This window comes from Planctobacterium sp. R6, assembly GCF_055755215.1.
This window is the reverse complement of sequence record NZ_JBVTQY010000006.1, coordinates 115344-165965: the sequence shown is the minus strand read 5'-3', so window position 1 is coordinate 165965 and position 50622 is coordinate 115344. Positions and strand designations below refer to the sequence as shown.

47 protein-coding genes (1 of these 47 cut by a window edge) are annotated in these 50622 nt (G+C 46.3%); 26 read left to right on the top strand and 21 right to left on the bottom strand.

Annotated features, from left to right (window positions below):
• Window positions 1-3: 3 nt before the first annotated feature.
• The 6 genes from AC0J20_RS06450 to AC0J20_RS06425 form a co-directional block, all read right to left on the bottom strand.
• Complete coding sequence (locus tag AC0J20_RS06450; protein WP_473021061.1) at window positions 4-720, bottom strand: substrate-binding periplasmic protein; 717 nt, start codon at window positions 718-720, stop codon at window positions 4-6.
• A 318-nt stretch (window positions 721-1038) separates the two neighbouring features.
• Window positions 1039-1455: a group I truncated hemoglobin gene (locus tag AC0J20_RS06445; RefSeq protein ID WP_229530782.1), complete on the bottom strand. Its 417-nt coding sequence runs from the start codon at window positions 1453-1455 to the stop codon at window positions 1039-1041.
• A 5-nt stretch (window positions 1456-1460) separates the two neighbouring features.
• A complete protein-coding gene (locus tag AC0J20_RS06440) occupies window positions 1461-2279 on the bottom strand; it encodes a DUF3034 family protein (protein WP_473021066.1) in 819 nt (272 codons plus the stop codon).
• Window positions 2280-2313: 34 nt separating this feature from the next.
• Window positions 2314-4605 (bottom strand): putative bifunctional diguanylate cyclase/phosphodiesterase, encoded by a 2292-nt coding sequence (locus AC0J20_RS06435; RefSeq protein WP_473021060.1) that lies wholly within the window; start codon window positions 4603-4605, stop codon window positions 2314-2316.
• A gap of 22 nt (window positions 4606-4627) precedes the next feature.
• Complete coding sequence (locus AC0J20_RS06430; protein ID WP_473021059.1) at window positions 4628-5254, bottom strand: methylamine utilization protein; 627 nt, start codon at window positions 5252-5254, stop codon at window positions 4628-4630.
• Between the two features lie 165 nt (window positions 5255-5419).
• Window positions 5420-6610: an MFS transporter gene (locus AC0J20_RS06425; protein ID WP_473021058.1), complete on the bottom strand. Its 1191-nt coding sequence runs from the start codon at window positions 6608-6610 to the stop codon at window positions 5420-5422.
• A 218-nt stretch (window positions 6611-6828) separates the two neighbouring features.
• Between AC0J20_RS06425 and AC0J20_RS06420 the strand changes: the two genes are divergently transcribed.
• Genes AC0J20_RS06420 through gdhA form a run of 5 tightly spaced genes read left to right on the top strand, consistent with a single transcriptional unit; the run spans window position 6829 to window position 11162 of the window.
• Window positions 6829-7014 carry a hypothetical protein gene (locus AC0J20_RS06420; RefSeq protein ID WP_229530778.1) on the top strand — a complete coding sequence of 62 codons (186 nt, stop codon included), beginning with the start codon at window positions 6829-6831 and terminating at the stop codon, window positions 7012-7014.
• Entirely contained in the window at window positions 7015-8652 is a 1638-nt protein-coding gene (locus AC0J20_RS06415; protein WP_473021057.1) for a diacylglycerol kinase family protein, read from the top strand.
• 34 nt (window positions 8653-8686) lie between these two features.
• Entirely contained in the window at window positions 8687-8893 is a 207-nt protein-coding gene (locus tag AC0J20_RS06410) for a hypothetical protein (RefSeq protein ID WP_473021056.1), read from the top strand.
• 22 nt (window positions 8894-8915) lie between these two features.
• On the top strand, window positions 8916-9770 hold the full coding sequence (locus tag AC0J20_RS06405) for a hypothetical protein (protein ID WP_473021055.1): 855 nt from the start codon (window positions 8916-8918) through the stop codon (window positions 9768-9770).
• A gap of 57 nt (window positions 9771-9827) precedes the next feature.
• Window positions 9828-11162 (top strand): NADP-specific glutamate dehydrogenase, encoded by a 1335-nt coding sequence (gdhA, locus tag AC0J20_RS06400; protein ID WP_473021054.1) that lies wholly within the window; start codon window positions 9828-9830, stop codon window positions 11160-11162.
• 62 nt (window positions 11163-11224) lie between these two features.
• Here gdhA and AC0J20_RS06395 read toward each other — a convergent pair whose 3' ends face one another.
• Complete coding sequence (locus AC0J20_RS06395) at window positions 11225-12418, bottom strand: alpha/beta hydrolase (protein WP_473021053.1); 1194 nt, start codon at window positions 12416-12418, stop codon at window positions 11225-11227.
• A gap of 96 nt (window positions 12419-12514) precedes the next feature.
• Window positions 12515-13882 carry a sigma-54 interaction domain-containing protein gene (locus tag AC0J20_RS06390; RefSeq protein WP_473021052.1) on the bottom strand — a complete coding sequence of 456 codons (1368 nt, stop codon included), beginning with the start codon at window positions 13880-13882 and terminating at the stop codon, window positions 12515-12517.
• A gap of 334 nt (window positions 13883-14216) precedes the next feature.
• Here AC0J20_RS06390 and AC0J20_RS06385 point away from each other — a divergent pair, with 334 nt between their 5' ends.
• From AC0J20_RS06385 to AC0J20_RS06330, 12 genes are all read left to right on the top strand, one after another.
• A complete protein-coding gene (locus tag AC0J20_RS06385; protein ID WP_473021051.1) occupies window positions 14217-14693 on the top strand; it encodes a hypothetical protein in 477 nt (158 codons plus the stop codon).
• Between the two features lie 245 nt (window positions 14694-14938).
• Window positions 14939-16438, top strand: coding sequence for a sodium/proline symporter PutP (putP, locus tag AC0J20_RS06380; RefSeq protein ID WP_473021050.1), 1500 nt, complete (start codon window positions 14939-14941; stop codon window positions 16436-16438).
• A gap of 9 nt (window positions 16439-16447) precedes the next feature.
• Window positions 16448-17560: a glutamate 5-kinase gene (gene proB, locus AC0J20_RS06375; RefSeq protein WP_229530769.1), complete on the top strand. Its 1113-nt coding sequence runs from the start codon at window positions 16448-16450 to the stop codon at window positions 17558-17560.
• 1 nt (window position 17561) lies between these two features.
• Window positions 17562-18815, top strand: a complete 1254-nt coding sequence (locus tag AC0J20_RS06370) for a glutamate-5-semialdehyde dehydrogenase (RefSeq protein WP_473021049.1) — start codon at window positions 17562-17564, stop codon at window positions 18813-18815.
• A 116-nt stretch (window positions 18816-18931) separates the two neighbouring features.
• Entirely contained in the window at window positions 18932-19822 is an 891-nt protein-coding gene (locus AC0J20_RS06365; protein WP_229530767.1) for a mechanosensitive ion channel family protein, read from the top strand.
• A 116-nt stretch (window positions 19823-19938) separates the two neighbouring features.
• Window positions 19939-20829 carry an RNA polymerase sigma factor RpoH gene (gene rpoH, locus AC0J20_RS06360; protein WP_229530766.1) on the top strand — a complete coding sequence of 297 codons (891 nt, stop codon included), beginning with the start codon at window positions 19939-19941 and terminating at the stop codon, window positions 20827-20829.
• A gap of 163 nt (window positions 20830-20992) precedes the next feature.
• Window positions 20993-21646 (top strand): response regulator, encoded by a 654-nt coding sequence (locus AC0J20_RS06355; RefSeq protein WP_229530765.1) that lies wholly within the window; start codon window positions 20993-20995, stop codon window positions 21644-21646.
• On the top strand, window positions 21643-22656 hold the full coding sequence (locus tag AC0J20_RS06350) for a sensor histidine kinase (RefSeq protein ID WP_473021048.1): 1014 nt from the start codon (window positions 21643-21645) through the stop codon (window positions 22654-22656). The genes AC0J20_RS06355 and AC0J20_RS06350 overlap by 4 nt, the downstream gene beginning before the upstream one ends.
• Before the next feature lie 71 nt (window positions 22657-22727).
• Entirely contained in the window at window positions 22728-24317 is a 1590-nt protein-coding gene (locus AC0J20_RS06345) for an ATP-binding response regulator (protein ID WP_473021047.1), read from the top strand.
• A 58-nt stretch (window positions 24318-24375) separates the two neighbouring features.
• A complete protein-coding gene (locus tag AC0J20_RS06340) occupies window positions 24376-24921 on the top strand; it encodes an RNA polymerase sigma factor (protein WP_473021046.1) in 546 nt (181 codons plus the stop codon).
• A gap of 29 nt (window positions 24922-24950) precedes the next feature.
• Window positions 24951-25121, top strand: coding sequence for a hypothetical protein (locus AC0J20_RS06335; RefSeq protein WP_473021045.1), 171 nt, complete (start codon window positions 24951-24953; stop codon window positions 25119-25121).
• Window positions 25122-25304: 183 nt separating this feature from the next.
• A complete protein-coding gene (locus AC0J20_RS06330) occupies window positions 25305-25931 on the top strand; it encodes a mechanosensitive ion channel domain-containing protein (protein ID WP_229530760.1) in 627 nt (208 codons plus the stop codon).
• Window positions 25932-25993: 62 nt separating this feature from the next.
• On the opposite strand, the gene htpX is transcribed toward AC0J20_RS06330, so the two are convergent.
• The 6 genes from htpX to AC0J20_RS06300 form a co-directional block, all read right to left on the bottom strand.
• Window positions 25994-26860, bottom strand: coding sequence for a protease HtpX (gene htpX / locus AC0J20_RS06325; RefSeq protein WP_473021044.1), 867 nt, complete (start codon window positions 26858-26860; stop codon window positions 25994-25996).
• A 6-nt stretch (window positions 26861-26866) separates the two neighbouring features.
• On the bottom strand, window positions 26867-27955 hold the full coding sequence (locus AC0J20_RS06320) for a DUF21 domain-containing protein (protein WP_339389292.1): 1089 nt from the start codon (window positions 27953-27955) through the stop codon (window positions 26867-26869).
• Between the two features lie 74 nt (window positions 27956-28029).
• A complete protein-coding gene (locus tag AC0J20_RS06315) occupies window positions 28030-28797 on the bottom strand; it encodes a TerC family protein (RefSeq protein ID WP_473021043.1) in 768 nt (255 codons plus the stop codon).
• Between the two features lie 179 nt (window positions 28798-28976).
• Window positions 28977-29369, bottom strand: coding sequence for a response regulator (locus tag AC0J20_RS06310; RefSeq protein ID WP_473021042.1), 393 nt, complete (start codon window positions 29367-29369; stop codon window positions 28977-28979).
• Window positions 29366-30295 carry a GGDEF domain-containing response regulator gene (locus AC0J20_RS06305; RefSeq protein WP_473021041.1) on the bottom strand — a complete coding sequence of 310 codons (930 nt, stop codon included), beginning with the start codon at window positions 30293-30295 and terminating at the stop codon, window positions 29366-29368. Before AC0J20_RS06305 ends, AC0J20_RS06310 begins: the two co-directional genes overlap by 4 nt.
• A gap of 118 nt (window positions 30296-30413) precedes the next feature.
• On the bottom strand, window positions 30414-33860 hold the full coding sequence (locus AC0J20_RS06300; protein ID WP_473021040.1) for a hybrid sensor histidine kinase/response regulator: 3447 nt from the start codon (window positions 33858-33860) through the stop codon (window positions 30414-30416).
• Window positions 33861-34275: 415 nt separating this feature from the next.
• On the opposite strand from AC0J20_RS06300, the gene AC0J20_RS06295 reads away from it, so the two are divergent.
• The gene (locus tag AC0J20_RS06295; protein WP_473021039.1) at window positions 34276-35055 is read left to right on the top strand and encodes a glucosaminidase domain-containing protein; all 780 of its coding nucleotides are present in this window, start codon (window positions 34276-34278) and stop codon (window positions 35053-35055) included.
• Between the two features lie 101 nt (window positions 35056-35156).
• On the opposite strand, the gene AC0J20_RS06290 is transcribed toward AC0J20_RS06295, so the two are convergent.
• The 5 genes from AC0J20_RS06290 to AC0J20_RS06270 are packed head-to-tail and all read right to left on the bottom strand — an operon-like array spanning window position 35157 to window position 43241.
• Window positions 35157-35792 (bottom strand): MlaC/ttg2D family ABC transporter substrate-binding protein, encoded by a 636-nt coding sequence (locus AC0J20_RS06290; RefSeq protein WP_473021038.1) that lies wholly within the window; start codon window positions 35790-35792, stop codon window positions 35157-35159.
• A gap of 30 nt (window positions 35793-35822) precedes the next feature.
• Entirely contained in the window at window positions 35823-36293 is a 471-nt protein-coding gene (locus AC0J20_RS06285; RefSeq protein ID WP_473021037.1) for a hypothetical protein, read from the bottom strand.
• A gap of 44 nt (window positions 36294-36337) precedes the next feature.
• On the bottom strand, window positions 36338-40135 hold the full coding sequence (locus tag AC0J20_RS06280; protein WP_473021036.1) for a translocation/assembly module TamB domain-containing protein: 3798 nt from the start codon (window positions 40133-40135) through the stop codon (window positions 36338-36340).
• Window positions 40132-41874, bottom strand: a complete 1743-nt coding sequence (locus AC0J20_RS06275) for an autotransporter assembly complex protein TamA (protein WP_473021035.1) — start codon at window positions 41872-41874, stop codon at window positions 40132-40134. The genes AC0J20_RS06280 and AC0J20_RS06275 overlap by 4 nt, the downstream gene beginning before the upstream one ends.
• A 29-nt stretch (window positions 41875-41903) precedes the next feature.
• A complete protein-coding gene (locus AC0J20_RS06270) occupies window positions 41904-43241 on the bottom strand; it encodes a magnesium transporter (protein WP_473021034.1) in 1338 nt (445 codons plus the stop codon).
• A gap of 396 nt (window positions 43242-43637) precedes the next feature.
• Between AC0J20_RS06270 and AC0J20_RS06265 the strand changes: the two genes are divergently transcribed.
• The 5 genes from AC0J20_RS06265 (at window position 43638) to AC0J20_RS06245 (ending at window position 47840) form a co-directional block, all read left to right on the top strand.
• Window positions 43638-44420: an RMD1 family protein gene (locus tag AC0J20_RS06265; protein ID WP_229530748.1), complete on the top strand. Its 783-nt coding sequence runs from the start codon at window positions 43638-43640 to the stop codon at window positions 44418-44420.
• Window positions 44421-44504: 84 nt separating this feature from the next.
• Entirely contained in the window at window positions 44505-45410 is a 906-nt protein-coding gene (gene rimK / locus AC0J20_RS06260) for a 30S ribosomal protein S6--L-glutamate ligase (RefSeq protein ID WP_229530747.1), read from the top strand.
• 1 nt (window position 45411) lies between these two features.
• The gene (locus tag AC0J20_RS06255; RefSeq protein WP_473021033.1) at window positions 45412-46449 is read left to right on the top strand and encodes a succinylglutamate desuccinylase/aspartoacylase family protein; all 1038 of its coding nucleotides are present in this window, start codon (window positions 45412-45414) and stop codon (window positions 46447-46449) included.
• Window positions 46446-46895 (top strand): ATP-dependent zinc protease family protein, encoded by a 450-nt coding sequence (locus AC0J20_RS06250; RefSeq protein ID WP_229530745.1) that lies wholly within the window; start codon window positions 46446-46448, stop codon window positions 46893-46895. The genes AC0J20_RS06255 and AC0J20_RS06250 overlap by 4 nt, the downstream gene beginning before the upstream one ends.
• A gap of 60 nt (window positions 46896-46955) precedes the next feature.
• A complete protein-coding gene (locus AC0J20_RS06245) occupies window positions 46956-47840 on the top strand; it encodes a universal stress protein (RefSeq protein WP_473021032.1) in 885 nt (294 codons plus the stop codon).
• A 122-nt stretch (window positions 47841-47962) separates the two neighbouring features.
• On the opposite strand, the gene AC0J20_RS06240 is transcribed toward AC0J20_RS06245, so the two are convergent.
• Window positions 47963-48535: a hypothetical protein gene (locus AC0J20_RS06240; RefSeq protein ID WP_473021031.1), complete on the bottom strand. Its 573-nt coding sequence runs from the start codon at window positions 48533-48535 to the stop codon at window positions 47963-47965.
• A gap of 135 nt (window positions 48536-48670) precedes the next feature.
• Window positions 48671-49612, bottom strand: a complete 942-nt coding sequence (locus AC0J20_RS06235) for a hypothetical protein (protein ID WP_473021030.1) — start codon at window positions 49610-49612, stop codon at window positions 48671-48673.
• A 73-nt stretch (window positions 49613-49685) separates the two neighbouring features.
• On the opposite strand from AC0J20_RS06235, the gene AC0J20_RS06230 reads away from it, so the two are divergent.
• From AC0J20_RS06230 to AC0J20_RS06220, 3 genes are all read left to right on the top strand, one after another.
• Entirely contained in the window at window positions 49686-49811 is a 126-nt protein-coding gene (locus tag AC0J20_RS06230; protein WP_473021029.1) for a hypothetical protein, read from the top strand.
• 119 nt (window positions 49812-49930) lie between these two features.
• Entirely contained in the window at window positions 49931-50194 is a 264-nt protein-coding gene (locus tag AC0J20_RS06225) for a hypothetical protein (RefSeq protein ID WP_473021028.1), read from the top strand.
• A gap of 168 nt (window positions 50195-50362) precedes the next feature.
• Window positions 50363-50622, top strand: the 5' portion of a protein-coding gene (locus AC0J20_RS06220) for an antibiotic biosynthesis monooxygenase family protein (protein ID WP_229530740.1). 37 nt of this gene lie beyond the right edge of the window; 260 of the gene's 297 nt are visible here — the first part of the coding sequence; its start codon is at window positions 50363-50365; the stop codon falls past the right edge of the window.

The following is a 50622-nucleotide window of genomic DNA, read 5'->3' as shown; positions in this document are numbered from 1 at the left end:
GTTTCACTCAAACCTGTCATCCACCCCCTGTCTAACAATACGAAAAACTGAGGCGACAACTATCCTGACACAGGGGGATAACTCACTGTCCAGTTCGCGCGCCCGATGCACCCGAACTAAATAAGTCGCTGGCAGACGCAATTGTTTCAACGCTGGTAACATCGCCGTTTCCGCGGCAATAATGATATCCGCACGGTTTTTGATAAGCATGTTAATCCGGTTGGCTTCACTGACATTACTCTCACTGCCGCCCATGATATACAGTTTTTCGAAACCACTGGCGCGCAATAGCTGGTGAGTTGTGGCTTCCTTAACGACGGCGATACGATATTGACGAAAATCACTGAGACTGTCGGACTCAATGACTCCAGACTGAGAAAGCGCCCAAAAATGCAAAGACTCAGTAGCAAGGCTACCAACCCAGGCAAACAATGCTTCCCGTTCGGGTGTTCTGCCAATGGAAAAAATCATGGTGTCAGGTGTTTCCAGCGCAACCTGATAAGCGACCGCCCAGGGTAAAATTTGAATATCCAGCGCATCGCCCGTCATTCTGGCTAACTGCTCAACCACTTCAACGCTGTACCCTTTCAGCTGATTATCTTCATCCACTTGCTGGTAAGGATAAAATAACTCTGTGACGACATTTATCTCAGCAGACTGTGCTTTTATATTAAGCATTGTCAGCAAAACTGCCAGCAACGCCAATATTTGTAATTTCACCTTCCTGATACCCACTTAACACCCTGTAATACGAACGACGCTCATTACAATCATAATACTGACATTAAAACTTGCCAGTAAAAAAGCGGAAAAACCGGAAATTGAACAGCATAACGCGAGGAAGAGGTGGAGGGGGAAAGGTGGAGACCCACCTTTCCAGGGAGACGCACTTTGTGCACGCAGGTTCACTACGCCTGCACAATCACTATACGTAATTGCGACAAACCATAAACCCGGTTTGTGACGTATGGCCTGAATCCTGACACCAACGGCGGTCTGGTGATGTAAGTTGCCGTAGCGTTGGACGTTTTACCTGGTTTATTGCAGATACAACATTTCATCTCGGGTTGGCGCCATTACCGCCAGTACCTTATTTTGCAGAGGATGCGGAATATCAGCCCTGGTCATCGCGGCAATAAACAAATCAACGCCGTGGTTAAAGTCACTTTCATTGAGGTTCATGCCTGTGTGCACATCCACCATAGAATCACCAGTGTACTGACATCCGCCACCGGTCAGAAAACACAAGTGCTCATTGAGTTTTTCTCTGAAACGGCCAATGTCTGATCCCTTGAAGTAACTGAGCATAATTTCATCGCCTTCAATTTCTGCGATAAAATTGTCCACGATTTCCGCCACTTTAGGCGCCCCTCCCAGTTGCTGATACAGGCTTGTCGAAGTGCTGGCGCAACCGAAAATAGTCAGCAGTAACAAGGTACATAGTATTTTTTTCATGGCTATCACCAAAGTTGTCCGTTGATAGAGAGATACAGACCATTTTGGTCAGAAATTCCCGCAATACTGCCCAGTTTTGCGTAGGCTAAAGTTACATTCACCTGCTTTGACGGTATCCAGGCAATAAAGATATCTTTCCAGTCGTCCTCCCCTAACCCCAGGTTATCAGGCTTCTGCCGGTATTCCACGCCAATCGCCAGATGGCGGGAAAGCAGCACACCAAAGGAGCCTTCAAACATCAGGTCATAGTCATCGTCGTCTACATGACCAAAACCCAGCAAACCGGTTTGGTTGGCTTTGGTTGCTCGTAGTGTGGTATTCCACACCATGTTGTAGCCCCAGAAAGCCCCCAGATGCACTTTAGTGGCCGCAACATAAAAGTCGGTGCCGCTTTCTGCATCCTCCGCACCCACCGCGGCCGCAATTGCGCCGTCGTCCAGCCTTTTATACTGCACACCCACACTAATCTGCGGCCACTGGCTGTATACCACATCGCCATAAACCCGATATTTGACGCCATATATATCTTGTTTAATCTCAGTTGACAGCGGCTCAACGTCGAACCGGTGTTGAGCAACACTGAATTCAACCCTGTCGTACAGGGAGACACTGGCTCCCAGCACATCAAGGCGAAAATCATCGACATTCACTTGCGTGTAAAAAGCATTGGCTGAGGTCTGATCCTGGCTATCGTAACCTGCCAGTGTGGCCCAGGGAACGATGCCCCCACCACCACTGCCTTCAATCATATTAAGTCCGGCTGTACCAATGAGTTTACCGGTGGCAGCCATGCCAACGGGGCTTAATATCATTGCCGCGGCCATGACCACAGCGTTAACAATGATGGTTTTATTGCGTTTAGTCATCTTGTTGTCGCTCTTTAAACCAGTTTATAAAATCGGCCAAATCGACGGGTTTGCTTATGTAGTAGCCCTGACACCAGCGACAACCCCAATCAGTCAGTAATTTCAGGGACGCCGCGTCTTCAATTCCTTCGGCCACAACATCCAGCCCGAGATTTTTTGCCAACAGCAATGTGGTTTGAACAATGCTTTGATCTTCTTCGTTGTCTGCCAGATGCAGAACAAAACTCTTATCAATTTTCAGAATATTGATCGGCAGATTTTTTAAATAGGACAGCGAAGAATACCCGGTGCCAAAATCATCAATGGCGACAGAAAAACCAGACTCTCTGAGCATTCTCAGGTTGCTGGTGGCCTTTTCCTGATTGCTGACTAAATCACTTTCTGTTACTTCTAAGGAAAAGGCCTCAACCGGCAGGTGTCGCTGAGCTAAAGCCGCTAATATCAGTTGATTAATTTCTTCCCGCATAATGTCACGGGTGGACAAATTGACGGCAACAGTAATAGGAATATCTGCCTGCCAGAGTGTTTTGCAGTCTTTTGCAACGTGCTTTACTACCCAATCAGTAATATCAAATATCAGCCCGGCCTGTTCAGCAATACCAATGAATTCATCCGGCGGCACAAAGCCGAGTTCGGGGTTGATCCAGCGGATCAGTGCCTCTGCGCCTGTCACCGTTTGTGTTGTCGTTTCAAATTTCGGCTGATACACCATTTTGAATTCTTTATCTGGGTCCGCCAGGGCACGTTTTAACTGGGTAACAATTTGCAGTTTACGGCTGTATTGTTGTTCAACGTCTGGATGAAATATCAGGATGGGCACATCCGTTGCTCTTGCTTCATCCAACACCATATTTATGCGCTTGATGAGTGAGTTAAAATTTTGTGAGTCGTCCGGGCATCGCAAATGCGCCATTGAAATCTTGATGGGGACAGTAACATCGTTATACACAGGCGCATCTTCCAGTGTCGACTTTAGTTCATCAAGGGCCGACATTGTTTGCGTATCAGGCGCTAACCACAGAAAGGTTCCACCGTCGAGACGGGCAACCTCGCCCTCCAATGCCATCATGCGTTCTGCCATCGTTTTAATGACATAGTCACCGACGTGGTAGCCAAACACATCGTTAATTGAACGTAAATCGATCAGATTGACGGCGATAACACTAAAAACTTCACCGTTTTGAGCGCGACTTTCGTACAGCTCGGCTATTTTCATACGATTAAATGCATGGGTCAGATTGTCATGCTCAGCCTGATGCCGAATTTGCGCCTCACGTTTTTGTACTGCACTGATCATGTTATTAAATGACTGGTGCAGCTCTTCAACTTCTCTGGAATGTACTTGTTGTAATACCAGCTCGGAGTAATCCCCACCGGATACAATTTGTGCCTTATTTGCCAACACGCTTAGTGGCGCTGTGATTTTTCGGGTTAACCAGGCAGTTAAAAATAAAGACGCACCAATGGCCAATGCAATGGTCACTATAACCGACCATTGCAACTTAAAAAAATCAGCAAAAAGTTTGCTAAGTTGGTCATAAACAGACACCGTTATCTGAGTACCATGACTGTTGCTCAACTCAAAAGAAGTGGAAATGCAGGTAGCTCCGGCTGAATAAAACAAGGTGCTGCTTAGGGTTAGATCTGCCTGCGAAATACAATCCTGCTGGTTCTGATCCGTCTGAAAATACAATTGCTGGTGAGTGTCACTCTGTACCGTCATGGACAACTGCAATTGCGCCAGAGTTTGTAATTCTTTCAGAAAACCCTGTTCCAATTTTACCCCAAACAAGGTGACTGCAACGGGTGTAGGCGCCATCACTGGCATCAAAAACGCCAGGTACAAGTTTTCCTCAAAAACGATATAGGCAGAGGCTCCTCTGTTAGCGATGGCTTCCTGTAATAACGACGGATTATTGAAACTACCGTCGCTCAGATGCTCCGTTTTTGAAGAGGCTAATAAAACACCATCCAGCTGCATCAACAACGCCAAATCAGCATTAACCCGGCTACCGTGGTTTTGCAAAACACTGGCAATCGTCGGGGCATCTTTGGTGGCAACCGCACGTCTGAAGCCAAAATCTTTGGAAAGCACCGATGCTGAGGTAAATAGTGACTTTTGTTCCCGTTGCACAACCTGTTCGATGACAGACTGAACCAATTGTAAATCAGACTGCAATTGCTTTTTGGCGTGAGTACTGAGGGTCGACGCCAACACGTACATAATCGCAATTGCTGTCAACAAGAGTACCGCAGTGATCACTTTCAGCAGGCTAAAGACCATCGGCCTTTGCTGCGATTTGGAATTAATTGCTGCCAAAGGTAGCCGAGCCAAAGGTTGCAGACTTTTCTTCTTCAGGTGCCGGAAGCAAGTCTAATACGATAGTCATCGGATTCTCGTCAGATAGCTGCACGCTGTTCACCTGTGTGCCCGCAAGTGACATGCGCGGGTGCCAATATTGAACAGATTCAATCTCCGGAACAGTCGCGATACCGTTTTCATCAGTCAGTACCGCCGTTTCATTGGGTGCAGCGACATAGATATAACCAATCATTTGGTCGTGGATGTTGCAGCCCAGTGCGACAATCCCGGAATTGGCGAACAAAATCGGCTCCACCGGACGGTTGCGATACAGTTTAATTTCAAAAGGGTTACTTTCGGAGAAGCTATAAACGTGGTGTCGTATGTTATCACTGTTGGGAAAGTCCACACTTTGTCCTGCGGTAATAACACTAATATGGGGGACAAAAGCCCGGTTAACCTGATCCACAATAACCGGCTCAGAGGACGGTGATGTATGGGAGGAGGACGGCCAACTAATCACCACAGACGCCACAGGCTTACCCGCACCATCCATCACTTTGACATCTTTGGCCAGTAACTTGCCCGATAGTATTAAAAAAATCAGTAGTATCAGATTACGTAACTTCATAAACCCCCATGCTATCTGTGTTGTTGTAAAAGGCCCTGTTATAACCCTTGTTCATTTAAGAAGCCGTAAGCCAAAACATCAGGCTCCGCCAGACAAACCGATTTGTTACAAATGCTAGGTTATTGTCAGTGCAATTACCAATATTTGTTCGCGATTATCACCGGCTTATGCGCTTACAGCACCTTGTAAGACCTTGTTTAATTTAAATAAATGCACTATCCCAAACATCAAACAAAGCAACATAAACCACATTATTTGCGTCCCCAGATAGGTATAAAGCACGCTCAACACGCCACCGCTCACCAGCAAAAAAACACCAACAAAGGTGTTTCCGACACCGACAAACGCCAGGCGGTTGTCGTCGGTAGTGGCATTGAGCAATAAGGTTTTTCTGCCGATACGAACGCCATCGTAGCCCACTAACAACAAATAAAAGCCCCCCAGTAGCATCGACTGCGACAATGACTGCAAAAACACCGCTAAGATCCACAAAACCACCAGACATAATGAAGCAGACAGTGCCAGCGTTTTGATCACCTCCCGGTCGGAAAAAACACCCCAGATATAAGACGCTGTCAGTGACGCTATGCCTGAAACCAAAATTAACCAGCCAATGTTAATGCCCTGCTCTGCGCCAAGGCTGGAGCCGATAAAGGGAATAGCTAACATGGCGTGAAGCAATAAACAGCGGCTTAGCACCATATGTGTTAACAGTGGGTTTTCCTGAAATTGTGCCAGCAAGGATGTAGGCTGCTGTTGTTCAACTTCTCTTTTGCAGGTAAGCGGAAAACTCAGCAGTAAGGTACAGGCGACAACACCACACAGAAAGACAAAACTCCAGGCCACCATAGAGCGATTTTCCATGAACAGACCAGTGATCAATAACAATGCAAAGCCGATACTCAGTCCACCTGAGACTGTTGATACCAGTCCTGTAAACCGGCCACGAACTCGTTTAGCAACATACTCAGCCTGAATGTCCTTGCTGAACACCGAGGTAAAGGCGCGCCCCACACTTAATACTGCCAGCGACATCAAAAGTCCGGCCGCTACAGAGCTACCAGACGTGAAAAAAACGCTGAAGCAAAAACCAAAAAGACCAAGTAACTGAATGACCATACCCAGTCGCCAGCCATAGTCGCGGCGCTGGTGTGTACCAATCGCTGATCGCTTTATCCACCATTGCGGCAGCATCGAGCCTGACTCCCGTAGCGGTGCTAAAAATGGCAAAACCCAGCCTGCCCCGGGGACCGAATTCAGTAACCAGGGTAACGTCGTTTTCGGCGACACCAATAAATCAATCAATTTATTGTTTAACTGCGCCAAAAACAAAATGAACTGCGATTTTTTTGCCACGCTTATTAACCAAAGCCAGTCATGTGAAAAATTTTCAGTTTAGTGAAGTCTTTACATACGAGACCACAGTATTTTAGTTCATATTAAATATAAACCCATGATTTTTAATTATTTTTACATATGGTCTGAGAATTGCCTAATCTACTTCATCACGGAAAACCAGGATTAAACCCGTTTTATCCAAAGCACCGTATAAGCATATTCACTGAGGAGGTACTGTGACCGAAATTGTCGTCATCATCACCATACTGAGCTTGTGGGCCCTGATTATACAGGGGCCTTCAGAAACCGTTAAAAAGCTGATTTGCTGCTTTTTACTGAGTGTCGTGGCGACCAGGATTGTGACACAGGCCACGACTTCGCTGGTGAACAGAATGCAAGCCAAACGTTATCAGGAGGAATAAGTGAAAACCCCAAAAAGCCGACCTTTTAGCCTTTACTATACCGCTGTCGCGCTGCTGCTGTGGCTATTAACCCTGTTAACAGAGCAGTGGCTGGCGAAAGCTCTGTTGTTGTGGTCAGCGACGTCGGTGTCTCTGGTGGCCAGTGCCTACCTGTTTAAGCAACCTCAGATTTTCAGAAAAAACCACGATGGACGCATTCCTGGTGTTATCGTGTGGCTTTTCTGGCCCTTTTTGACCGCCGCTAATTTGTACAATCGCTTTGTGAGGCTCCGGGATAAAACCCCTGCAGTCCAGGAAATCAAACCGGGCCTGTTTTTAGCACGGCGGCTAACGCCATCGGATCTTGAAACCTTAAAATCCCTGAAAATTAGCGCCATATTAGACGCCACCAGTGAGTTCGATGCCCTGCACTGGTCTGCGGAACAGGCCGATATGGCCTACCTCAATGTCCCGGTTTTGGATCATCAGTCTCCGAAACCAAACGACGTATTACATGCGGTCAACTGGATACACGGGCAACGGGCCAGTAATAAAAATGTGGTGATCCATTGTGCCCTGGGTCGGGGACGCTCAGTATTTCTGCTGGCAGCCTATTTACTGATGTTAGACAAAGACAAAACCGTCAGAGATGTTTTAAACGAGATCAATGCCATTCGCAAAACAGCCGGACTGAATATGGCGCAATTGCGGTCACTGGAAAACATTCATAGCAGCAAAAAAGTCACCCTTTATCCCAATGCATGGATTATCGCCAATCCGGTTTCCGGTGGCGGAAAGTGGCCAGAGCATCGCAAAGAAATTTGCGAAACCCTGGGAAAATACTATGCATTATCCGTGTTAACTACCAGTGAGGAAGTGGATGGTCAACAACTGGCAAAGCACGCGATTGAATCCGGTGCCGATGTCATTATTGCCGCGGGTGGTGACGGTACCGTTAACGAGGTGGCTGCAGCGCTCAGACACACGAAAATCAAAATGGGGATAATCCCCCTGGGTACCACTAATGCTCTGAGTCACGCCCTTTGGGGAATAAAAGCAAAAGCTCTGCCGGTGAAAACCGCATGTGAAACCATTATCCAGGGTCATGCCGAAGCCTTTGATATTGGTTTGTGTAATGAAGAGTTGTTCACCCTGGTACTGGGTATCGGATTCGAGTCCCGAATGATTGAACTGGCAAACCGGGAAACTAAAAACCAATCTGGACAACTGGCTTATCTGAACGGTTTATTCCATGCCGTAAGTGAAAATGAACTACACAAGTTTCAGGCGAACTTTGACGGTCAGGGATGGCAGGAAATGGAAACCAATAGTCTGGTTATCGCCAATTCAGCACCGGTATTTACCCTGTTAGCTCAGGGCGGCGGAGAACCCGATGCCCGGGATGGCAAACTGGATATCACCTGGCTGGACAAGGAAAATAGCGATGACATTGTCACCGGCATGCTGCAGCTTCTGTTGTCTGAGTTTAACCAGCCGGATAACCGGAAATTCCAGCATCAACACGTTAAACGCTTACAAATCAAAAGCGAAAGTCCAATAACTTACAGCATTGACGGCGAGATCAGAAAGGCCGCAGAACTGGACATTTCTGTGCAGGAAAAGCAGTTGAATATTCTGACTAATCCGTCGCCCCGGTAAGCGTGGAATGACGGTTTTTCAACGGGAATGACCGATGGTGCTAGTTGCCGTGAAAATTTTTCAGGGCAGCTATGTAAAATTCCCACAACAAATCAAAAACACCGGCTACCAGGCTGCAAAATTAAATATTAAAACCATTAATATCAATGACTTGGCCTTACATGACGAAATAGCATTGATTTTGCAAGCTATAATACATACAGAAATTTTGCGACTCAAAAAAGCAAGGTTTCAAGGGTAACCGCCTGAGAGGAGAAATGATAATGTGTTTCAGAAGTGTATTAGTGCAACTTAGCAGTGACAACAGTTGCCTGCAACGACTTACATGGGCAGACAGCCTGGCACATCACGATAACAGTCGGGTTCACGGCGTTTATTTCCAGTCAGAACTGGCAACGATGCCCGAAAATACCGCCGACCTGATTCTGGCCCCGGAAGGGGTGGCCTATGTGCCTGACGCCGCCAAAAATAGCAAATCACTGGTGAAAGAAGATTTGCAAAATTTGCGCAGTCTACTGAAAGAAAAAGCCGGTAAAGACGAAGAATTCCACTGGTTTACTGTGCCGGGTAATCTGCAAGAGCAGCTGTCGATTGTGTCCCTTACACACGATCTGGTGATCCTGAGCCGCAGCTGGTTCGATGGGTTTGATCAGGTGAAACTCAAATCCTTGTTGCCCGACTTCAAACAACCGCTTAGCGCCCCCGTTATGGTGATGCCTGAACACGTTCCTGAAAACGCATTTTTCAATGCACCAATTTTGGTGTGGGACAACAGTGTAGAAGCATCAAGAACCCTTAAGAGCGCGCTGCCACTGCTTAAACGTTCAGGCCAGGCTGGCATTCTTTGTGATTTTCAGGGCAGCGAAGAGTACGATATCGTTGCGTTGGAAGAAGTGGCCTCTTACCTGGAGTCTCATGACGTGAGAATCACTTCTGTGCACAGTGCTCCCGATGATAAATCTCTGCCAGCTGCTATCGAAAGCGTTGTACAGCAGGATAATTATGATCTTGTTATCTCCGGCGTAAAACAAGGGTCGGTGCTGCACAATATGGTGTATGGCAAACAACTGGAGCAATTGCTCAACAACCTCACGGTGCCGCTATTTGCCTGCAACTGATTGATCCTATTCTGCGATTCTACATAGAAGTGAAGGAACAGCAGCGAAGAGGTCAAAGTGAATAGTATCGACACCTTTATTGAACAACGTACCGGAAGCAGTAATCCGCAAACATCTTATGGGGCAGTGTTAAAACAAGAAGCCTCTGCGCTACGAGGTTTTCTTGGGCAAAACGATAGTTTTACACGACACAAGGTGTTTGAGCGGCTGGCCTTACCGGAACGCATTATTGAATTCAACGTCAGCTGGCTGGATGATCAAGGCGTAGTCCAGATAAACACCGGCTGGCGGGTTCAGCACAGCAGTTTGATTGGTCCCTACAAAGGGGGCTTGCGGTTTCACCCGGATGTTAATCTTGATACTTTAAAAGCACTGGCTTTTGAGCAAAGTTTCAAAAATGCCCTTACCGGACTGCCGATTGGCGGTGCCAAAGGTGGCGCGGACTTTTCCCCAAAAGGCAAGAGCGATACTGAAATCCTGCGCTTCTGTCAGGCATTTATGACGGAGTTGTACCGACACATTGGCCCAGCCCGGGACATACCGGCGGGCGACATTAATGTCGGTCTCAGAGAGATAGGCTATCTGTTTGGGCAATACAAACGCATCGTTAACCAGTTTGAAGGCGCGGTTACAGGTAAATCCCGTCACTTTGGCGGCAGTCATGTGCGTACCGAAGCCACAGGTTTTGGCGTTGTTTACTTTTTACAGAGTTTACTTAAAGAGCAAGAGCTGACACTGGAAGGCAAAACCGTCTGTATTTCGGGTGCGGGTAATGTGGCGCTGCATGCAGCACTTAAAGCAATTCAAGCGCAGGCCAAAGTCATCACCTTGTCTAACAGCCGAGGTTTACTCACCAATGAATCAGGCTTCACGGAAGAGCAAATCAATTGGTTACTGAACAACCAATATAAACACGACAATCTGCTTGAAAGTGCGGAGCAAGAGTTTGATGTAAATTACCGCTCTGATTCCCCTGCCTGGCAAATGGCTTGCGATATCGCAATCCCATGTGCTACTCAAAATGAATTAACCCTCGAGCATTTGGAGAAACTGGATGAATCTGGCTGTCAGGTTATCGTAGAGGGCAGTAATATGGCCCTGACTGACGAAGCACTGCAAGCGATAAAAGACAAAGACATCTATTTTGCTCCAGGCAAAGCAGCTAACGCCGGGGGCGTTGCCATATCCACACTTGAGATGTCGCAGAATGCCACGTTTTCACCACTAGATTACGATGCAATAGATGAACAACTGCAAGACATCATGCAAAACATCTATCGGCAGTGCGCCGACAACGCTATTGAGAGAAACGGAAAACCAGATCTGCACAGCGGAGCCAGTATCGCGGCATTCAAAATCCTGGGTGAAGCCATGATAGCGCAGGGTGTTTAACCAGAGCCTGTTGATCTTTGCTGTACAATTTTATTGCAGTTCAACACGCTCTAAACAAACTGTCACTCGCGAAACAACCACTGTAGTGCTCCGGGCAAACGCTTTGACCAATCCAATTCACAATGTCTGCCCAGTTTATCTTGCACCATATGCAACTGGGACGAATCAAACCCCGCAGATAACAAGGCGTTGTGCAAAGAATCCAGTAACATAAAAGAACCGTACTCCACTTCGCCCACATCGAAATAAAGCTTTAAACCCGGTGTTGGGGAAGCCTTTTTAGCGGCATTAATTAAGTTACTTTGTACCGGCATCAAAAACAATTGCCCTTCAGTGGTGGCAAAGGAAAAGGACGGTGAAAATGCGGCAACTTTGCCAAAGGTCTGACTGTGTTCTATGGCCGCATATAATGCCATTAATCCCCCCAACGAACTCCCCATCAGCGCAGTATGATCTACAGACGTTAACGTTCTGTATGTGCTGTCAATGTAGGGCTTCAATGACTTTTCAATAAAGCCAATGGTATTTTCACCCTTCCCTTTTATCTTCTCTCCCCTGTAGTTAACAGCATCCCAGGGGTTGTACTCCTGCCATCGCTCAGGACCATTAGCAATCCCCACCACTATGATGCCCATTTGAGCAGCACTGACGGTTTCATCCACCTGCCATTCATCACTGTAAGCTGTGGATTCCGAAAACAAGTTTTGTCCGTCCAGCATGTAAACCACTGGATAGCGCTTGTTGGAAGATTCCTGGTAAGATTTCGGTAAATGTATGTAGATATCACCACTGCGATTCAGTTCAGGCATGGGAAAATCCGTCAAGGTGATCAGTTTGCCTACGATGGTTTCTGGCGGCGTCTTCGATGGGTCTTTCGCCCAACCATAAAAATCAGGTTTGAATGAGGATTGAGTATCTGGTGGCAGAATAAACCCGCAGGTATTGGGTTTACCAAACCTGGTGGCCAATGGATTCTGAAAATCACCATTTTTATAGTAGTTGAAACTGATGTAACTTTGACCTTTTGGCACTGAGTACTGATAGCGCTTTTCTGAATCATCCCAGATCATTTGAGAGGCAGTATTCATTTGCCACTCATTAAAACTACCCGCTACATTGATACGATAGTCTGCCGGTTGCTTATCAGGCGTATCAAAGATCAATTTAAGTCGTTCGCTATGCGCTTCGGCATCTGCCTGCAACGCCACCGCGCAAATTATCAGCGTCAGAAGCCTTGTTCCCCAGTGTGAATTCACTACTATTTTTTCTCAGTGTCAAAGGTAATGAACCCGAGTCTAGCCAGGGGAATAGATAAAATCAGATGAATTCGTATGCAGCTTTATCAGGGATACCTACTCCGCGTCACCCTGATATTTTTCGAGTTTGTTATACAGGGTTTTGACACTCACCCCCAACTGTTCGGCGGTTTCCGTTTTATTGCCATCATTTTCCTTCAGGGTATTGAGAATTGCCTGCTTCTCCAGTTCTTCCAGTGGCACGCCGGTGGGTACGGTGTCGGTTTCTACAGGCTCAGGAGATTGCATTTGCTGTAACACAATATGCTCGGGCTCAATTGTATCGTTCGCCAGAATAAATGCCCGTTCAATAGTATGTTTTAATTCCCGCACATTCCCGGGCCACTGGTGCTGCGTAATCTTTTGTAGGGCATCCACTGAAATTTGTTTATCCGCGCCCTCGTGGCTGTTTCGATAGGCCAGAAAGTGCCTCGCCAATCCCACAAGATCAGAGTCCCTGTTGCGCAATGGCGGCACCTGCACAGGAAACTGAGCCAGCCGGTAATACAAATCCTCACGGAAAATTTCTTCTTCAACCGCTCTGGCAGGATCGCGGTTTGTCGCGGCAATAACTCTGACCCTGGCATGTTTCAGTGTTGTTGATCCAACCGGGCGATACTCACCGGATTCCAATACCCTCAGCAGCTTAACCTGATGCTCCAACGGCATTTCAGTAACTTCATCCAAAAATAAAGTACCGTTTTCTGCCTGTTCAAAAACCCCTTTGTGGTCCTTAACTGCGCCGGTAAACGCACCTTTAACGTGGCCAAATAATTCACTGTCCACTAATTCAGGGCTAATCGCTCCGCAATTCACGGCCACAAAAGGTCCGTCACTTCGCTCACTAAATAAATGCACAGTATTAGCCACTAACTCTTTGCCTGAACCACTTTCGCCCATAACAAATACATTAATGTCAGTTTTGGCCACCTTGCGCAGCGTGCGATACAGCTTGCGCATAACTTTTGAGGAGCCGGCCAGCAGGCCAAATTGATCGATGTCACTGGTGCGGGTTTGTGAAATATTACTGGCCTGCTCTTCGAAATCTTCAGCGATATCAGCCAGACATTCGGTCACAGCGTCTAATTCGATAGGCTCACGGAAGTGATAACCAGCACCAAGGGCCATAAGTTCATCTATCACCGGATTGGGCAAACCATGACTCAGGAAGATAAATTCAGTATTTTCAAATAGTCTTTCCTGCAAACAGATTTTCAGTTCACGTTCCTGAACGTGCTGTGATTCAATATCCAAGATAACCAGCTGATATTCATCCAGCTTTAATTGCTCGATCCAATCCGAGCGAGACTCCACTTTAACCTGAATAAAGGATTTAAACTCTGATGACTGAACTAATTGTTCAGCGAACGCAGACTCGCCCACGTTATACATCAATTTGGGTCTTACAAACGCGTCTGAATTCATCTTTTCACCGATACCTGTCCGAGTTAGCTGCCCAGGCAAACTTTATTTCACTTTGGGCATAAGCTTTGCTTTATTTTCCTGAAAATTTAGCCGTCGTACTAAATTTTGTCCCCTTTGGCACATAGTACGTTGTTTTTAACAAAAAAGCTGATTGCAAAACGGTTTAATGGTGCCTGAAATGTAAAATTTACACAGTAATCAGTAAATATTTCCTGTGAACCAGTTCAAATTTTACAAAACCCGATAAAAATCGGGCAAATATTGAACATAAAAACTGGCGCGAAGTTTGAAAGCCTTCAGGTTAAGTTCAGAAAATACAAGAGGAAGAGTGTGGATGACTGAAAATATAAAGAACAATACTGAATTTATATTCGTTAAACAGTTGCAAGATTCCTGCACGCTGATCAGAAACTTCTATCTCAAGGCGGCAAGCCGGGCTTCAGCACATGCGTTGAAGCATCAAATGCAGGCACTGGCAAAAGTGCTGTACCGCGCTTGCGAATCTATCACGCCCTTTGAAAAAAATCGCATCGCCACTAACAAACAACAAAACCAGCAGTTGCTAAAAATAGAGCACTGGTACCAAAGCAGCGCGAGCCGGCTGCCCACTCTCCCCACCACACAGTGGGTGATGGAGTCTAATAAATATCACCGACAATTCATCGCCTTGCTGCGCGCTCTCATCGCGCCGCAACAGGACAAACTTCTGCGTTACGTTTTATCTGACATGACCGCGCAACTGCAATTGGGTCACGATCAGTTAATAGACAGGTTAAATCGGCAGGAACATCTGATGTTGGATGAATCCTGAGCCCGGAAGACAGTCATTGAGATTTAAAAAATCGTTTCATTACTTTGCGATTTAACAAATCTGACACATTAAATAGTGTTATAGCATTTTTATGCACCTGTCAGGTAAATAAAACCCCGTTAAAAATCAGTAATAACTTATGTAAAACGCACTAATAAGCCTCAATAGCACTTTAGGCATATATTTTGTATACTAACTATTAGAATTATACCTTTTAAATTTTCAGATAACCGGAGAGAAAGGTCATGGACCCCTATCTTTTATTCGCGCTGGCATGTTATGCCGCTGTCATGTTGGGCATCGGCATATATGGCTTCAAAAATTCAACTGATGACGTTAAAGGCTATATCCTGGGTGGACGAAATGTCGGTCCCAAGGTAACGGCGTTGTCCGCCGGGGCGTCAGATATGAGTGGTTGGATGCTGATGGGGCTGCCAGGTGCGATGTTTCTGTTGGGCTTCGAAACCATCTGGATAGCTATTGGTTTGTTGTCCGGCGCGTTATTAAACTACATGTTAGTCGCACCGAGATTGCGGGTTTATACCGAAGTCGCTGATGACGCCGTTACGCTACCTGACTTTTTTGCCAAACGCTTTGGTGAGAAGAAGGGCGCACTGCGTCTGACAACCGCCCTGATAGCGATTATCTTCTTTACCTTGTACACCTCTGCTGGCCTGGTGGCGGGCGGTAAGTTATTCGAAAGTGTATTTGGTCTGCCGCATTATGCCGGTGTTATTACAACCATCAGCATTGTGGTGCTTTATACCTTATTAGGCGGCTTTCTGGCAGTCAGCATGACTGACTTTGTACAGGGCAGCATCATGTTTGTGGCACTGATTGCCGTGCCAATCGTAGCGGCCATGCAGTTTAGCGACTGGGGTACGATGGCGGACACCACAACCCAGTGGATTGCGGCTGAAAACGGACTGATAGAGGACGTGGGTAAACTTGCGCTGTTATCAAGCCTTGCCTGGGGTCTGGGTTATTTTGGTCAACCTCATATTCTTGTGCGGTTTATGGCGATCCGCAATGTTGTGGATTTAGGCCAGGCAACACGCTTTGGTATCAGTTGGATGTTTGTATCACTGGTGGGTGCTGTTGCTACAGGGTTTGTCGGCATCGCCTACGTGCAAAAATTTGGACTGCAACTCGCGGACCCGGAAACCATTTTTATCCGGTTTTCGGAAGTGCTGTTCCACCCTTTAATTAGTGGCTTTTTATTATCCGCCATTTTGGCGGCCATTATGAGTACGATTTCTTCTCAGTTGCTGGTGTCGTCCAGCTCAGTAACAGAGGATGTGTACAAAATATTCCTGAACCAGTCACCCGATGAAAAGCAAGGTGTACTGTTCAGCCGTATTGCAGTATTTGCTGTTGCTGTCGTGGCAACGCTGCTGGCCCTTAATCCCGATAACAGTGTTTTAGGCCTGGTCGGGAACGCCTGGGCAGGCTTTGGGGCTGCATTTGGTCCATTAGTCATACTGTCACTTTACTGGCCCAAAATGACAAAAGCAGGTGCGTTAGCCGGCATAATCACCGGTGCGACTACGGTATTGCTGTGGATTTCCATTCCCGAGAGTTGGATTGGTATCAATCTGTCAGGCTGGCTATATGAAATAGTCCCGGGATTCATTGCATCCACCATTGCCATTATTACAGTTAGTAAAATGACGTCAGCACCCAGAGCAGAACTAATCAACGATTTTCACACAACGGTTTCGTTGCTGGAAGCGCGAAATCACTAAGGAGTAAAAATGAGAATTTCCAACAAAAACAGAATTGTAATTAAAGTCGGTAGCTCCCTCATTGCTCCTGAAGGCAATGGCTGTAGTTCACGCTATTTACTATCTATAGCCAACTTCATTGTACGCTGTCACTTAATGGATACAAAAGTTGTACTGGTGTCTTCAGGCTCTGTTGCGGCAGGCCGTTCCTTATTTTCCGACACGCCAGACAAGTGCGGTAGCGTCACTCTGAAAAAGGCCATGGCGGCAGCCGGCCAAACTGAGATGATGGACGCCTGGAACAAGCTATTTGATTTTCCAACTGCTCAGTTGCTGCTGACGCAATACGACTTTCAGCAGCACGAACGGTTCCTGAGTATTCGGGAAACCATCGAAAACCTGCTGAACAACGATATTTTACCTATCGTTAACGAAAATGACGCGGTAACAACGGATGTTTCCAAGGTCGGTGACAACGACAACTTATCAGCCATGGTGGCTTCTGCTGTCGCGGCCGATGCGTTGATCATCTGTTCAGACGTCACGGGTTTATATGATGCCGACCCGCGCAATAACCCGGATGCCACGTTGATCAAAGATGTGAACAGCATCAGCCCTGAGCTTATGGCAATGGCCGGTGGCGCAGGTTCGGGGGTGGGAACCGGCGGCATGCGCACTAAACTGGAAGCGGCGCGCAAAGCCACGCAACGTGGTATCCCAACCGTCATCATGAATGGCTACGACGAGAATGGCTTTAACGAGCTATTGCAGGGGAATAACCCTGGCACCTTGTTCCACCCTGCCACGTCACCGCTGGATAAAAAACAGCATTGGTTAACCTATGGTGCCAAGGCGCGCGGCGAGCTGGTGATATCGGAGCATGCCGCTGCTGAGGCTGAAGGTGGCAAGTTCCATCTGGACTACAAAGACATCGTGGATGTCAATGGTGAGTTCACAGCCGGTGACACCATCATTGTGAAAAATGAACAAGGTGAGCACATTGCCAAAGCCAAAGCCGAGCGAGGCAGTTGTTTGCTGCAGTTTCTGGTGAATAACGAAAACAACCAGGAATTGAAAGGCGCCAAATATAACGAGTTCAGACAGGTTCTGAACAAAAAGGAAATGACCTTACTGGAGGAGTAATATGAATATCAGAAAAGAATTGCAAGAAACCGCCAAAGCGGCAAAACATCTGGTGGTGCTGACCACCGAAGAAAAAAATAAAGTTCTGTTAATGATGGCATTTGCCGTTGAGCAAAACGAAGAAAAAATTCTGGAAGAAAACAAAAGAGATCTGGCTTTAGCCAAAGAGCAAGGCCTGTCAGATGCGATGATGGACCGTCTGGCCTTAGACAAAGAGCGCCTGAGTGCCATTGTTAAAAGTATTGAAGATGTGGCCAAACTGGATGATCCGGTAGGCAAAATGCGACCTTTGAACAAGCACGAAAATGGCCTTGAAATTAATAAAGTGCGGGTTCCGCTGGGTGTCATCGGGATGATTTACGAAGCACGTCCCAATGTCGCGGCCGAAGCATCGGCACTGTGCTTTAAATCGGGTAACGCCATCGTATTGCGCTGCGGTAAGGAAGCGATTAAAACCAGTTTTGCGATTGTTTCTGCCATGCAAAGTATGTTGATTTCCAACGGTTTACCCGCTGATGCCATTAAGCTGATCACCGATCCGGATCGCAAGTTAATGCTGGATTTGATTCAGCAAGACGATTTGTTAGATGTCATCATCCCTCGCGGTGGTGAGGGGCTGATCCGTTTTGTCACTGAAAACAGCAGAGTGCCGGTTATTCAGCACTACAAAGGGGTATGCCATCTGTTTGTCGATGAGTCCGCAGAAATCGAAAAGGCGGTGTCGCTGTTTTTGAATGGTAAAACCCAGCGACCCGGCGTGTGTAACGCATTAGAAGGGTTGCTTATCCACAAAGATATTGCTCAGGATATTCTGCCGCAAATACAACTTCATTGTGGGGTTAACGACATCAGGGTCCATGCCTGCGAGCGCAGTTATCCGTATTTCGAACATATGGAAGGCGTTGAAAAAATCGCGAATGATGAATTCGGCGAAGAATACCTGGCCAAAGAAATTGCGATTCGAATTGTTGATGATATTCATGATGCCATTGATCACATCGACCAATTCGGCAGTAAACACACTGAAGTAATTTGCACTGAAAACCCAAAAAACGCAGAACTTTTCCAGAAGATCGTCGATGCGTCGGTTGTGATGGTTAATGCCAGTTCGCGCTTTTCTGATGGTGGTCAGTTAGGCCTGGGGGCTGAAATTGGTATCGCCACCACCAAGTTACATGCCTACGGTCCAATGGGACTGGAAGCACTGACAACCGAAAAATATCTGGTTAACGGCAACGGCCAAATCAGAGCCTAGGCAAAAAACCCCGTTTTTGCGCAAGGCAATTTCCCGAAGCCGGGGCTGCGGTTATACAACCGCAGCCCCCAATTCCGTTTCCGTCCCCTGTCATCACTTGTTAATCACGGACCACCATGACCATTGATGAACTTCAGCAGCTCATAAGTTCTGATATCCTTTTTAAAAGTATTACTTCCCTGATACTCATCACCTTAATGGTGATTGTTCGAAAATTGGCCCTGAATAAATTACACAAAAAAGGGCAGAAAAAGGGCAAAGATTACCGTCACTCCATCAATATCGTAAAGCAGCTTAGCCATGGTGTGATGTTCGCATCATTGGTATTAGTTTGGTCCAGTGAAGTACAAAACCTGGCAATTTCGGTAGCGGCATTTATGGTTGCCATCGTGCTGGCCATCAGGGAGTTTTTACAATGCCTGTTAGGTTTTTTGTACTATATTTTCACCCGCCCCTTTCGAATTGGTGACTGGATAGAAATTCAGGGAGCGACCACGGGTGAGGTATATTCCATCGACTGGATCAAAGTCACCTTGCTGGAAGTGGATCCGGATGCCTTGGTTTATACCGGGAAAACCGTCTATGTGCCCAATAATCAGCTGATTTCCAAAACGCTTCGCAACCTGAACTTTATGCGTCGCTACAATATGCATAGCTTTACGCTCACCTTTGAGCCCCGGCAGCATGTACTGAGACAATTAGCTGAAATCAAACGCTTCGCCAGAGAGCTTTGTATCCCGTTTCGCGATGTAGCCTTGCGTTACAAGGACCTCATCGAAAGGCACCTGGAAAACGAATTTATCGAAATAGACCCCACGGTAAGCATAGAAACCGGCGAATTTGGCTATTTAGCACTGACAATCTCGTTGTTTTGCCCCACCGACAGAGCCCAGGGGTTACAGCAACAGATAACCGAGCACGTGCTCTACTACACCCTGCCATCGGACAATGAATCCCATCAGTGGGATACAAACCGACGAGAAATACGACCTGAAATGATGCGCTAAAAAAAATTAAAAAAAGCTATTGAATTAGTTGCGCGCAACACTATCTAAGTAGGAAGACAGGCATTTTGGCGCGACAAGTCGCCACAATCAGACGCTGAGAATAACGAGGAAATTCAATGGATATTATGGCATTAACGAATGATTCCAAGCAACTAAGTCAGGTTAGTAGTTACCAGACATTTGTTAATTATGCTCGCTCTATTCCTATGTTAAACGAAGAGCAAGAAACCGAGTTGTTAAAACGTTTTAAACTGGAAGATGATTTAGATGCAGCAAAACAGTTAATTCTGTCGCATCTGCGATTCGTGGTGCACATCGCCAACAGTTATCGTGGCTACGGTTTGCCTATGGAAGACATTGTCCAGGAAGGTAACGTTGGCCTGATGAAGTCAGTGAAACGCTTTGATATGTCTTATGGTGTACGTCTGGCTTCGTTTGCGGTGTACTGGATCAAATCCGAAATTCATGATTACGTGCTGAAAAACTGGCGCATGGTTAAGGTTGCTACCACCAAGGCGACCAAAAAATTATTTTTCGGCTTGCGCAAGTTCAAATCGAAACTGGCGTGGCTGACGGAAGATGAAGTGGCCAATGTTGCAAAGGAACTGGGTGTCAACGAAGCTGAAGTGCGTATGGTGGAAACCAACCTGCAACACAGTGACGTGTATTTTGAAAACACCACAGGTGAACAAAATCATGATGACTACGACCCATCAACCGTCACCAGTGCCCTGTTAGCGGATACGAGTCAGGCACCGGAAAAAGTGCATGTGGATAATGTGCAACAAAAACAACAGACTACGCAGTTGTCACTGGCATTAAAGCAACTGGACGAACGCAGTCGGGACATTATTGAGTCACGCTGGCTGCATCACGAAGATGCACAGTTAAAACTGGAAGACCTGGCGCAACGATACAACATCAGCGCTGAGCGAGTTCGTCAGATTGAATCTACCGCGATGGCCAAAATCAAACGCTTTATGGCATCCTCCAGTCTGGCCGCTTAAACGGCATCAAGATTTCACAAAAGCCGCCACCTCTTGCATGGCGGCTTTTTTGTTTCAGGCTTTTTGCAACAAAAGCTCCCCTCGCCTTAATTTTCATTTAAGATTAATGTCACAAAATAGCTTTTGATTAACAGGCTCCCGGCTGCAGACAGGCACAACCAACATGAGAATATTAGTGGTAGAAGATGATGGTATCATCGGCGATGGTCTGGTGGCCGGCCTGCAACTGGATGAATATGCGGTTGACTGGCTGGAGACAAAATCCGCAGCTGAAGCCGCATTAAGCACTACCCCCTACGATCTCCTTATTTTGGATTTGGGTCTGCCCGATGGTTCCGGACTGGATATATTACGCGGTCTGCGAGCAAAGAAAAATCCAATACCGGTATTGATTTTAACCGCTTACGATGAGTTATCAGACAAGATTAAAGGGCTGGATACCGGTGCCGACGATTATCTGGTAAAGCCCTTTGACCTGGATGAATTGCGCGCCAGAGTAAGAGCATTGCAACGCAGAGCCATGGGGCGTAGTACACCGGTAATTGAAGTCGCTAATATCAGCATGGACCCGTCACGACTTAAAGTCAGTAAAGATGGCGAAAACATCAAATTAGGTCCACGTGAATTTGCCATTCTCAGAGTACTGATGGAAAACCAGGGGCGAATTCTGTCTAAATCGCAGATAGAAGACAAACTCTACGGCTGGAATATGGAAATTGAGAGTAATACCATTGAAGTGCACATGCATGGGCTGCGTAAAAAGCTGGGTAAATCCTTGATAACCACCATTCGCAACGTGGGCTATGTTATCGAATGAAGCGACTTAAATTCCTGCAATTTTGGCCAGTGGCAGCCGGAATACTGCTGATTACCACTGTGCTGCTCAGTATCACCTTTTCGTCATCTTCGGCTACCACTACAATAACAATAGTATTCACCGGACTTTCCGGCATTTTAGCAGGCTTGTTTTTGCTAAACCGGTACTTAAAGTATCACCAACTATTGCGTGAGCTGACAGCACTAACCACGCAATTTAGCAATATTAATCAAGGTCTTAGCACCCGGTTAGAGCTAAAAACCGAGCACCGACAGTTAACCGATTTAGTCACCCAACTGGACGCACACCTGGCCCTTGAAACGGAACGACTTGTGCAGGAGCAAAATTTTAGTGCAGACGCATCGCATGAGTTGCGTACCCCATTGGCGGGAATGCGTCTGCAAGCCCAGGTAGCTCAGCGCACCACAGATCCGCAACAGCGCGACAAAGCCCTGAACAATATCATGCTCGCCATTGATCGCAGTACCAGACTGATAGAGCAGCTTTTGGTCTTTTCGCGTTTAACCCGGCGACGTAATATCGCGGAAAACGCCAGTGAAGACCTGTTGGCGCTGTTTCACAAACAATTATTAAAACACTCGCAAGTTATCAAGCGCCAGTCCATCACCGTTATCACCAACCTGGATGAAGTGCACCTTCCCAAAATAACCATGCACCGCGATCAATTCACCGCCCTGCTGGATAACCTGATTATAAATAGTCTCAATCATTGTCCGGAAAAAGGCCAGGTACGGTTTTTAATTGAAAACAACAACCGCAACCTGACGCTCAGTTTTGAAGACAGTGGCAAAGGCATTGACGACAAAGATCTGGCAAAAGTTTTGATTCCCTTTCAGAAATCCAGTGATGGAAAGCAAAAGAGCAGCGGATTAGGGTTAGCGATAGCGCACCGGGTTGCAACATTGCATTCGGGTCATTTATCATTATCCAGATCACAGTTAGGCGGGCTTAAGGTCACGGTAGTACTGGACCTGCAGCCTGATGCTTAACATTTATGGCAAGGTTAAATCCACCTGTGTCTCGTTGACACGCTGACGATGTCCTGCAATCTAAGGTAAACATGCTCAATATTAGCCATTGGATACACCATTTCACCTATGCCAGAGACAGTAAAACGCTACTAGCGCTAGCTGTTGATGCCTTTAGCGACATTGGCAATACAGACCATGTAGATATTCAAATTACTGATACGTCTCAGTCGGATTTAATACAGCCACTAGCGGCACAGTTAGCAAGCCGCAACCTGATGGCTATAGACCAGCATAGCGCTGAGTTACTTCAGATGCCGGGGTTTACCGCCAATCCCGGGGATACGTTTGTGGCTATCCTGCCACTCAGCAGGCATTCGTCTTCAGCTGGTTGGTTGTACTTCTATTTCAGCAAAAATAATGCTCCGGTTGCGTTTCCAACAGAACCACAAGAAGCTGCTCTTACAATAATTAGTGAAGCTTTCTTACTGGCCTGGCAAAGTATTTCCATTCAGGAAGCAATAACCCGACAGTTGACAGAGAAAACCGCGGAAGCACTGGAAATCCGGCTGCAATCTGAACAGGCGTTACGGGTAAAAAATCGTTTTCTATCTGCCACCAGTCACGATTTAAGACAACCCCTGCAACAAATCCAGAACCTGACGGGATTGCTAAAAAAGCAAATTCAACAACCCAACAGTCTGGCGCTATTATCCCGCATGACACACCTAATTGAAGATATGGATGAGGTGATGAAAACCTTGTTGAATCTGGACCGGTTAACCCAGGGTATTATTCAACCCGACATGACGAATTTTGCAGTTGCTGAGCTATTCAGCACGCTTGAAAACGACTTTCATGATCTGGCGGCCGGTAATCAGTTAACACTGACCTTTGAAAAGCGTGAGATACAAATCTATTCAGACAAGAAGTTGTTATTGCAGATTTTGAGAAACCTGTTGTCCAATGCCATTAAATATACCCAACATGGAAGCATCGGAATTCGATTACAACCCCAGGACAAGCACGTGCAATTGGTTGTGTTTGATACCGGTCCGGGAATTTTAGCCGAACAGCAAAAGATGATATTTGACCCTTTTTATCAACTGGAGTCTTCATTGGAAAATGACGGTTTCGGACTGGGTTTGTCTATCGTTAAGGCGCTATGTGAAACCCTTCGGATCCCGGTAACGATCCACTCTGAGCCAGGTCAGGGCACTGAGTTTCGATTAACGTTGAGCAGAAGTCGCGCCGACTTTGAACCACAATTGCCTTCGTCAGTACCCTTGATACAAACGCAACCCACTGCCAAATACAACATCCTCTATCTGGAAGACGACCCAATTTTACAGGAAAGCATGACCTTATTACTCACAATGGCAGACTTTAACCCCCTGGGCAGCAGTCACCTGGAGCAGGCCTGCGCGGAGATGGAGCAACGTCATTTTCAACCAGATCTGATTCTTACCGATAAAAAACTGAGTTTTGAACAGGATGGCGTTCAAGTCGTTAAGCAGATTAGACGTAAATTCAACAAAGCAATTCCCGCCATACTGTTAACCGGCTACACAGAAAGTCGTATCACCCATCAGGCTTTGCAAGATGTACAGCGGGTGTTAACTAAGCCCATAGATATCGACCTGCTCACCTGCGAAATAAAACAAATACTCAATTCACCTTAAGTTTCATTTAATATTGACACCTTAAGGTTTGCAGCAAATAAACACGATACTTTAAACCATGCAAACCTTTAGTGTGATAGAAAACAGTCAGGCAGCTTCTACAACTGCACAACCATTTAAACTGGTCAGAACCGATTTCTATTTATTAATCCAGGAGTTACGTCCCGCAATTTTGCGCTATTGTCAGCGCTATCTGCGCAATATTGACGATGCTGAAGAAGCCTGTCAGGAAACCATGCTGAAAGCCATTCAGGGCTTTTCTAAATTCGAAGGCCGTTCCAGCGTTAAGAGTTGGTTATACAGTATTGCCGCTAATGTCTGTGCAACGCACTACCAACAACGCGGCCGTATGGATTATCAGGATGACCTGGGTGACACATTGGATGAGCCTGAATTTACACCGGTCTTCAATGTAGCCGATGAATGTTTGTTTACTCAGTTGATCGACAAACTCTCGGTTCAGGAGCGCAACGTACTAAGCTTTCGCTTTATAGAAGATTTGCAGTTACCGGAAATCGCCAACTGTCTGGACCTGAATATCAGTACTGTTAAGATGTGTTACTATCGAGCATTGGACAAGTTTCAGTTGGCACAGGCCAGTTAAGGCCTTATCCCGACGGAACAATGATCACGATGGAATATTTTGAGAGTTTGGCGAGCACCATGTTAGGGATGCCTGATGGCGACTTGATTGAACCAGAACCGTTCGTCATTGAAAGTATTGCCAATTACGTGGCGGAATTCGGTGGCTCCGGACCTTTGATGATTATTTCTTTAACGATTGTGTTTGCCTGTATTGGCTGAAATTTACTCACTTTAGCGTGACATTTAGTCTTTGCCCCCTATCCTTTTATTTTGCCCAGTTTGGTATTATCTATGCTGGCGGCACTAAACAACCAGGTTGGCCTTAACACCGACCTGTGATATTACTGAAAAAACCGGATAAACTTACCTTGAAGATCGACAACCTGCAGAGTAACTCAAAGAATGGATAATTTATTGGCTCGATTTTTAGACTGGAGTACTCTTTATTTCTCCAATCTGGTGTGGTCACTGGTGGTTCTGGTCAGTTACCTGGTGGTAACACGCCTGGCACTTCCCAGAATTAAATTTTTTGTGGATAAGAGCAAATTTAAAGCCGAGGCCACCAAGAAAGCCTTCCATACGGTTAAGCTATTGGTGGGTATCGTTACGGTAGCGGCTCTTTTGGTGGTTTGGGGCGTTGATTTCGGTGGTCTGCTGATACTGTCCACCTCAATTCTGACCTTAACCGGTGTGGCAATGTTTGCCAGTTGGTCCCTGTTAAGTAATATTACCGCCTATTTCGTTTTGCTTTTTCACAATGCTTTTCGACGCGGTAATTTTGTCAGGATCATGGACGCAGACAATTACATGGAAGGATATATTGCCGATGTAAATCTGTTTAACACCAAGATTGTTACCGATGATCGCGAAGTGATTATCTACCCCAACAATCTGATCCTGACCCGTCCCTGTATTATTAACCCCCGCAGCCGCTGGAAGGTCATTGGCAAGGTTACCGACAAGAACGACAAAACCGAACCTGAACCCTGCCCGGAAGAACCCGTTCAAAAAGAAGAACGCACAGCCTGATTAGGGGCTGCTGATCTTTGCGGTACAATTTTGCAAAGTTCAAGCCCCAGGTTATACCGCCGCTAGCGTAGCGCCTCGATGCGTTTTTCCAGTGGCGGATGGCTGGCTAACAATGAATGCAGCTTACCGGCGCTGATAGCAAAAGCCACCATTTCATCTGGCATACTGCTCTGGTGCTGGAATTGACGTAATCTTTCCAGTGCTGCAATCATCTTGCGGTTTCCGACGAGCCGGGCAGCACCGGCGTCGGCTCTGAATTCCCGATATCGGGAAAACCACATCACCAACATCGACGCTAAAAATCCAATAATGAGTTCAGCGATAATAGACACTATCCAGAATGCCGGACCGTGCCCTCGCTCAACTTTAAATACCAGTCTGTCAACGGTGTGGCCAATCACTCGGGAAATAAAGATCACAAAGGTATTCACTACGCCCTGCAATAGCGTCATGGTGACCATATCACCATTCGCAATATGGCTGACTTCATGAGCCAATACCGCATCGACTTCATCACTGTCCATGTGCTGTAACAGACCGGTGCTGACCGCTACCAGCGCACTGTTGCGATTCCACCCCGTTGCGAAGGCGTTAGGTGAGGCACTGTCGAAGATGCCCACATCGGGCGTCCTGATACCACACTGTGCTGAGTGTTCGGCCACTCTGGCCAATAACCAACGTTCGGTTTGATTGGCAGGCGTGGAAAATACCTCAACCCGCATGGTTTTAATCGCCATCCATTTGGACAAAAGTAATGAAATAATCGCGCCGCCAAATCCGATAATACCAGCATAAACCAATAATGCCTGCAGGTTCAGATCGATGCCATTTTGAGCCAGCAACCCTTCAAAACCAAGCAGTTGAAAAGTAACACTTATCACTGCTATCACAGCCATATTAACCGCTAAAAACAAAAAGATTCTGAGCATATCAACCTACATATAATCAACAGTGTTAGTGGCCTTCGTTGCTTCCGGATCAGAATTCGAAGGCGCATGTTCAGATGCATGTGTCCCTTTTAACAATCTACCCAGAATATCTGCACCAGTAATAATTCGGGGTTTATTGGTCCAAACCAGCACCACATCTATTTCGATATTCCCGTCATGATCCGGGTCCAACGAATCGGCTGATTTTAGATGTAACAGAATATCGCCTAAATTGGTTTTTGGATCACGTACAATCAACGGGCGATAACAATAGTGATAGATATCAAATTCCTGTGATGTATCAAACACCGCGGCTCTTAACAGGCCATCAGCGTCAGCAACCAGCAAGGGTTCGCCTTGCTCATTGGCTAAAACCACCCATTTTTTACCACTGGCGTTAATCTGTCGCAGAATCTCATCGTCAGCGCTGCGAGTGATAGTCGGAAACTGCGGAAAGTCCACTTTAGTGGGTAAACGAATAATGGACCTGGGATCTAAAAACTCCCCTTCCTGGTTAACGCTGATATCATCGATGGTCAGAAAGTTAACAGCCCCTATTCCTTCCAGTCTGTCAACTTCGGCTTCTTCAGATTCCACGTGTTTGCGAATGACATTTTTTAAATCTCGTTCTCGCATGTAATCAATCCCTTCCTTGCCCAGCCAGGCGTCCAGCACTTTGGCAGAAGGTCGGGCAACCGGATAAAGTAAAAACTGATAAATTCGCAACACCGGAGAGAGGAACGACGCCATTTTCAGGGCATTTCGGGAAAAATAGGCTTGCGGGATAATCTCGCCAAACAGCGTGATAAAAATGGTTGAAAATGCGAACGCCACCACACCGGCCATAACCGAATCAGACAACAAGGTAAGTAATACATTGATACCCACGTTGCCCCACAAAATGGTGGAAAGCAGAAAATTGGAGTCTTCCCGCAATTGCAAAATACGTGCAGCCGCCTGATTGCCTTGCCCTACTTCCACTTCCAGTTGTAATCTGCTCAAACTGAAAAAAGCCAAATTCAAACCCGAAAACATGGCTGATTGCGACAAGCAGAAAAAAATACCACACCAGATCAGTGTATCCAGATTCGCCACAGTTTTTGCCTATAAAATCCTGATATTAAACTAAAGTGTAGACGATGCACGGCGTTCATAAGTCACATTACCGGTTAATTATTGCTGCCGGGGTATTTTTCCTCATCAGTTAATGGTGTTACCAGGTTTTTTCTGGTCAGTGCTTTTCTCGCCCGAATATTGATAACTTCCACCAACAGCGAAAATACCATCGCGAAATACAGATAGCCTTTTGGAATGTCAAAGCCCAATCCGTCAGCCACCAGCGCGGTGCCAATCAACACCAGAAAGCTCAGGGCCAGCACCTTCAAAGTGGGATGTTGATGAATGATATCGCTGATGCTTTTTGCCGCTACCATCATAACCAACATGGCCACAATGACTGCAGCAATCATCACTTCTATATCTTTTACCATGCCGACCGCTGTAATCACTGAGTCCAGAGAAAATACGATGTCAATGATAGCAATTTGAGCGATGATGAAGCCGAAACTCACAGTTGCAATCCCCAGTTTCTGGTCACGGGTTTCCGTTTCAGCGTGTAATTCAATGGTAGCCTTGAGTAATAAAAACAAGCCACCACCGATCAAAATAAGATCCCGAATGGATATCTCATTGCCCAACAAGGTGAAGATGGGATCGTTAAGCCGCATAATCCAGGCAAGTGCAAATAGCAGTAACACGCGCAAAATCAGCGCCAGCGACAAACCAATAATGCGCGCTCTGGCTTGTTGCGAATGCGGCAGGCGTGCAACCAGCACAGAAATAAAAATAATATTGTCGATACCTAAAATGATCTCCAGAGCAGTCAGCGTTAAAAATGCTAACCACACGGTAGGATCTAAGAGCAATTCCAAAATCACTCTCCCCGATTAATGTCCTGAGTACAGTTGTTGTCGCGCGGTTCTTATACCGTCGCGAAAGCAATTCAAGGGCGTTGATCAAAAGATAGCAACGGCTGGGTGATTTACCACTTTAGGCCGGGAGTTTTATCACTTTGGGTTACAATGACTTTTCAACAAGTTTGCACACCTCGGGTTACTCAGGCGACGGCTGCGACCAAATCACTGTGGTGCAGAACACGCGCTAAACTGTTCAAACTAAAGGGTTTTACTAAAAAGCCATTGATTTCCAAAGTAGAGGCCCGTTTTACATTTTGAGGAGTTGTGTGACCGGAAAACACAATCACTTTGGCCAGAGGATAGCGCTCGTTAACCTGAGCAATTAAATCCAGGCCATTTCCGTCGCTCAGCTCAATGTCGATGAAAAAAACGTCACAAACACTGTCACCGTGCAGCTCGGTTGCTTCCCGAATAGAGTGGCTTTTCACTATCCGGTTAAATCCAAAATTTCGCAGCATCTGAGCCAATAAGTCGCTGATGGGATAATCGTCATCAATAATATGCGCTGAGATAGAAGCATATACCGAACTCATTGAGCCACCTCATTGTTGTTGTCACAAAACAAAAATCGGTTTTTACCGTTGTTTTTAGCGCGATACAAAGCCTGATCCGCCCGGCTGAACATAGATTCCGGCACTTCGCCTTTAACCGGATAATCCGTCACAATTCCGCAACTGACCGTAATCACATCGGACACTGTAGAATAGGGATGCGGAATTGCTGCATCCTGTAACTCCTTCATGATTTTTTCGATAATTTGTTTAGCGCCCTGTTCATCCGTATCCGGCAATAGTGCGACAAACTCTTCTCCGCCAACTCTGGCAGGCAAATCTGAATTGCGTTTGCAGCAATAGCGCAGGATTTCACCAAACTGCACTAATACATCGTCTCCCTTACCATGCCCGAAATTGTCGTTGTAGAGCTTAAAATCATCGATATCGATAATAATTAACGACATAGCACTTTTAGAGCGCATTGAACGACGCCATTCTTCAATCAGGGCTTCGTTGTACCGTCGGCGATTGGCGATTTTGGTTAAGGGGTCGGTGTGAGCAAGTGCTTTTAACGCCTGGGTTTTTCTGAGTAAGCGAACATGATTGCGAACTCTGACGGACAGTACAGTTGAATTGATAGGTTTTGGCACAAAGTCTACGGCCCCCATGTCAAACCCGTAGGCGAAATCCACATCTTCATTGCGCCCGGAAACCAGTATGACCGGTATGTCCCGCGTTACATCAATATTTTTTAGTGCGTTACAAACATCGTACCCGGACATATCCGGCAAATTGACGTCCATTAAAATGATATCAGGTTGATTATCGGAAGAGGCAATAACCAGCGCATCTGCGGCATTTTCCGAGCAAGTGATCCTGTATTGCTCTTCAAGGATATTACACATATACCCTAACACCGTCGGGTCATCGTCCACCAGCAACAGACTTGCATTTTTAACATTCATTCTAAGATATCACCAAGATTTACCCCTTGTTGTCTTGCAACGATACCAGAATGAATGAATTCGAAAATAAGACAAAGGTATAACACGACATCTCTAAGTTATTGGCGTTGCCTGGCTATCATTCGATGAGTTTATCCTGAAATTTCCGCAATTTTTCGCAGGCATCTGCAAATTGATAGCTTTCAATATTATTTCGCAATGCCTTAATCTCTTCCTTATCAAAATAAGCACTTAATACTACCAGGTACTCTTTTAAATCCGCTGATTTGATACGCTGATTTCGCTTGTAATGCTGCAATAAGATATCCAGTACCTGCTGCACGGATTCGGAGGTGGCGGGTAGTGTCGAATTTTGGTCATCACTGAGACGTTGAGCATTGTCCAAAATCTGATTAAGTGCTGTGAGATCCAGCGAAACTTCCGACTTTAAATGCTCTAAATCATCAGGTATCTGTCCCTGGATCATCTGCTCCTCAGCCTGATAAGCAAGCTCGGCCCCCTTGACAGCACCCACCATTTTTAGACCGCTGGCCAGTGTATGTATCAAACGTTTGAGCTCTGCTAACTCGCCAGATTCAAACAGCCTTTTTAGCGTCTTCGGGGCATCCACCTGTACCCGACAGGTAGAACGAATTAGATCCAACAGCAACCCTGGATCATTACCAACACGTTCTAAGGCCTCGTCGATATTCAGACGCTCTGATTCATCAACGATTGAGATATGTTGCTCTTTCGTGGCCTCGTTACTTTTTTTGATGTCAATGTTTCCTGAGGGCGATAAGAATTGTGCCAATACAGACTCTAACCGGCCTAACTCAATAGGCTTTGGAATATGTGCATTTAATCCGGCGTTTTCGACTTTTTTGAGGTCTGCCTTCATGACCGCCGCAGACATCGCGACTATGGGCACACCCTCGCCATGTGGCAATTGCCGGATTTTTTGAGTCGCTGAATATCCGTCCAGTCGAGGCATTTGCAAATCCATCAGGATTAAATCGAAATGGGGATTTTGCGCGTAAAGATCCACAGCCTCCTGTCCGTCATTCGCCACAACCGGCCTGATACTGAACTTTTCAAGGAATTCTGTGGCCACCAATTGATTGGTCTCATTATCTTCAACCAACATAACTGCCGCGTTGGCGTACTGTTGACGCAGTAAAGTGGCTTCATTCTGTTCTTTAGTCGCCAAAGCCGGATCATCAGAAAGTGATATGATCGTATCGTACAAGCGCGATGCAATAAATGGCTTTTCCACAACGGCATCAATGGCAACGGTGTCCAATATTGACTGGTGTAAATCTCGGGCAAACCCGGTGATCAGCAAGATAACCGCACCTTTTAGCGCTTCGCGATAATGCAAATCAGACTGGATTGTATGGATAAAACTGATCCCGTCCGTATCAGGCATTTTCCAGTCCACCAGAATAAGATTATAGGGTTTCCCTTCGGCTATGGAGGCTTTTAACAGTGCCAGAGCATCTTGCGCAGAGGCCGCCTGGTCATTGTCAAACTGCCAACTGTCCAGGACCCGGGTTAACGCCAGGCGATTATCGCTGTTATCATCAACCACCAGGGTTTTATAGTGAGCTGAAAATACCGGCAATTGTGGTTGCTCGGCTACGCCCAGCAGCAATGTAAAGCTGAAAGTACTGCCCACGCCTGGCTCACTGGCGACCGAAAGAGAACTGTCCATTAACTTCAGCAGACCAGCACAAATAGACAGTCCAAGGCCGGTACCACCAAATTTTCGGTTAATCGAGGTGTCTGCCTGAGTAAACGACTGAAAGAGTTCTTTGATGGCCGTTTCGCTGATACCAATGCCAGTATCTGTCACCTCAAATTGCACACTGGCGGTACCCGGTTTCTCAGCCACCTCATTGATCACAATGCTTAACTTAACATGCCCTTGTTCTGTGAATTTAACAGCATTACCCAACAGGTTACTTAAAATTTGCGACAAGCGCATACTGTCACCAATAAACATGGGGTCGTGGGTATAGGGAAAATCCACAATCAATTCGACATCTTTTTGCTCTGCCGTAATGGTGAACAATCCGGTAACGTCCTCAATAATTTGTGTTAACCGAAATGGCTCCTGCACTATCTGCAATTTACCGGCTTCCATTTTGGAATAATCCAAAATGTCATTGAGAATATTGAGCAGCGAATAGGTTGAGCTTTTAATTTTGCGTACATATTCCAGATCTTTGACGGGTAAAGGGCGCTCTGCCAGTAGTTGAGACAGCCCCATGATGGCATTCATGGGGGTTCTGATTTCATGACTCATGTTGGCCAGAAACTCACTTTTGGCATCGTTAGCTCGCTCGGCCTGTTCTTTAAGCTCCATCAACGTCATTTGATATTGTTTCATGTCGGTTATATCCAACACGCTGCCAATTATCTTACTTACTGTCCCATTGTGATCACGCTCAAACACTGTATTTTTTGATAACACATTGATTTGCTTGCCATCATCAAGCATCAGACTAAATTCACACTTTTTAGTCGTCGCAATGTCCGGTTCCGATGCACAGATCTGTTTAAGATGCTCAGTCAGGCGCTGACGATCTTCTGGCACGCACCACTGCAGCAATAGCGGTGTATCTGATGCACTAATGACATTCGCATCATAGCCGGTCATTTCACTGAAACTACTGTTGACGAATTCAAACGAAAAATCAGAGGCATTAATGATGTATTTACCGGTTAATGAAGCGTCAATCACCCTTGCCATAAATTCCTGATTGTCACGCAGTATTTGCTCTGCCTCCTTGCGTAACGAAGTATCCTGAATTGACACAAAAAGTGTTTTTTCATCCGTCTTATTACTCAAGGTAAAGGCCACTTCTACCGGTAATGACGGAACGTCGTTTATAGGCCGGGTATCGGCCTCCACCACAACACGTGACTTTTCACCACTAAAAAGTGCTTCTTTGAGGCTGTCAAAGTTAATATCAGTAGTGACAAATCGCTTCAGTTGCCCCCCTTCAATCTGCGTAATAGAAGCTCCCAAAATCCGGGATGCAGATTCATTTGCTAAAGAAATCATCCCTTCGGGTGTGACCACCATAACCCCAAAATTGGCCGCATTTGCCGCGTCCATCAACGCTTCGTCCTGTTGTTGCTGAAAGCGCAGCTCTACGTTTTTTAGTTTTTCTTCATGTGCCTGCTGATAAGCTTCATGCATCTGAGACTGAGTGGGAATACGCAACGCAACTGGTAAGCTCTTATACACGGTCACCGCAGTGAGACAGGATACAATGGCCGTCACTAATTTAGATAATCCGTGAATGCCATAAGCCCCGTTCCAGATGACCACAATGCTTATCAGGTGTGTGACTCCACAAAGTGCAATAAACATCGAAAACAGCACAAACACACCGCGAAATTCAAGGTCATTGCGTTTTATCACAAAATAATACAGTGCCCCCGGTATAGAAAAATAAGCCAAAGCAATGAGCACATCGGACACGACATTCAACCAAAGGATTTCTGGTTTCCATAGGTAACAATGTCCGTGTGGCATAAAATCGGTGCGAAAAATATTGTGTAATGCTGTATTCATAGTCACGTCTTTTTAATTTTTAGCTACGCTGTGCAGTTTTTCTGTCACTGTATATGGGTATTGCTGGTCAGGGTTTCTTATTGGCACGGGCCTTTCACAACAAAGCCCGGCAACCCAGCTATTATTAATAGCACAAACATCAAATAAAAAGATGATTCCTGGATACCAAATCGCCACTTCTGTTGCCGCACAATGCCCCAGAAAAGTCATTAACCCGGTTAATATTCGATACGCTCTGGTCACACAAATCTGACAATTACCCGTTCTTATTCCATACTTAGGGCATGGTTGATTGTGCCAGAACTACGCGGTTGAGATCACTTTTAAACAAAACTACCGCGGGCATTTAAAAACTTGTGATCGCAACCGGCACAATCGGCGTATCAAGATCAGGGTAAGTCTAAAAAGGTCCTATATGGTAATAACAAAAAAGTCCTTTCTCATCACTATACTGGTAATAATAGCTATCGTTATCGCATGGTGGTTATCCAAAGAACCCGCCGTACCACCGGCTCCCCAATTCAAAGAATTTGCTGCTGGCCCTGAACGCAAGAAAGCCTTTTTTGATTACTTTCTGCCCATTATCAATGAGGAAAACAGAGAGATTCTGGCAATTCGGGAACATTTAATCAGCGTCCGACTCAATCAGGACTATTCCAGAAGCGATATCAGTGACATTCAGGAACTTGCCGAAAAATACTATCTGCAAGATTTTGACATCGACAATGATGACCACTGGCAAACACTGCTGCGGCGCGTAGATTATGTTCCCCCGTCACTGGCCCTGGCGCAGGCTGCAAATGAAAGTGCCTGGGGTACCTCGCGATTTGCCACAGAAGGCAATAATTATTTCGGTCAGTGGTGCTTTTCACAAGGTTGTGGGTTGGTTCCCAATAACAGGACAGCAGGCAGTAAACATGAAGTAGCCGCTTTCGACGATGCCAGAGAGTCAGTTAACCGATATCTGCTAAACCTCAATCGCCATGATGCTTATTTCAAGCTGAGAAAAATACGCGAGTCCATCAGAGAGAACGACGCCCCTTTGCGTGGTCCGGCCCTGCTTCCCGGATTGGAGCGCTACTCTGAAAGGGGTGAACATTACATGGAAGAACTTAACGATATGATCCAGTTTAACAAACTAAGCCGCTATGACGCTCAGTTTATCGTGCAATCCGCAGAGCCCGAAAAAGAGTGAATGTTCGGGGGTATCAAGCTTTTAAAACCCAATCAGGCCGCTACAAACAGCGGCCTGACGAACCGTTAACCAGAGCGTGAATAGCTCAACTCAGAGCTGCCTTAGCCCTCTACCTTTTGTTTCAGTGTTTGGGTTAATCCCGGCAAACCTTTTTGTCTTAAAAGAGGAGCAAATTCAGAGCGTTTGCTTTGCACCAGGCTAATTCCCTCAACCACCAGATCATACGCTTTCCACTGACCTGATTTGTCCAGTCGCAACTTAAATTGCATCTGTACGTCTGGCTTTCCCTTTTCCTTAACATGAGCATTAATGCTGACTTTGTCCTTATTTTGGAAATCTCTGAGCGGCTCGAATAACACCTGTTGATCATTATAATAATTCAGGGAAGCGGCATAGGTGCTACTCAGGTACAATTTAAATATATCCAGATAGGCCTGAATATCACTTTTCTCAGAAGAATTCGCACTACTACCCAGCACCAGTAACCCGGTGTAAATATGATCAACATGAGGCAACAGATACTGCTCGATAATGTTTTCCAGATCTTTTGGGGCAATCTCGCCTTTTTTCCTAAGCAGTTTAATTTGCTCAAAGGTATCATTCGCTACCTTTTCAATAAACGCCGTTGGATTTGGCGGAGATTGTTGCGATGATTGTTGTGCTGCGGCCTGACCGTGACTGAACAATCCGGTCACCACCAGGGTCAGGAAAAATGTCCATTTTAAATTTAATTTCATATTTAACTCCAAAAAACAACGCGTTGTCAGTTATAACAACGCAATAGCGATATCACCAAAACCCCAGATCAGCGTACCCACCACCAGCAGAAAAAATTCCAGGGTGCCCGCCTGAACCTTAATGGAGGTTTGCAAACTTTCTTCAAGGTCATCGTACTGTTTAACAACGCGATTAATTTCTTCGTCAGCGAATTCGGGGGGTGCCTGCATCAATCTTAACTTGCGCCGGGTTTTCGCCAGGGCAATGCGCTCCTGCACCAGCAGACGGCTGCGCAACAGTTGCTCCTGAAAAATTCCGCCAAATCCGGAGGCAACCCCCAACACCACTATCAGGCTGCCGGCGCGGGAGAACCACTCATATCCAAGCCACTGAAGGTGACTCAGCCAGATACCAGTAAGAGCCAGTATTAAGGCAATCAACAACACCACGACCTGATAAACAGCACCATGAATTTGCCCTTTCATGTGAATTAATGATTTATCTCCGGACAGATCAGCCAAGGCTATGCTCCCCTCGACAAGGCATTGATGTTGTACACAGACATTCAATCATCATTTTGTTTTACCTCACCCTCAGGTTTAGGATCATAATTAAACTCGTAAAAAATATCGAAAGCATTAGACAAGCCACTTACCGCTTCCAGATACAATTGTGGTAACAACTGATAACGCAAGGAAACCTCGGAAATCGCATCAAACACGCCAACGCCGTAGGCAATTTTAACATTGGGCGCAATCGTGCCACTCACTGCAACTTTTGAGCTATCACCTTGCCCTTCCATCGCCAGGCTGAGATCCTCGACACCAAAGCTTTTACCGATTTTAGAAACGGCGCCTTCAGATTTGTTTAATCCGTAACTAAGCAATACATTGGCAAACACCGATTCCTGCGACGCGTTGCTTTTAGCTCCAAGCGCTTTACCTGATAACAAGTAGGATAGCGCTTGCGCCTGAGACATATCAGGGTTGGAAAATACGGTCACTGTGGGCTGTCTGGCGGCACCTTCCACTCTTAACCCGGCAATGACATTGTCTGAGGTAACTTGTGGATCACGAATCGCTTCCAGCGATAAACTGGGGTATTCCAACGGACCATTAAACAACAAATCTCCCTGTCGAATGATGAGGTTTTGGCCATACGCTTTGTACGTGCCATTTAACAGCGACACTTCGCCGTTGGCGGTTAACGTTTCCCCGCCATTGAGTTGCAGGTTGCCGGTCAGGGACGTAGTCAGTCCAAACGCTTCCAAATTGACACTTTTTTGCTTTTTAGGATCAACAAACAATGCCAAATCCAGCACCAGCTTTGGCCCTGTGGTGGCGTTTTTGTCTGGACTATCTGCGAACACAATATCGGCAGATGGCCGTTGCGCGCCCTCTGGTAAGGTTTTAATTTTTACACTCGCTTGCGGCACATTAATTTTGCCAGACAGTTTTAGCAACGATTCAGACAGCGACAACTCGATATCAGGAGATACCTTCAGATTAACCATTAAATTATCATCGTACTCCAGCGCCTCACCTTTGAGTTGCATGTGAACATTCCAGTCCTTCTGCCAGGTGACATCGGCCTGAAGTGAACCAGCGCCGCTGCCCATTTTAAAGTCGCCGGATGAAGTTACCGTCTGACCGTCAAATATCAGGGTTTGTGACAGATCGTGCACATTGATACCTAACTCCCGGCTCAGTACCCGTCCCTCCAGTAATCTGGCGTCTCCGGTAAAGGCGAGATATTGGTTATTCAGTTTGGCGGAAATATCTGCATTGATGATGCCTTCCAGTTGTTCCACCTGGGGTACCAGGTATCCAAACGGGGCTAATTTAAATTGCTCTATGCGGGTTGTCAGACTGGCTTCATCTACACCGATTTGAGAAAAGTCAGCAGCAAACGGCATTTGCCCGTTAAATCTAAAAGTGCCTAAGCCATCACTGAGTAACGTAGATTCAGCAATGATACGTTGGTCTTTTAATGCCGCCTTGAGATTCAGGGTCTGAATGAAAAACAGCTGTTCCTCATCGAACAATTGCCACTGTTCAGGAGTAAAATGTGCTTCATAATCCAGTGCCGTTAACTGATTATTTGACAACTGCGCCTGAAAATTAAAATTCAGCAAACTGTCACTTTTTAGCTTGCGCAACAATCGGTGATTACCTTGCAACCAGTGAATAAGTGGCAATGCCTTTCCGTCAATATCAAGCTTTGCCGTATTCTCAAACCAGTTTAATTGCCTGATACAAACAGCGGCATCCTGTTTGTGCAGCCAGCAACCGGCACCCAGACGATATTGCTGATTTTGCCAGTCAAGTAATAACTCCGTCTTGTTTTCCAGAGCAAAAGTGATGGCATTGCGCGATACCCGACTGTTGAGAAACGCCCCCTGCCATTGAGTTTCAGATAGCCTTCCCTCCAGGTTCGCTGCCACCTGCAGCCAGTCAGAGTCCAGCGCAAACTCAATCTCGTGGCGGGCAGCATCACCGGTGGAATTCAGCTGTAAATCCAGTACTAGTTCGTCACTGAGTTTCAGTTGTTTTGCATCAAGTGTTAACTGGAAAGGGCTTGTCGGAGCCCAGGCAAGCGCAATTTCTGATGTAAAACTTTGCAGGCGATACTGCAAGTAGCGAAGCTGTTCTCCCTTTCCTGAAAGCGACAATTGTGGTCGTTGCAATGGTCCTTGCATCTGAACCTCAGCAACGACACTTCCCGCTATATCGGAATGAAAACTCTGCAGATGGATTAGATTAAGCTTTCCGCTGAGCTGAAGTTGTTTATCGGCACTCAATATCGCCTGCCCGTCAATGTGGTTTTCGCCCAACTGAAACGCCAGATTGTTGAGTTCCGTGTGGCCGTCGGAAGCATAGCGATATTCACCCGTCAGCCTTGCTATATCTCCTTGCCATGGCACAGCTAATTGTAATTGCTGGCCATCTACATCAAATTGGTTACCGGTTACGTTTATCTGTAGCTGACTCTGTGCAGATAACGCTGTATCCGGTATCGGGAAAAAAGCACTCAACGCTATGTCGTTAGCCTCCATGGCCAATTTGATTTTTGGATTATTCGCCAGGTGAACGTGTCCGGTGGCCTGCACACGTCCTTCTGAGGCCAGCAATGCAATTTGATTGATCGCGATGTCACTGAGGTTGCCTGACAAATCTAAGTCCAGGGACACAGGTTCCAGTAATGCCTGCTCCAGGGTACTGTTGGCCCGCACATAAAACTGCTGCAAATCACCTTGCAGCACCAGACTGGTATCGTGAAGCAGTGTATTTCCCGGTAATTTCAGGTTGGCGAAGTGGGCCTGTAATTGCAGCGGCAAGTGTGCCGATGTTAATGAGGTTTGCAGCTCTACTTCACCATTGATTGCGATGTCTGACAGCTCTCCCTGGCCATTGAGCTTCAGGTTTAATTGCTGCGGTGCGCCGCTTATCGTTAATGCCAGCTTTCCGGCTGCGCCGGTTAACTTTAAATCGCCATCCACCTGCCAGTTATCACTGGTTTGCACTGTACCGGTCAGGGAATAACCGGCCATGTTCAGGCGCAGCGCCTTTAGCAACAGTTGTTGCGGTGTGATGCTCAGTTGTGCCGCAACAGAAGTCAGCTGATATTGACTGACATCACCACGAAACAGCTGTACATCCTTGAAGGATAAGTCGTTCACTGTCGCCCTTACAGGAACAGATAACCCAGGCAATGTCAGCGGGGTATATTGCAGCTCAGCCAATTGCTCCAATTGCGCCTGCAGTGTCAACACGGTTTCAGGTTCAGATTCCGGCAAATACAACTTCAGATCCTCTGAGGTCATTTGGCGAACCACTAATTCCCGGTAAAAGCGAAATCCGGCTGCAACAGAGTGTACCTGTACTCTGGGCTGACCATCTAAACTAAGCGACAGCTCTTTTAAGCTGAATTGCTTTACTAAAACGGGCAGTGGTAACTGCAGTAGTGCTTGTGATGATGAAGGGTCTGCCGGAATCGAGGTTTGTGCACTGGCGGACCCGGTCGCAATCGCCACCTCAAGCTGTTGCAGCGCTAACTTGTCGATACACACCTCGAAACGCAACAGACAGGCTGGTTGCAGATCCAAGCTCAGTTGCGCCAGCGCCAGCCTGTTACCGGACTGTTCCAGTTCAACACCATTAAGTGTCAGCTCGCCAAAAATACTGCCATTAATTTCCGACACCGTCACCTGCGGTACCTGTTGCAGCACTGTCCGGATGAGGAAATTAGCCCCGGCTGTGGTGTAAGTTAAAAAGCCTGTTAATGCCACGAGCATCAAACTGAGCAGCAGTACAATTCGCACGCTTAGGTAGCTGTGTCTGAGGATAGATTGCCAGTTAATCATAGTGCTGGCCCTAAAGAAAAGTGCAGTCGCCAGGTGGACTCTTGCTCATTGTTACCACGAGCAATGTAAACCCTTAACGGCCCCACGGGTGTTACCCAATGAACGCCCGCGCCCACCCCGGTAGCGACATTATCAAACCAGGACATACCGGCATTACCGGCGTCAGCAAACAGTGCCAATCGCCATTCGGGTAACACATCAAACGTGTACTCTAGTGTTGAAGTGTACAGGTATCTTCCCCCTAACAACTGCCCTTCAGCATCGAGCGGTGCTAAAGACTGGTAACCAAAACCACGCACACTTTGGTCACCACCGGCAAAGAAACGCAATGACGAAGGCACTTCGTCAAAATTATTGGTGGATAAGGCCCCCAATTCCATTCGCCAAAAAAAGCGATGTTGCTGATAAGTTCTGAGCCAACGGGTTTGCGCTACAACCCGCACCAGGTCAAGGTCACTGGCAAGTGCCTTGCTGGCCCCTTCAACAGACAGGATCTGTCTGTCGCCCCAATAGGGATCCAACTCCCCTTTATTGCGAAAACGACTCCAGGTATAGCCCGGCAACAACAAGGCCGTGGTAATTTCATCCGCGTCTGCCTGACGGAAGGTTTCCCTGTCGTAGCGCAGTTGCGCCACGCGTTGCCAGCCTGAATCCGGCTCCAGCCAATGGCGCTTTGCAGCCACCGATAAGGTGTTACTCTGCGTATCGTTGTCATCGGTATGTTTGAGTCCAAGCTGCAAACTGACAAAGTTTTTCGCCGGATCCCGCAGAGGAATGCGATAGTTCGCTTCTAAGGATTGCTCCACCATTGAGGCAAATAGTTCTGTTTCGATGCTATGCCCGGCTGAGTTCAACCTTGAACGTTGCCAGCCAAACCTCACCCGTGGTCCGGTATCAGAGGATATACCTCCACCGACATTAAACTCGTGCAGCGGTTTGAACTCATAAACCACTTCCAATGGCACCTGGAAATCCTCCGACTGAGGCACCAATGGCCGCACGAATACACTTTCAAAATACCCGGATCGTTTCAGTTGCTGACTGAACAGGTTCAGCTTCAGCGCATCATATTCTTCACCTTTGATAATGGGATTTAACCCGGCGATGAGTGCCGCGTCGTTCTGATTAGCGATTGTCACTAAGTCGCCAAACCGGTATCGGGTTCCCATGCGCAGCTGCAAACGGATATCAGCCTCGATAAAATTACTGTCAACAATGACCTCATGCTTTTCAAAAGCAAAATCAAAAAAGCCTTTCAGTAACGCTGTACTGGTTACTTCTGACTTCCATTGCTCATAGCGTTTATGATCGAATCTGTCACCGGATTTAAACGGGAAGCGGGCTAAAATGTCCGTCAAAATGGCTGTTTGCTGTTGCACTTGTTGTGAATTGAGTTCAATGTGCCGCACTGTTAACGCCGGGCCTAACTCCAGGGTCAGTCGCCAGCGCCCACAATCCTGTTCACTGGCGGGCTGTAAATCCTGAATTTGCGCCAGATAATAACTCTTGCTTTGCAATGCGCTGGTGATGGCAGCATAGACCTTTTTTCGGTAGCGATTACTCAGCACGCATTTTTCCGGTGCCGGAAAGACACTCAGGTGAGCATTAATGTTGCTGAGTACATTGTCAGGTAGCTTTTGCTCAGACGTTACTTCAATCGCGTTGCTATAACGGATCTGACAACAAACCAAAACCAAAAAGGCAAACAACACCGGCTTGCCCGAAAAATTCAATGACATATCGCTGAAAACGTCCTAATACTCAGTCGCTACAATAAAAATAATGTGCCCAATCCCAGGAAGGCCACAAAACCGACAATGTCAGTTACCGTGGTCAATATTACGGAGCCGGAAAGCGCCGGATCAATTTTAAGTTTATCAAGAATAATGGGTAACGACACACCCGCCAGCGCGGCAGCGATGATATTGAACAAAATAGCCAACGCAATAACCAAACCCAACAAGGGATCAGAAAACCAGAAAAAGGCCACAATTCCAATAACAACGGCCCAGATTACGCCATTTAAGCCACCGACCCGCAATTCTTTTTGTAGCAAAGCGTTTCGGTTGCCACGGGTTACCTGTCCAAGTGCCAGTCCTCGTACAATCAGAGTTAGTGTTTGACTACCGGCAATGCCGCCCATGCTGGCCACGACCGGCATCAACACCGCCAGCGCGACGACCTGTTGCAAAGTCGCCTCAAACAGACCGATAAACCAGGAGGCCAAAAACGCCGTTATCAGATTAATACCCAACCATACAGCACGGCTTTTTGCGCTTTTTCGCACCGGCGCAAACAAATCTTCGTCCTCGTCCATACCCGCCGATGACATCACCTGGCGCTCATAGTTTTCATTAACCAGTTCACTGGCGGTGATCATGTCTACCCGGCCCTGCAGCACATTGTTACTGTCAACCGCTGGCAATGCCATATAGCCAGCCCGCTGCACTAACCGGGAGGCGTTTACACTGTCATCATCCACTTTTACGACATCAATATATTCTTCAGAAATTTCCACCAATGGCAGGTGTTCAGGCGCACCAAAAACACTGGTCAACCTTACGGCCTCGGTAAAATGACCGGCGCGATTCACTAAAAATATGCAATCGGTAAGATCGGGAACATTGCGTCGAATCAGGCGCAATGCGTCACGCACTTTGGCACTGATAGGCAACACTAAAACTTCGTGACTTAACCAATGGCCTATCTGGTTGTCGGCGAATAAGCTGGCGTCCTGAAAATACTTGCGCTGCTGTTTATTCATCACCGACAGCGCACTTTCTACTAACCTGTCAGGCAGGGAATCGGCCAGTTCCAACAGGATTTCAGCATCCATATCGGTAAACAACTGCTGCCACTCGTCATTCTCAGTGGCATCGATCAGTACTTCCCGCGGATCGCCACGCATGGCAACCAGCACATCTATTTTTTTGTGTCTCGGAACTTCATTCCAGACAGCCAGACGCTGTTCTACCGGTATTGATTCCAGTAGTAATGCGATATCCGATGCATCTTCCTCAAGCATGATATGGGCTACAGAGTCAGTTTCACCGGTCAGGGGTGCAGCCACCACTTCCTGGATTAAATTAGGTAGCGGATCTGTCATGCTTAGTCCTCTATAATGTCATTATTAATCAATATGATAACAATCGTACAGGGCACCACAACCAGAGATTCCGAACTGTGTGTTCACATTCTGCCAATTGCATTGCCTGAAAAACTCACGAAGCCCCTTCGGGCTGGAAATTCCCGTACCTCAGTGTTTTATGTAAGGACGAGAATTTTACAGTAAAAGTCACAAATTTCTCCTGCCAGATGTGACTTAGTGACCTGTATTTCAGTCTACAGGGTTAGATTTAATGTAATTCCCTGTTTGCCATTACATTGAAACTATAGGCTATCTGAGATTAATCCTGTCGACTAGCAGCGAACAAACTGAAAGCGTAGAAATAATTAAGATAGTAATCAAGAACTTAACTATTACTAGCGTAGAGAGTTTGCAATGAATACAGAACAACACCAGGTCAGCACTAAACTGCTCGGCCACAATATTGATTTACAGGCTCTGAAAGCAAAATTGCACAAGAGTTTTGTTATCCACCAGTACCGTGATGCCTTGTACATCGCGTATCACGGCAGCACTGCCTTTGTATTTGACTACGGGGTGATCTGTGCCTGGAAAATGAAAGAAGAAGATAAAACTCAGTTGCTAGTCAAAGTCCTGAGTTGTACCCAGAATGGCACAGACGATCACGCCTGGGAAAACTTCCATTTCAAAGTGGAGCAGAACGCCAGTTTAATGGTCAGAGACGATGAGATCCGCCTACCCGACGACGACTTGCTGACCTTGCTTGCCGTCAGTCATGGGCTGGCACAATCTGAAAAGCTGGAACAATTTGAAGTGTTAGCGGAAAAAACCATCCGTGAACATTCTCACCTGTCTGAAACACTGGCCAAAACCGGCAAGATTCCGCTGTCCCGCAAGGCTCTTGCAAAAGCCAGAGGAAGCCTTTTCCAAACCCGTAACGATATCGTATTACGCTTTAACCTGTTGGATACGCCGGAGTTCTTTTGGGAATACCCTGAACAGGAAGCCAACTATCTGCAAATTTCACGCTATCTGGATCTGCAACCCAGAGTGGAGCTGCTGAACCTGAAACTCAGTACCATCAATGAGCTGTTGGAAATGCTGGCATCAGAGCAGAATCACAAACACTCCGCCTTTTTGGAATGGATCATTATCTACCTGATCGCAGTAGATATTATTTTATATTTTGGTCATTAAGAACGAGAGCGTGTTGAATTTTGCGGTACAATTTTGCAGCAAAGAACAACACGCTCTGTTAAAAGAATAATCAAGGACAACCACTTGAAAATAGCAATTTTATCGCGCAATGAGCGACTGTACTCTACACAACGATTGAAAGAGGCCGCACTGGCGCGCGGCCATACTGTGGATATCATTGACACGTTACACTGTTACATGGATATCACATCCAGCCGCCCTAAAGTGCGCTACAAAGGGAAAAACCTGCCTCAATATGACGCCATTATTCCGCGTATTGGGGCATCCATCACCTTTTACGGTACCTCGGTGGTCAGACAGTTTGAAATGATGGGCAGCTTTTGTGTCAATGAATCAATTGCCATCAGTCGTTCCAGAGACAAATTACGTTCATTACAACTTTTATCCCGAAAAGGTGTAGGCTTACCGCGAACCGGTTTCGCACACTCGCCGGATAACATCAAAGATTTGATTAAAAATGTCGGCGGTGCGCCGGTGGTTATCAAAATCCTTGAAGGAACTCAGGGCATCGGTGTAGTACTCGCTGACTCGGAAAAAGCCGCAGAGAGTATCATTGAAGCTTTTATGGGTATTAAAGTTGATATCCTGGTACAGGAATTTATCAAGGAAGCAGGCGGTGCTGACGTTCGCTGTTTTGTAGTCGGTGGTAAAGTGGTTGCTGCCATGAAACGCCAGGGCAAAGAAGGCGAGTTTCGTTCCAATCTGCATCGCGGTGGTACCGCTGAGTTAACCAGGTTAAGTAAAGAAGAGCGCGCGACCGCAGTTCAGGCTGCCCGGATCATGGGATTAAATGTCTGCGGTGTCGATTTGTTGCGCTCTTCTCACGGCCCTGTTGTAATGGAGGTAAACTCGTCACCGGGTCTGGAAGGTATTGAGACCTCTACCGGGAAAGATGTCGCAGGACTGGTTATTGAGTTTATTGAAAAAAACGCCAAACCACACAACAATAAAACAAGAGGTAAAGGCTAGCATGACAGAACCTTTAGAAATCGGTAAGACCCTGATTAAACCCGGCTCCAGAGTAAAACTGGAATTACCGGCTGCCAGGCTTTACACGGACACAGAAATTTCCATTCCGGTGGAAGTGATTAATGCCCGCAAACCCGGCCCCGTGGTGTTTATCAGCGCGGCAGTGCATGGCGATGAACTCAACGGCATAGAAATCATCCGGCGCCTGCTCACAATGAAGTCTTTCCGCTTGTCTAAAGGGACTATCATTGCCGTACCAATCGTAAATGTTTACGGCATGCTCAATCAAAGCCGTTACATGCCTGACAGACGTGACCTGAACCGGAGTTTTCCCGGTTCCGCCAAAGGGTCACTGACAGGTCGACTGGCGCATTTGTTTTTATCGGAGATTGTCAGCAAATGCCAGTATGGTATTGACTTACATACCGGGGCGATTCATCGCAGTAATTTTCCTCAGGTCAGGGCAAATCTGAATGATGATGAAACCATGCAATTGGCCCGCACCTTTGGTGTACCGGTTGTATTGAATGCTGACATTCGCGAAGGTTCATTGCGTGAGGCCGCGGCGTCAAAAGGTTGTAAGGTTCTGCTTTACGAAGCCGGACAGGCGTTGCGTTTTGACGAGTTGTCTATACGGGCCGGATTAAAAGGCGTGCTTAACGTATTGTCTCATCTGGGTATGATACGCAAACGCAAACCGTCGAAAACGGTAGAACCATTTGTTTCCAACCACAGTTTTTGGGTCAGAGCCACCAGTAGTGGTACAGTAACAGACCGAAAACGCCTGGGTGATCATGTCAACAAAGGTGATGTACTTGCCGAAATCTGCAGTCCGATAGGATCTGCTGTCGATATTTTAAAAGCACCTAATAGTGGTGTTATCATCGGCAAGCAAAATATCCCGCTCGTACAAGAAGGTGACGCCATGTATCATATTGCAGACTTTGAAACGCCCAGTCAGGTAGCTGAACATATCGAGCAGTTGCAGGATGATTTATTACCGCAATCTGATAACAACATAGTGAGTCAGGACCTATGAGCAATAGCGAACTCCCCCAACCTCTTACCGACAAAGTTGTGATTGGTGTCGCAGAAAAAATCGACTTGCCAGAACTTGGCCTAACTGCCATTGCGACCCGAATAGACACAGGCGCAAAGACGTCAGCATTGCATGTTGACCACATCGAAATCGATGAAACTGCCAAAAAAGTTAAATTTTGGTTTCATCCTGATTTTCACGACGTTGAAAAGACCATTAAATGCGCCGCACCGTTACACGACGTGCGCTGGATAAAATCCTCTAATGGTGAAAAAGAGCGTCGTTGCGTGATAAAAACACCGGCACAATTGGGTAATTTAACCTGGGATATCGAGTTAACACTTACCGACCGCTCTATTATGAAGCACCTGATGTTGTTGGGGCGGGAAGCCCTGGAGCAACATTTTGTCATCGATCCTTCCGATGATTATTTAGCCGCGAAATGAACGCAATCGCAGCTTACCTAACATCAATATCCGTCACTATTTTCAATTGCGAGTAAGGCTATGGAACAGACACCCTCCTCTTTAACCGCCAACATCATTTGGTTGGTGGATGGTAAGCATACAATTCATCCTGCCGTTGAAGACAAAGTTGTCAAACTGGCGAAACTGCATCATGCCACCATCAGCATTGTCTTTGATAATCGGTTACGGGCCCGCGAACGCCATTACTGGTTTATGTTTGATAAATCGGAACAGGCGGAACAGACCTGGATTAAAGAGCAGGAGGAAAAACAGCAGCGCATTCAGGAACGAATGAAACAGGAAAACCTGGCATTTAACTTTATCGTGCTGGACAAACCGAATTACATGGAGACGATCGAAGCCTGCACACAAGGAAAGAAAGACAACCTGTTACTTATCCAGGATGAGCAGATAACTGAGCGTCACCCGATTTTCCAGGACCTCGCGAATTTGCAGTGCCATGTTTTAGTCATGCAGCCCAAAGCGTGGAACAGCCAAACCAGGCTCATTGGCGCGGTAGACCCATTACACGAAAACTCCCGTCCCGACGATTTGGATTTTATTATCTCGAAGAAAACCCGCAACCTGGCCAAGTTACTCAAATCTGAGTGGGTTATTGCCCATGCCTGTCATGTGCCGGCATCCTTTATTCAGTACAAACACAAAATATCCACATTACATCGACAGGGACTGGATGATTTTATGGAGCGCATTGGGGCGACTCCGAAACACGCAGTACTACTAAATGGATTACCGGAAAAAGCCCTGACAGACTGGGTTAACAAACAAGACAGTGACATTTTGGTGATAGGCAATGTAACCCGAAACATGTTGCTATCGCACCTGGTTGGCAGCACCACTATGGCACTGTTAAATAATCCCCCCTGCGATATGTTGCTCATCAAGAGTCCCAGGCACAACTAACTTATCACCTGTAACTTAACCTCACCGCTTAACAATGGTGAGGTTTAGCCTGGTCCAGACATGAAAAACGGATGGCTTACTAAACTAACGAAGTAGCAAGAATCAATGATGTCTTAAAAATTTTAATTTTGCTCTTTTGATGAAAATATTGTGTTTGCTTCAGCAACTAGTTCCCAGTTATCAGATTTATACACCCAGCCTTTCCATAAGTTGGCCTTTTCGTGCCCCATAATAAAAAGAAAACCATCTGTATCAGCTAAATGTTGACTGATCCTGCTTGAAGAAATTATCGAATGTAAGTTTTCCAACATACTGAATTCTGCTTTTTCACTGCGAGGGTAAGACACGACGACTTTTAGGTCACAATTTATTAGCAATAGATGTGATACTTCTTGAAAAAGACCACTATAAAAGTCATTTTCATGCTCAAAGGCAATACGAATATCTGTGAGATAGCATCCAGGGCTGTACTCTTGTATTAAGTCTTCTTCACGATAAAAAACTGAATCAATATTATGAAAATCGCCGTTAAAGCAAAGTAATCCTAACCGCTCGGAAATATCAACTACGATAGAATTTTCATTTTTAATTACCAAACTTGTGAGTTTTGTATTACTCCAGTTTTGTTTGACTTCGTCATTTCGGTGCCGAATAGTATCGCACCATGTTTGGTAAAACTCTTTTGCTGTTATCATGATACCTCCTTGCAATATATCGTTGTTCCCATCTGACCATATCTATGGATATGGCTTAAACTATACATTAACGTTTTTCAAATTATAAATCTCGGTTTAATCCGATATGCCAACCCACTAAAACACCCCACTTGGTTAAATCTTAAATTTCAGGCCCAGTTGCAGGCGTTTTTGTCCTTCGTTTAGTTCCAGCTTGCTGAACCAATCCCAGCCCCATTGCGCTATCAATTCGCCTTCCAGTTCGAATGTCAGGGCATGGCCGAAGTCGACGAAGTCTTCAGTCAGTTCAGCTCTGGCCCCAAAACTTGCATCGACATAGCTGTAATACAGAAAATAATCCATTTGATAATTAGGGATTGGCATTGGACCTTCCAGGCTCATTACGGCTTTAAGATGGTTATTGTCTGTGCGATCTACCAGCTCCATAGCCACAATATGCTCACCTGCAACCTGATAGCGCAACTCTGCCCGGAAGAAGTCTTCATTTAGCATACGTTCAAGCCCCAATTCATAACTCAGCTTGTCGGTTATTCTGGCGCTTAGCTCAAACTCCAGATAATCAATGCGGTTTATCGCGTGAAAGGCATCCGGGCTTTGGGTGTGGGCTAATTCGCCAACCACTATTTCGACTTTATTGTGAGCAGAGACATCCCTGACATGCCGAATTCCGGCAATCCATCCGTCTTTTGACAATCCGGTTGAAGAAACACGGCCTTTATAAGTTGGAATAGCGCCCAATTCAGTTTTGCCGTATTGGGACTGATGTCGCAGATAAAAGCGTCTCAGGTAAAAGCGATGATTTTCATCGGCACCGAAGGTATTGTAACTGGAGGAAAACTCATCGCCAGTTACCGCAAAAGCATTTACCGACCAGTTTTCAATGAAACTCAGTTGCGGATAAAAACGCACGCGGTATTGGTATCTGGGAACCTTATCCGAACGGAAATCGGCACGAGTCGAAATGTCTAAACGAGCGTTCAGGCCTTGCGGCGTCGCATCATCAGAGAATACCGAAAAAGACGCACCAATCCCTGTAACCAGTACCCATATTAAGCGTATGGCATGGCTTGTAATCATATTATCTTGAACCTGTTAACAATGAATCTGGTCTTTCAGCCGGAGTATAATCGTACGAACTGACCCAGTTAAAATGGCATTACTCCCCCAATTTTACATTCCGGCTAAATTCACCCTACATGCTATTGATGACAAAGAGTTTACCGCGAGAGGCAAAGCAAAAAGCAATGTTGATACCGAACAATTTATTCAGGCATAACGTTCTGTGAAGGAATATGAAGCAAAAATGATTCTCGATGGTAAAAAATAGAATCCATATTATCTGCACATTTTGTTGCGATAACAGCCCCATTAACTATCGGTACATAGGACACAACAATGGCGTCACTGGCAAGTTTTAATGTAGATGGCACTGAGTATCATATTTCCAATGAGAACATGGATATGGATCTGTTAAAAACTCTGTTTAAAAAAGTCATCAGTACTGACAACGCTCCGGTGCTGGAGCAACTTTGCCAACGTCAGAGTGTCAATGACGATTGGTTTGAAGCCTTACTGGCACAATACACCGCCGCGTTGAAACACAGCCACAGCGAAAGCCTGAGCGACAATGACGATGACGAGCTGTTAAATTCGCTGTAGCGCTATCTACTGTTCTTTTCAGATATGCAACGGCAATAGCGCGGATGAGCAACACATGCGCGTTTCATCTGGACGTTTTCATGTTGCGCCCTCATAATTATTACCACCTTTCATATGTTAAGCTTAGAGCCTGTTGATCTTTGCTCAAAATAGACTGAACTAATTTCTATGTACGCCGTAATTTTTAAAGCCAAAACTGGCGCGCAAGACGCACAATATTCAGAAACCGTGGCACTGATGAGAGATCTTGCGTTTGCGCATTATAATTGTCAGGACTTTATCGCCGTCACTGAAGGTCAACAGGAAATAGCAATCTCCTATTGGTTGTCAGAGCAGGACATCAAAGACTGGCACAAAGACAGTCAACACGCGGTAGCTCAAAAGCTGGGCCGGGAAAAATGGTACACAAGCTACATTGTTGAGGTGGT

Bases quoted from the DNA above. Each gene is read 5' to 3' on its own strand.
- AC0J20_RS06310 (WP_473021042.1), bottom strand. From the start codon at position 29,369: ATGAGTTCGGTATATGCTTCTATCTCAGCGCATATTATTGATGACGAT.
- rpoH (WP_229530766.1), top strand. From the start codon at position 19,939: ATGGATATTATGGCATTAACGAATGATTCCAAGCAACTAAGTCAGGTT.
- putP (WP_473021050.1), top strand. From the start codon at position 14,939: ATGGACCCCTATCTTTTATTCGCGCTGGCATGTTATGCCGCTGTCATG.
- AC0J20_RS06275 (WP_473021035.1), bottom strand. From the start codon at position 41,874: ATGTCATTGAATTTTTCGGGCAAGCCGGTGTTGTTTGCCTTTTTGGTT.
- AC0J20_RS06430 (WP_473021059.1), bottom strand. From the start codon at position 5,254: ATGAAGTTACGTAATCTGATACTACTGATTTTTTTAATACTATCGGGC.
- AC0J20_RS06305 (WP_473021041.1), bottom strand. From the start codon at position 30,295: ATGAATGTTAAAAATGCAAGTCTGTTGCTGGTGGACGATGACCCGACG.
- AC0J20_RS06250 (WP_229530745.1), top strand. From the start codon at position 46,446: ATGAGCAATAGCGAACTCCCCCAACCTCTTACCGACAAAGTTGTGATT.
- AC0J20_RS06300 (WP_473021040.1), bottom strand. From the start codon at position 33,860: ATGAATACAGCATTACACAATATTTTTCGCACCGATTTTATGCCACAC.
- AC0J20_RS06435 (WP_473021060.1), bottom strand. From the start codon at position 4,605: ATGGTCTTTAGCCTGCTGAAAGTGATCACTGCGGTACTCTTGTTGACA.
- AC0J20_RS06245 (WP_473021032.1), top strand. From the start codon at position 46,956: ATGGAACAGACACCCTCCTCTTTAACCGCCAACATCATTTGGTTGGTG.
- AC0J20_RS06240 (WP_473021031.1), bottom strand. From the start codon at position 48,535: ATGATAACAGCAAAAGAGTTTTACCAAACATGGTGCGATACTATTCGG.
- AC0J20_RS06355 (WP_229530765.1), top strand. From the start codon at position 20,993: ATGAGAATATTAGTGGTAGAAGATGATGGTATCATCGGCGATGGTCTG.
- AC0J20_RS06335 (WP_473021045.1), top strand. From the start codon at position 24,951: ATGGAATATTTTGAGAGTTTGGCGAGCACCATGTTAGGGATGCCTGAT.
- AC0J20_RS06385 (WP_473021051.1), top strand. From the start codon at position 14,217: ATGACTGAAAATATAAAGAACAATACTGAATTTATATTCGTTAAACAG.
- AC0J20_RS06365 (WP_229530767.1), top strand. From the start codon at position 18,932: ATGACCATTGATGAACTTCAGCAGCTCATAAGTTCTGATATCCTTTTT.
- AC0J20_RS06225 (WP_473021028.1), top strand. From the start codon at position 49,931: ATGGCGTCACTGGCAAGTTTTAATGTAGATGGCACTGAGTATCATATT.
- AC0J20_RS06410 (WP_473021056.1), top strand. From the start codon at position 8,687: ATGGTGCTAGTTGCCGTGAAAATTTTTCAGGGCAGCTATGTAAAATTC.
- AC0J20_RS06390 (WP_473021052.1), bottom strand. From the start codon at position 13,882: ATGAATTCAGACGCGTTTGTAAGACCCAAATTGATGTATAACGTGGGC.
- AC0J20_RS06440 (WP_473021066.1), bottom strand. From the start codon at position 2,279: ATGGCCGCGGCAATGATATTAAGCCCCGTTGGCATGGCTGCCACCGGT.
- htpX (WP_473021044.1), bottom strand. From the start codon at position 26,860: ATGCTCAGAATCTTTTTGTTTTTAGCGGTTAATATGGCTGTGATAGCA.
- AC0J20_RS06405 (WP_473021055.1), top strand. From the start codon at position 8,916: ATGTGTTTCAGAAGTGTATTAGTGCAACTTAGCAGTGACAACAGTTGC.
- AC0J20_RS06445 (WP_229530782.1), bottom strand. From the start codon at position 1,455: ATGAAAAAAATACTATGTACCTTGTTACTGCTGACTATTTTCGGTTGC.
- AC0J20_RS06350 (WP_473021048.1), top strand. From the start codon at position 21,643: ATGAAGCGACTTAAATTCCTGCAATTTTGGCCAGTGGCAGCCGGAATA.
- AC0J20_RS06295 (WP_473021039.1), top strand. From the start codon at position 34,276: ATGGTAATAACAAAAAAGTCCTTTCTCATCACTATACTGGTAATAATA.
- AC0J20_RS06280 (WP_473021036.1), bottom strand. From the start codon at position 40,135: ATGATTAACTGGCAATCTATCCTCAGACACAGCTACCTAAGCGTGCGA.
- AC0J20_RS06270 (WP_473021034.1), bottom strand. From the start codon at position 43,241: ATGACAGATCCGCTACCTAATTTAATCCAGGAAGTGGTGGCTGCACCC.
- AC0J20_RS06265 (WP_229530748.1), top strand. From the start codon at position 43,638: ATGAATACAGAACAACACCAGGTCAGCACTAAACTGCTCGGCCACAAT.
- AC0J20_RS06370 (WP_473021049.1), top strand. From the start codon at position 17,562: ATGAATATCAGAAAAGAATTGCAAGAAACCGCCAAAGCGGCAAAACAT.
- AC0J20_RS06340 (WP_473021046.1), top strand. From the start codon at position 24,376: ATGCAAACCTTTAGTGTGATAGAAAACAGTCAGGCAGCTTCTACAACT.
- AC0J20_RS06255 (WP_473021033.1), top strand. From the start codon at position 45,412: ATGACAGAACCTTTAGAAATCGGTAAGACCCTGATTAAACCCGGCTCC.
- AC0J20_RS06230 (WP_473021029.1), top strand. From the start codon at position 49,686: ATGGCATTACTCCCCCAATTTTACATTCCGGCTAAATTCACCCTACAT.
- proB (WP_229530769.1), top strand. From the start codon at position 16,448: ATGAGAATTTCCAACAAAAACAGAATTGTAATTAAAGTCGGTAGCTCC.
- AC0J20_RS06290 (WP_473021038.1), bottom strand. From the start codon at position 35,792: ATGAAATTAAATTTAAAATGGACATTTTTCCTGACCCTGGTGGTGACC.
- AC0J20_RS06235 (WP_473021030.1), bottom strand. From the start codon at position 49,612: ATGATTACAAGCCATGCCATACGCTTAATATGGGTACTGGTTACAGGG.
- AC0J20_RS06330 (WP_229530760.1), top strand. From the start codon at position 25,305: ATGGATAATTTATTGGCTCGATTTTTAGACTGGAGTACTCTTTATTTC.
- AC0J20_RS06345 (WP_473021047.1), top strand. From the start codon at position 22,728: ATGCTCAATATTAGCCATTGGATACACCATTTCACCTATGCCAGAGAC.